Here is a 40793-nt window from a genome sequence, read left to right as displayed (position 1 = left end):
ATCGACAGTTCGCGGCTCCCGCTGCGGAACCTGTTTTACTTTAACCAAACAGCCTCCGCGATTCCCGGTTTGATTCACCTCGTTCCATCCCCGCAATCGCCATCAGGGCCGCTACGATTTCACCACATTGATCAAAAGCATGCCGGAACTCGCCGCGTTCGTGCGGGTCAATCCGCATGGCGATCAAAGCATTGATTTTGCCAACAGCGCCGCGGTGCGGGCGCTGAACGCCGCCCTGCTCAAAGCCTGGTACGGCTTGGCTCACTGGGATATCCCGGAAGGCTATTTATGCCCGCCCATTCCGGGCCGGGGCGATTATGTGCATCATCTGGCCGACCTGCTGGCCGAACGCAATGCAGGCGTCATACCCCACGGCCCGGCGGTGCATGTGCTGGACATCGGCACGGGCGCCAGCGCAATCTACCCGGTCATCGGCCATTGTGACTATGGGTGGCGCTTCACGGGCTCGGATATTGATTCGGTTGCCATCAAATCGGCACAAGCGATTATCCAGGCGAACCCCGCCCTCAGAGGCGCAGCCGAAGTACGCCTTCAGAAATCGCCGGCCCATATCTTCAAAGGCCTGGTCGGCGTGAATGAATACTTTGACCTGACACTGTGCAATCCCCCTTTCTACAGTTCATCGGAAGAAGCGGCAGACAATTCGGAACGGAAATGGCGCGGCCTGGGCAAAGCCGGGGCCCGGCACAAACGCCCGTTGCTGAATTTTGGCGGTCGCGATAACGAGCTATTGTACGAAGGCGGCGAGGCCCTGTTCATCAGCCGCATGGCCGAAGAAAGCACCATCTTCCAGAAACAGGTGCTTTGGTTCTCCACGCTGGTCTCGAAGGAATCGAACCTGCCGAAAGTCTATCGCAGCATCAAAAACGCCGGTGCACTCGAGGTGCGTACAATCGACATGGCACAAGGCCAGAAAAAAAGCCGCTTCGTGGCCTGGACCTTTCTGAACCGTGCAGATCAAGAAGCATGGCACAAAAGGCGCGAAGCGAATGCGGGGCGCAAGAGCCGGTAAGACCGTTCACCGGCTGCTCGCGGCTGGAGTGCAGCGCTTATCCCTGAACGGGCTCTTCGTCGTTGCTCATCCATTTGTGCAGGCCGTCAACCCAGGTGTGCGCGGGCAGGCCCAGCTTGGCGTGAATTTGTTCAGCGCGTTTGTAAAGGTCGTCGAAGTCTACCGAAGGCGACCGCTTAAAAGCAATGGCCACGATGTTGCCCTGGTGTACTTCAGGCAGCCACGCCACAGCCTCGAACGAATCTTGCAACAACTGAATGTGGTGCAGGTGCTCCGGCCAGTCGCAATATAAGTTTATCGTCAAAATGCCGGTGGCAGTCAGGCAGCTTGCGCATTGAGCGTAGAAGGCGGCGGTGCTACGCAAAGGCCTTATGGCTTGGGCATCGTACAAATCCACCTGTAGAACATCGATTGAACGACGACGGGAAAAGTCCGACACGTAATCCATGGCATCCAGCGCCAGCACGTTTAAGCGCCCGTCGTCGGGCGGTAAGGCAAAATGGTTGCGGCAGGCCGTGATCACGTCGGGATCCAGCTCAATGGCGGTCACTTTGGCTGGCGATAAGCGTTGATAACAAAATTTGGTTAGCGCGGCTGCGCCCAGGCCAAGTTGAACGATATGCGCCGCATTATCGCGAAACAGCAGCCACATCATCATTTGCTGAACGTATTCAAGCTCAATCTCGTTGGGCTGGTTAATCCGCATGGCACCCTGTACTACAGAAGAGCCAAAGTGCAGGGTGCGTACACCGTCGTTTTCCAGAATATTCAGCATGAGGTCACGGCCATGGGGGAATACAGCGAACCGCATTATCCCCCAATACAGGGTTTTACGCCTGTGCCGTTCCCCTAAGGGCGCGCAATGGCGGCCCCACCATAAACGGATGCGGGGTCGATCTTCATGTCGATCACCAATGGGCGCTTGCGGTCGCGCGTGGCCACGGCGTTCATTGCCGCCTGCAATTCGTCGCTGCTGGTCACGGTTAACCCCTTGCAACCGAAAGCCTCGGCGATGCGCGCAAAGTCACGCGACGGCAACAGCGAGATGTCTGGATCCATGTTGTGCATGGTCATGGCAATATGCTCTGCGCCGTAGCTGCCATCGTTGGCCACGATCACGACCAGGTCCAGTTGCTCGGCCACGGCAGTGGCCAGTTCGCTCAGGCCGCTCAGCATGAAGCCGCCATCCCCTGTAACAAGCAGGGTTGGCCGATCTCCGGCTGCTCTGGCGGCCCCCATGGCCGTGGCCTCGCCAATACCAATGGACGAAAAGCCGTTGCCGTCGACATAAGAGCGCGGATTCGGCACCGAAATCACGTTCCAGAACGCGAACATGAAACGCCCGGAGCCGGTGACGAACACACGATCCTTGGGCAGCGCCTCTTCCACCGCGAAGGCCACCTCGTAAAGGTCAACGGTTCCGGCCGGCGTCGAATGCACGAGTTTCGTTCGCGCCTTCTCGTGATAAGTCTTGAGTTGCTGGAGCAGGTCGTCGTTACGTGCGCCAGAGCCCGGAATCTCGGCCTCGTCCAGCCAGTTGACCATGGCATCGGCCGTTAAGCCGGGATCACCGAGCAGACCAACGGTTACGGGCGTGCAGCGCCCGAGTTCGCTTGGCAGCGGATTGATCTGGACAATACGTTTGCCACGGGTCAAGCCCCGCTCTCCCGAAGTGTATTTATTCAGGCTGGCGCCGAACACAATCAGGCAGTCGCTGCGCCCAATAACATCCAGTGCCACCTCATGGGCAACGGTTCCGGAAATGCCCAGGTTGAACGGATCATCATTGAAAAGTCCTTTCCCACGCAATGAGGTTGCCACGGGCGCCTCAATGCGACGCGCAAAACGCAATACCGCAGCCTCAGCCTCTGGGCTATCTACCCCACGCCCGGCGATAACAACCGGCAGGCGCGACGAGGCGATGATGCCGATGGCGTCATCCATGTCAGTACTGCTTTCAATAACGCTGCGCGTCTCGGGTAGTCGCAGGTACGGTTTCTGATATTCAACTTCCACCCACTGAAACTCTACCGGTATGTTGAGCACGATGGGTCGACGCTCGACATGGGCGCGGTAAAACACACGCGCCAAGTCTTCGGCCACGGTTTCCGGGCTGCGCAGCATCTCGAAGCCTGCGCCGGTGGCTTCAACCAGCCCTCGTTGATTTACATTCTGGGCGTGTTCGCGGTCGATCGCCGGGGTATCACCGGCAAGCAGCACCATGGGCGTACCCGCCTTGACGCCTTCAACCAGGGGCGTGATGGTGTTTGTTAAGCCAGGGCCGTGGGTGACAGCCGCCACGCCCACCTTCCCTGCCACACGGGCCCAACCTTGAGCCATCAATACCGCACTCCCTTCATGAACGGCCGCGACATAGTGCCCGTTGCAGTCACGGCGAAAACTGTCGATGATGTACACACACCCGTCGCCGAGTACGCCAAACAACTCCGTGCAACCCATATCCGACAATCCGCGGGCAATCGCTTCATAAACTTTCACAATTTCTCCTCGGTTATTCAACGTCGAAAGAATTTTCTTGGCGCCTTTCTATTGGCACCTCTCAGTTCAAAGTCTAAACCCCTTGGGAAAGACGAGTGTCATTAACCTTGCAAAGAACGTGTTTTTAGTTGGGTGCCAATGAGCGAAGTGTGCAACGCCTTGTGAACGCATAATGGATGATATGCTTGCCTCATTAACCCATGACACATGGCAAACCATGACTTTACATGCCGTTAGGAAAACTCTAATTGCCTTTGCCGGCTGCGTATTTCTGGCTGCCACCGCAACCGAGGCAGTGGCCCAGTCCGAGAGTCCGGCACGAAGCTGGCGCACCGCAGCGCGGCACTCGGCCGGCATGGCCCCCGATCCAGCAGCGCTGAAAAATGTCAACATTGTTCAGGTCTATGCCGCCTCAACCTGGGGCTGGCGAGGCAATTTTGCCGTTCACACCTGGCTCATTTTCAAGCGTGCCGAAGATAACGCTTACACTCGCTACGACGTCGTCGGATGGCGTAAACCCAATGTGGTTCAGCGCAACTATGGCCCGCCGGATGGGTACTGGTACGGCTCGGCCCCGCAGCTTCTGGTAGACCACCGCGGCCCGCATGTTGCCCAGATGATCGACGAAATTGAAACGGCGATTGCCGACTACCCTTACGCCGACACGTACAAAAGTTATCCGGGGCCCAACAGCAACACCTTTCTGGCACATATTGGTCGCCAGGTGCCGGCGCTGCAACTCGATCTGCCTGCCAACGCCATCGGCAAAGATTACCGCCCCCTGTACCAGCCTATTGGCCTTTCAACCTCGGGCACAGGAATTCAGGCATCGCTTTTGGGGCTGCTGGGCGTAACCCTGGGTTGGGAAGAAGGCCTTGAATTGAACTTGCTGGGTCTGCATTTCGGTATCGACCTGAACCGCCCGGCGCTGCGTCTACCTTTCATTGGCCGGCTTGGAATGAGCGATACAACCTATACGAAAGACGCGGCCAACGCGCATCCGTAAACCCAAAATCAAAGCAGCGCGCTGCCCTCTACAACACCCGCCCCCGCAATCGCTTCACTTGCCCTCTTACCGCTTTGCCCTCAAGCCTGCGGCGCTTCGAACCCAGCGTGGGTCTTGTCGCTTTACGCACCCTGCGTGGCATCGACACGCTGTCCACCAAAGCTTGCAACCGCTCAATGGCTTCCAGTTTGTTCTTTTCCTGACTACGGCTGCTTTGCGCCTTAATCACCACCACGCCGTCGTCGGTAATACGCTGATCGCGCAAGGCAAGCAGGCGCTCTTTGATCTCATCGGGCAGCGATGAGTGCGGAATTGAATAACGCAGATGAATGGCACTTGAAACCTTGTTCACGTTCTGGCCGCCCGTGCCCTGCGCGCGGATGGCGCTGAAAGTCATTTCGTCTTTTGAAACAGGGAACCGGGTGATCGTCATAGCATGTTGAAAATAGTGTTTCGCATAAAAGTAACGCAGTTGGCGTCACAAAGCACCAGGCACCGGGTGGTACCTTGATTTACCGTCCGGAAACAAGCAGCTTCTCAAGCGTCACCACGCCATTAGCCAGCCCATCCTCACACGACATGGTTTGGCCTAACTGTACCGCTCGCTCAACAACTGCTTTGCTTTCTACAAAACAAAGCGCATCGGAAAGGGATTTCACCTCCGCGCGCACCGGCGAAATTGGTGCCGACGCAACACCCAGGCGCTGCAGCCGGGATGCCCAGAAATGTTGGTCACCCACAAAAGGCATGACAATTGAAGGCTTGCCGGCCCGCGAGGCTGAATGCGTTGTACCCGACCCTCCATGATGAATCACGGCGGCCACTTGAGGGAAAAGCCAGTCGTGCGGCGTTTCATCGATACAAAGAATGTTATCGGGCAACGTGACTTCGCCCAAACCATTCCATCCCCGCGCGAATATCGCGCGCCGTCCGTCTAGCGCCGCAACCATTTGCTTCACAATTTTCGGCATATCGATGCCTGTCATACTGCCAAACCCCATGTAAATGGGTGCATCGCCTCGGGCAAGAAAACGGGCGAGGTCATCGGACGGGGTATAGTCGGCACCCGACCGCAGTATCCACTGACCGCACACATAGGCGTTAGCGGGCCAGTCCTTCGGGCGTGGCAGCAGCGTTGGCGAGATGCCGTAAAGCATGGAGTGGTCTGTCCACAACGTTTTCCTTGACGGCAACGCCAGCACGTTGTCCCTGGCTTGGTTCAATGCTTTCTTGAAAGCGAACCAGAACAACTGATTCGTCAGTGCAAGGCTTGCCTTATTAAGCCCGCGTGGAACCCATGAGGGCGGCAGGAACGGCGAGGCAAACTCCCGTGATGGCGTCAGCGGAATCATCCCTGCTCCAATGGCAGGAACATCAAGACGCTCCGCAACGGAAAGCCCCACAAAACCGGCTAACCCCGACGTCACGATTGCATCGCAACCTTGGGCAACGTCTAAGGTTTGTTTCATCCATGCTGCGCTATTTTCATTCGTGAGTTTCACAAGGGCTTGTGAAGTGCTTCGTGGCCCTTTTTGCGCCCATTCTGAAAAGAGTGTTCGAACGTCACCGGACAGAGGCGAGGCAGGAATTGCGCACGTGGACGCTAGCCCAAGGGTACGGGCATCTCCAAGCAAATGCACCTCATGTCCCGCTTGGCGCAGGGCATAACTTAGGGCTATCAACGGGCGTGTGTCGCCTTCGGTGCCGTAGGTTAAAACAACAAGCCTCATTGAGCTATCCATCTAAAAGTAAACGTCGTATACTTTAGCATAATACTGAATACTGACTTATGAACTCTTCTTTCCCACGCCCACACAATCGAGCAGATCTACCCGCACACATACGTCGCGTTGCGAGTACTCTTTTTCAATCGAACGGCTACACCCAGGTAACAATGGAACAGGTCGCCAACGAGGCATCTGTGTCAAAGCGTACTTTGTATAAATACTATCCCGCTAAGGAAGCGCTATTGGAAGAGGTGCTGGAAAAGACGCTGGCCGGTGATTTGGCAGAACTCGATCTGCTGTTCTACGAAGGGGGTAGTTTTCGCAGCACCGTTACGTCTGTGCTTCAGGCCTCTGCCCACTGGTGCGAGCGGCATACCGATTACCTTTTGCCCTATGTCCGCTACAAGTTCATTACTTTCGAACCGGATACAAATTCTAAAGAAGATCGTGGCCTACTTCCGTTCTGGACGACATTGATCGCCACAGCCCAGAACCGGGGAGAACTGCGTGCCAACCGCGCTCCCGCGCAGCTTGCTATTTACTTTCATTATCTTTACCTGGGAGTACTCTTGCGCTGGCTGTCCATCCCCGAACTTGATTTGCAAAACGAATTCAATGCAATGGTGTCGTTCTTCCTGGAAGGTGCGTCTAACAACGTTATTAAAAATTAAGAAGCAGGCTAATAACATGGAAATACTATATCTCAATAGTTTGATCGCGCACTCTTTCCCACGTTTGCACTAGGCGCTTTCTGGCCGGGCCCCAGCGATAACCGCCCAGCACGCCGCTTTGTTGGATGACCCGATGGCAGGGAATCAGTAACGCAATGGGGTTGGCGCCAATGGCATTACCCACTGCACGTGCCGCCTTGGGCGACCCCACCCACCGGGCAACCTGCGTGTAACTGGTGATCGCGCCCGGCGGTATTTTCAGCAAGGCACGCCAGACGGCAACTTGAAAATTGGTACCGGCCACATGCAGCGAAAGCGGGCCTGGCTTTTCCAGCTTATTACGACCAAAAATGGCGTCAATGACGTATTGCGTCGACGCGGCATTCTCCTTGATTACGCTTAACGGCCAGGAATGATGCAGGTCACCCAGCAGTTCTGCCTTACTGTTGAAATTCACAAACCCTGTCCGGCACACCCCGCGCGGCGTGACAGCGACAAACATGTGCCCCAGCGGTGTCGCGTGGATGCCGTACTGTATCTGTACCTGCTTTCCCTTGTTCTTGAACTCACCCGGCGTTACCGCTTCAAGTTGCACAAAATGATCGTGCAACCTTGAACTTCCGCTTAAACCCAGCTCATGGGAAACATCAAGCAAAGAACGGGAGTTCGCCAGCAACGCTTTACCCCGCTCCAATGTCAGAAGCTGCAGAAAACGCTTGGGTGTCGTACCAGCCCAACGACAAAAGAGCCGCTGGAAATGGTAAGGACTAAGATGCACATGCGCGGCAACCTCTTCCAAACTGGGTTGGTCAGCCGCCCTATCAATTAAATAGTCCATCGCGCTGGCGATGCGGTCGTAATCCAACATGCTCAAGCCTCTTTAGTGCTTCCACAGAAACTATATTAAAAGCGTAATCGCCCAATGCCGACCCGAATCTTGCTGAGTTCATCAGAAATAAAAAAGGGAACCCATCAAGGATTCCCTATACCTGCGCATTTGTGCGCCTGGAAGATCAGCAGCCGGCTGTTTTTCAACGCCGGCCCGATACAACCGACGTTATCCGCCGCGACCAAAGAAGAAAGACACAATTGCCAGAATAATAAAGACCACAAAGATTATTTTTGCAATGTTCGCAGCCCCGGCGGCAATGCCGCCAAAGCCCAATACCGCGGCAATAATTGCAATAATGAAAAAGCCAATTGCGTAACCAAGCATTTTGATTCCCCTTCTTGTTTAATTGACCCGCAATTCATACTAGCAATTATTTGGTGGCTTGCTCACTAAAGTTACAAATTTTTGATAATTCTAGTTATTCGACATATTTAATCGCATCACCTAGGTTTGCGTGGCGTTGGTTTCATCAATGGCTATGCCATAAAAACCGTACGTATCGGTAAAACGGTTCCGGTCGTCGAAATTCAACCATAGCCTTAATAACCAGCGGCGGCGGGCGGCGTCATACTGAAGACAGGTTTATTATGCCGGCCGGTAGTTTGTCGGGATTGCGAACAATATAAATCGCTGAAATAGCACCGTCCTCGATCAAGAGCGACGTTGTTTGCACCAGCCCTTGTTCCAGCGACACAAAACTGGATAATCCATCGATACGGCAATGGGCCACCAGCAACTGGGAATGAAAGCCTGGCTTGCGATGCAAGCCAACGAAAAAGCGACTTACCTTATCGCACCCGATAACAGGGCGGTACGCCGAGGGTACTTTACCCCCTCCGTCGGTGTAGGTCACCACATTTTCAGACAATAAAGACACCAGCGCCTTTAAGTCGCCACCGCGCGTCGCGGTAAAAAACGCGTCCACAATAGATTTGCTCTGCTCTGCCGACACGGGAAAACGCGGGCGTGAATTACGAACGTGGGTGCGCGCCCGGGCGGCAAGCTGCCGACATGCAGCAGCGTCCCGGCCAATTGCATGCGCAACTTCATTAAATGAAAAACCAAAAACGTCATGCAGCAAAAACGCCGCCCGCTCCAGGGGCGATAACCGTTCCATTGCCAGCATTAACGCAAAGGTCACCCCGTCTTCGCCTTCCTCGTGCCAGTCGAGAACCGGTTCGGGCAGCCACGGGCCAATATATTGTTCCCGCTGCACGCGAGCCGACTTCAGGAAGTCGAAGCACAATCGTGTAACGATTCGACTCAGAAACGCAACGGGTTCCTGAACGCCGGCGCGATCGGTTCGATGCCAGCGTAAATACGCATCTTGCACAATATCCTCCGCATCGGCCATCGTACCCACCATCCGGTAAGCCAGCCGAATCAGGCGGCTTCGGTAGGGGTGAAATGACTCTGCGGCGCTTGTGTCGTGCGTTTGCATTAACAAAACCCGAACCGGTTAAACCGGATGAACAGCGCGGAACCCCACTGCAAAGCGATTCCAGGCGTTAATTGTTGTAATAGCCAAAGTAAGTTCAACTTGCTCTTGGGCGGAAAAAAGTTCATTCAACAATGCGTAGGCGTCGTCGGGCACCTGCGTTTGGGCAATGAGTGTGAGTGTTTCCGTCCACTCTAATGCGGCGCGCTCGCGCTTGGAATACAAAGGCGACTCGCGCCAGGCACTTAATAAATATAAGCGCATTTCCGATTCGCCGTGTTTTCTGGCATCGGTGGTGTGCATATGAATGCAATACGCGCATCCATTCAGTTGCGACGCCCGTATTTTCACCAGCTCCACCAAACCGCGCTCCAAACTTAAGTTATCTACAGAACGCTGCATGGCCATCATGGCGCGCACGACCTCAGGGGCCGCAGAAAAATAGTCCAGTCTTGGTTCCATTTCATCCTCTCTATTTAAATGACTCCCCTTATAGACGAGTGAAAGACCAGGAATGTGACATGTGCCCCTTAAAAAATCATTCGTGTCCCGCTACCGGCACTAACGCATCCAGCGCGGGGCGAGCCAGCAGCGAGGCCAGCGCCTCGGGCATAAACTGGCGTTTAACCGTAATGGCGTAAAAGCTTTCGAACACGTTGGGTAACGGCAAGTATTCCACCAGCGTGCCTTGTTCAATTTCGTCGCGCACCACCACCGGCGGCAGCACTGACAATGCGCCGCTGTCGCGCGTCAACAAACGCAGCATGGCCATGTCGTCGGCCTCGGCGCGCACCACGGGATCAAGATTCCACATCGCGCAGAACCCATCAAAGGCAGTGCGAATGTCGCTTGAACGCCCCGGTAATATCCACGCTTTCTCGCGATAGCCTTCCGGAAACGCCTGACTTGGCTTATCGCGCGCGGGCCCCACAATGGATACCGGCTGGCGCGCCAACAATTGGCTTTGCCAAAGCTGTTGCTGCGCGGCATCCAAATGATTGTCTGAAACGACGTTCACATTCGACAAAACGAGATCCAACCGATGCTTTGTCATGCCGTCTAGCAAGCTGACCAAATCGGCTGAATACAGGTTCATTCGCACGGACGTATTCTGCAGCAAAGGGGCGACCAACGCTTTAACGAAGTTACGTGACATGGTCGACAAAACCCCGATGCGCAAGGTTTGAACGCTGGGCTCCACACCCCGGCGCAACAACGCCTCAAGCTCTTCACCTTTTGCAAATATGTCTTGCGCATAGGCCAGAACCCGCTGCCCCGCCTCGGTTAAGGTCAAACCACGCCCTCGGCGATCAAACAACGTGACCTCCATGCTTTCTTCAAGCTGTCGAATCTGCGCCGACAAAGCCGACTGCGATACATGCAGGGCCTTCGCCACACGCGTCAGATTGCCGTCAGTGGCCACGCGCCAAAAATAATAAAGATGATGGTAGTTGAGTCGGCTCATGTCTTTATATGTTCTTTATAAGTGAACGATTATTTAATATTTATCTATTTTACTTTATGAGTACCCATTGTCATACTTCCCGCACATTGAAAATAAAGGGAAAGTTTCATGTCTGCATTTAACTGGGCGGGGTCGATATTAATGATGGCGCTACCGCTGGCGTACTTGTTGGCGGCATTGATTGTGAGTATTCAGCCTACATCGGCTGCGCGGCGTTTAAGCGGCCGTATTGTGTATTTGGCCGGTGCGGCAGGGTTTGCCGTTCTGGTCTTGCGACTTTTACCCGGTGCGGGCGACATCACTTTTGCCTGGCTGTCGCCGTCGAAGGTGGGCGCCGTCATGTTGGCGCTGGTGGGTTTTATTGGCGTGATTCTGCACCACTTCAGTGAACGCTATCTCGACGGCGAACCCAGGCGGCAACACTACGATGTCACCCTGTTGCTTACGTTAACCAGTGTGGCCACGGTGCTCATCAGCGATCACCTTTTGGTTGTCTTGCTGGGTTGGACCGCCATCAGTTTATGCCTGCACGGTTTATTAACCTTCTACCCCAATCGGCCCCGTGCAGCCTTGGCGGCACATAAGAAATTTCTGTTTGCGCGCGTTGCCGAGCTGGCCTTGCTGGCCGCGTTCATTATTCTTCGCATCGAGCACGGCACCTGGTCGGTCAGTGAGATTGTTGCGCGCTATCCTGTGGCAGACATGGGTCTGGAGCTGCACATTGCCGCGGTACTCATTGCCTTTGCAGCACTGATTAAATGCGCGCAGTTGCCCACACACGGCTGGCTTATGCAAGTGGTTGAAGCGCCCACACCGATTTCGGCGTTGCTTCATGCCGGCATTGTGAACCTGGGTGGGTATCTGCTCATGCTGTTTGGCCCGGTGTGGCTGCAATCAGGGCCGGCGCAATGGTTGATTCTGCTGGTTGCGGGCGCCACTGCAGTCATTGCGGCGCTAAGTATGGCAATGCGTGTCAGCGTGAAAGTGAAACTGGCCTGGTCAACCTGCGCGCAAATGGCGCTCATGCTCATTGAATGCGCACTTGGCCTGTTCGAGCTGGCGCTGCTGCATTTGGTTGCACACTCTTGCTACAAAGCCTATTCCTTCCTCAGCGCAAACACGACTACCCAGGTTTGGCGGTGTGTCTGGCTGGCGCCACCGGCCCCCCCCACCCGCACAACGTGGATGCTGTCGGCCATCGTGGCCATTGCCATCACCGGGGTGGCGGCCGTGCTAAGCAACAAGTTAGCCCTTATCAGCCCCTGGCTGTTTATGGCTGCCGCCCTTACGGCTGTTCTGGCCGAGCAAGGCAGTGCGCGCGTGCGTCGCGATATGGCTTTCTTCATTCCTCTGGCTATCGGTATTGTCGCGTTTTATACGGTACTGAAGAGTGGAGCCGGTTACCTGCTTGGCGACGTGCCAGCCGCTGCGCGGCCGGTTGCCGACATCTGGGTCAGTTTGCTGGTCGTGATGTTGTTTATCGGTCATATCATGTTGCGCCACGTGCCCGGCAATGTCGTGTCGCGTCGCCTCGCCCGACGCCTGTACGCCGGGTTCTATCTGGATGAATGGGCCACCTACACAACGCTCGCCATCTGGCCACTGCGCTTCCCCACGCAACGTTATCCCGTCGCAACTGACCATGCCGCCCCCTTTAAGAGTTCCTCATCATGAATACCATTGTGGATGCCCCTGAATCGCTGAAAGCCGGCACTTATCAACAGGCGGTCGCTGACGCCTGTGGTCGGATCGCCCCTAACTGGCCATTGGATCGCCTGATTGCGGTAAACCCCTGGTGGACACTGCGCAACCGCACAATGCCCGACACCGCCGCGTTATTGGGCGCGCTGTCGGGCGCGCGCATGCTCATGCCCACCGACTATTTTGAGGAACGCCGGCAAAAAGAAATTCAAAGCCGCCATTTGCAGCAAGCCGCCCGGTTACTGAGCCTTGACGTTAACGAATCGGACCTGCTCGATCATCTGCGGCAAAAAACATCACCCCGGCGGTGGATGAACGTGACGAGCTGGATGGACCGCCTGCAAGGAGTCGCGCACCGCATGAGTTGGCAAGATGAAACCGTGCACCAGATGAGCCAAACCTGCGCCATGGTTTTTCAAACAGCCGAGCGTAATGTACAGAATCAAACATCGACGTTTGATCTTTATCACACGTGGCTGGAAACCATTCAGCATGACAGCGGCCTGGAAATTCTGATGGGTGAACAGGGTTTGCTCGACATCTTCAAAACCCTGCCACGCGATTACAACACCCTCATCGACTTTGCACTGCATGACCTTGCCGCCGGTTCCCGGCACGTTCCGGAATATCTGCATGCGTTATTGCTCGACATTAATGGCTGGGCCAGTTGGGTTGCCTACCAGGAGTGGCAACAACAATTACAAGGCAACGTCCACTTTTCCTTAATGCCCCAACTTTTGGCCGTGAGGCTGGCTTGGGAGTGGGTGTTATGGCGCCATTGCGCCCTTAACCATCGGGAACTGCAGCCAAAGCTTCGCGACTATTGGAGCGAACAATGGCCAACGCTGCCCACATTAATCGCTGCGCATGCGGAACAACAGCGCCTGCGCTGGTGCTGGCAACTGGCCAACGAGCTGGCTTATGGAGAGTCATTGTGCACACAGCTGCGCAAGACTCCTCCTGCACCCAGGCAGACACCCGTGCAGTTACAAGCGATATTCTGCATTGATGTTCGGTCGGAACCCATGCGCGCGGCGCTGGAAGCGCAAAGTGACGCAATTCAAACAAAAGGATTCGCCGGCTTCTTCGGCTTGCCCATTGCGGTGAACGAGCTGGGGTCCGACTGTTATGAGCCCAACCTCCCCGGCCTATTGGCACCTCAAATCCAAGTCAGAAACGCGGCGCTCAATGGCGCAAACTTAGCCAAAAAAAGAAACCGGCAGGCACGATTAAGCACCATGAGCGATGGCCCGGCCTCCACGTTCAGCCTGGTTGAAAGCCTGGGTTTGGGCTATGCATTAAAACTGGCCCGCGATACTTTCTTCCCCCCACGCATCGACCACGCAGGACACCTGCAACCGCCCCGCACCGGTTGGTTGCTGGAGCGCGCCGGCACGCCACTGAGCGCTGAGGATACGGCTGAAATGCTCAGTCGAATACTTCGCGCCATCGGCTTGACGAGTCATTTCGCCCCCACTGTTTTACTGGTGGGTCACGGTAGTACGACCCGTAACAATGCCCATGCAGCGAGCCTGAACTGCGGCGCATGCGGTGGCCAATCTGGGCTGACCAATGCCCAAATACTGGCCGATCTGCTCAATACACCGATGCTGCGGGAACACTTGGCGGGACTGGGTATTGCCATTCCGGAAAAAACGCAGTTTGTGCCCGCTTTGCACAACACCGTCACCGACGACATTGATTACCCCGAAAACCTGTTGCCCGATACACTCACGACCTGGCTGACAGAAGCTTGTAAGCTGGCCCGACGGCGCCGCGCACCTGCATTGGGATTGAAAACCATGGATGACGCCCAACTCCACCGCGCCCTGGAGCGACGCGCCCGTGATTGGTCTGAACTCAGGCCCGAATGGGGGCTGGCCAACAATGCCGCTTTCATCGTTGCGCCGCGGTCGGCCACGCGTCATCTTGATTTGCAAGGAAGAAGTTTTCTGCATGATTACGATTGGCGTGAAGATCCAAACAGTGCGGTGCTGGAACAAATCATGACCGCCCCCATGGTGGTGACACAATGGATCAACATGCAGTATTACGCGTCGGTAGTCGATAACCTTCATTACGGTAGCGGCAATAAAATGCTGCACAACGTTGTGGGGGGGCACATCGGTGTCTTCGAGGGAAACGGGGGGGATTTGCGTATTGGATTACCCATGCAATCACTACACGACGGGCAAAGCCGGCGACATGAACCATTAAGGCTTCAGGTGTATATCGCCGCGCCGGAATCGGCCATTTTTGCCATTTACCAGCGTCATGAAACGATTAAAAACCTGATAGATAATCAATGGCTTACGCTGTTCGGCTGGCAACCCGAGAGCGGGCAAATCAGGCAACTGTTTTTAGATCATTGGCGTAATGTAGAATAAACTGGTTAAGTCTTAACCAACTGAATTATTCAACCTTACCGCACCAGTTGTATCGGCGCGCCCTGTTCTACGGAGGCTCGCATGGAACCGTTTCAAAAAGAACCCGAACTGGTCGGCCGTCTGGCCGCACATCGCCTGTTTCATTCCTGCGACCTCGATGAAACACGAGATACTGTCGGGCGTATTTTCAAGCCGCACGAACTCAGCGTGCGCGGCAAACGTCAAAAGCTGGACGCGGAAATGGACCACATCGCGCTGGGCGGCGCCTCTATCAACCGCCTGCGTTATGGTGCCAACGTCACCATTGAACCGGAATCGCTCGACAATTTCCTGCTGGTTCAAATGCCCATGGCGGGCCAGGCCAATATCCGCTGCGGCAACGAGAAAATCCTTTCCACACCCAGTATGGCTTCGGTGTTGACGCCTTCCTTGCCGGTTCACATGCAATGGCAAGGTGTGTGCGACCAGCTTATTGTAAAAATTGAACGAGCCGTGCTGGAAGCGGCCTGTGCCGCCGCGCTGGGGCACCCGATTTCCAAACCCATTGAGTTTCAACTGGGTATGAACCTGACCCACGGCGGCGGCCTGGCATGGCAAGAGCTGGTTGCGTTTCTCACCACCAGTCAGTTTATTCACGGTGCCGGCCGCCAAAACCTCGTAACCAGCCAACTGGAACAATTGCTGGCCACTACCCTGCTGGAACGACACCCGCACAATTATGCCGAGGCGTTGTTGAGTCCGGCCCCCACGCCGGACCTGCCTTATATTCGCCGGGCCGAGGAGTACATACTGGCCCACTGTCGCGAACCCATTACCATGCAAGATTTAGCGCAGCATGCACATATCAGCACGCGGAGCCTTTATAAAGGGTTCCAAGCATACCGCGGCATCAGCCCCATGGGGTTCGTCCGCAAGGTTAGACTGCAAAAAGTACGTGAAACATTGCTTCAGGCACGCCACGCCGGGCAACCCGTTAGCGTCACCCAAGTGGCGCTTGAGTGGGGGTTCGGCCACTTGGGTCACTTTACGCAAGCCTATCGAAAGCAATTCAATGAGCTGCCTTCACAAACCTTGCGGGGTTAGCCTGCGCTTTTTTTTGGCGCTCCAGCAGTTTATGCGTCACCATTCGGTAGTTGCGCGCGTTCACCGGTAACAGCCACTGTTTGAAACGGGTGAAGGGACCCACGTTAATGCCAATTTCATCCAGCATTTCATCCACGTTATGCATGGAGAACGGAATAATGTTGGTCCCACGTGCATGCTTGCCTTCGGTTCGTTCCTCCATCCACTTAAGACGACGGCGTACATGTTCGCGACGCTCTTCCAACGGCGGCAGGTTAAGCCCGCCCATTAAATGGGCGGCGATCCACAACGCCGCCACCTCGGTGCTTAATGGGCTATAGAACGACGAGTTATAGCCGCAGAAATGCAGGCGTTTTACCGTTAATGGCAGAATCTGGCGATACAACTCGAAATTCCCCCGCTCATCGGTGATTTCATCTTGAACCGACTGCGGCAAAAAAGGCACAACCTGCTTGAAGCCGGTACCGCAGACCACCAAGTCGGCCGGGACCGTACGCCCATCGCTTAGCGTAGCAACCGGTTTGCCGTCGCGAGCGCCTAAAGAAGTAATTTCACATTCACGGGCAACTTCGGTTGTACCGGCAATCACCTGTTCATAAAGCTCATCGGTCGACAAGCTGACCGTGCTCCGGGCAATGCGGTCGAACGTACCCTCAGGCACTAAACCCAGTTTGTCGAGCTTCAACTGCTTGGTGGCCACTTTCTGCAACGAGCCGATCATGCTGTCGCGCACGCCTCGGCCCGGGCCATGCAAAAAGCGCTCAAATCCTTTGACTTCAATGTAAGGAAACAAAGCTTCGCCCATACGCGTCAGCATCAAGTACTTGTAGTTCAATACATTCATGATTTTGCGCGGCATTTTCCAGAGCAGTTCGCGCGCAATCACTTTGGTTGACGCCGCTACCTCACCGATAGCGGCAGCCACATCACACGATGATTTACCGTAGCCCACCACCAAGACATCTTTGCCGCGCGCCTCTTCAATATGATTGAATTCCGAAGTTGCACACAACCGCCCGCCGGCTGCCTTAAACTCGTCCACCCCGGGATACGGAGGAATAAAGGGCTCGGAAAAAATACCATTGGCCACAACCAGATGTTCAAACTGATAATCCGATTCCAGCCCCGAACGGGTACTACGCGCTTTAATGTGCCACCCTTTCTCACCTTCAGGCTCGGCCAGCAACACTTCAGTATTCAAGTGGATGCGACGCTCCAGATCGAAATGTTTGGCAAAAGCCGCCAAATAGCGTTGCACCTGTTCACCCGTAGGCCATTCAGGATACTCGGCGGGCATCGGGAAGTCTGACAAGAAATACGTATCTTTATTGTTTTGCGTGCGTAACCCGGGATACCGGCGCGTGGCACTCCACACCCCTCCCACATCGGGCGCTTTCTCGAACACGGTCACGTCGTGTCCAAACTGGGTAAGAACTTTTGCTGCTGACAAGCCGGCAAAACCGGCACCAATGATCGCTATTTTCATGGCTTAACTCCGGTTATTCACAAAGACGGGGAATGGCGGGAACCGCCTGCTCCGGCCCCATTGCGCTGTAGCCTCCATCAACGGCCAGGTCGGTTCCGGTGATGAAAGAAGCGTTGGACGAACACAGAAACACCACCCCCTGCGCAATCTCGGCTGGATCCCCCACCCGGCCCAACAAGTGGAACGGCGCAGCAACGCGATCGGTTTTCGCGCGATCACCGCCCGTGAGTTCGTCCATAATGCGCGACCATGTCCAACCCGGGGAAACCGAATTCACGCGAATCCGGTCTTGAGCCAGATCCATGGCCATATTGCGTGTTAACTGCGCAATGGCAGCTTTGGTTACGGGGTAAAGCCAACGCCCGGTTTGCGCGACCTTGGCGCTAATACTGCTGAAATTCACAATGGCCCCGCCACCGCGCTGGATCATATGCGGGCGGCAGGCCTTCATCATCATGACCGAACCCACCACGTTCACGTCATAGCTTTGATGCCAATCATCGCGGCTCGCCTCAATGCCGTCGTCAACATAACTGCACGCTAGGTTCACCAGAAAATCAACACCGCCGAACTGGGCGACGGCTTCGTTTACACACGACGCAATTTGAGTGTCGTCGGAAAGATCTGTATTAACGAACAAGGCGCGCGCACCCAGCTTGTCTGCGACCCGGGCGCCCCCTTCTTCGTCGATATCGGCAATAACCACCGCAGCGCCACGGTCGTGAAAAGCCTGCGCTACAGCAGCCCCAATAAGCGTTGCACCGCCGGTGACAATGGCCACCTTCTCTTGCATGTCCTGCATGATTTGTCTCCTGTCAATTTTGAGTTGCTTTATAGATATTTGACAGAAGCATTATGGGAACAGGGCCGCACCGCGCACTATCCCTCAGGCGCAGACCGTTATCCCGAAAGTGCAATCGCTTGTGTTTGATACACAACCGGCTAAATGCAGCCGGCTTATAAAATGCGCGCCGTGGGCATGACTAACGCATCACCGTCGATCACCACCTTTCCCTTCACCGTGCACACCGTGCTAAGCAATACCCGGCGCTTCTCGGGAAATAGTTCTTTCACCGTGACGGTGGCATGCACGGTTTCTCCGGGCCGCACAGGCGCCTTGAACTGCAAATTTTGATTCAGGTAAATTGTGCCGGGCCCGGGCATACGCCCGGCAATGGCAGCTGAAATCACACTGGCGGTAAGCATCCCATGCGCAATACGCCCCTTGAACGGCGTAGTTTGGGCAAACTCTTCATTCAGATGCACCGCGTTGTTGTCGCCCGACGCACCGGCAAACAATACGATATCGGCTTCAGTAATGGTTTTTGCGAAAGTGGCTGTATCGCCGATTGAAAGATCTTCAAAATCATAACCGTTCAGTTCATTCATTTTGTGCCCTTTAGTTGAATTACGCCTGCTTGCGTGAAATCAAGCATACGATGGACACGCATCGCCCACAATCAGGTTTTAACCCCTACAAGCGGCACCAATGAAGGGTATGCACGCGTTGACACATACCCTCATCCCTTGGAAAATTGCGCAAAAAGCCAAGGAACGCTCGTGAAAATGCATACCCATATCTCAGCCGGCGGCGCGACGCCAACCGGTTTGTCATATAAGCCCCTCTCTTTCACTGAACTTATCTTCACCCTTGGCCTTGCGTTATGCTTGCTGCTTTGGCCGGGCATGAGCGCAGCAAAAAAAAATAGCACGACGGTTGAGCCCGACCACTTGAAAACGGTTTCAGAACAGTTTTTCGACGAGCAAAAACTGGCTTCTTTGCTGGTTCAGGTGCGTATTAACGGCGAACCGGTTTTTTCGCATGCCCAAGGGCAGGCCATGCCGAATGTACCGGCAACGACAGACGGCCATTTCCGTAACGGTGCAGTAGCCATTGCCTATATGGCGGCCACCTTGCTGCAGTTGGCCGAGCAAGGTCTTATCAACCTCGACACGCCTATTATCAAATGGCTGCCGCATTTACCTTATGCCGACAAAGTAACGCCCCGAATGTTGTCGAACATGACATCGGGCTATCCCGATTACGTTGCCGATGCAGAGTTTATAGAAGCCTTCTACGACGATCCGTTCCGTAACTGGACGAACGCAGAAAGAATCAATATCAGTATCGACACCACTCGCGTGTTCGAGCCAGGTAAAAATTGGGACTACTCGCACGCCGGCTACGTTATTCTGGCCGAGGTAATGGAGGCGGCAACCAAAAAACCATTGAAACAGCTTATTCAGGAAAACATCCTTGAGCCGTTGAATCTCAAGCAAACGCTTTCCATCGACACACCCTATATTCCCGACCCGGTCATCCATGCCTACAGTGCGGAACGTGGCATTTATGAAGACGCCACATTCTGGAATCCCTCATGGACACTTCCTGAAGGCGCGGTGCAAGTGACCACAATCGATGACATGGCGCGCAGCTTCGATACCCTGGTTGGGAAAACCGGCTTCTTAAGCGAGCCGATGCGCCGACAAATGATTGCTCCCACCTTAGTCGGTTTTGGTGCCCCACTGGAAGGCTGCCGCTCCTGTCACACCATGAGCCGCAATTTTTACTACGGATTGGGGGTTTTCATGTCGCGCGACTGGGTATTTCAATCCCCGCTTTTCGGCGGCTACTCTTCCATGGTCGCCACCTTACCTGCCGACCGCTCGCCTACCGGTGAGCGCATCACCATTGCGGTCGCCACCACGGCTCAGGAAGAAGCCTTTACTGATTGGACTGAAGACCTGCAAAACCTTGCCGACTCGCTTACCCGGCTGATTGCGGTGGAAATTGTGCCTGACAACGGCCTTGCCCCATCGCGCCATGGGTCTGAATAAACACTAGGTCGTTCAAATTGATGTGATGAAGAAACAACGCAAAATGCCTGGAGCTCCTTTGCCAATAAGAAAGTACAGCATTGCCGGATTACTTAGCCTGAGCCTTCTTTTGGCAACCGCTCCAACAAGCCCGGTACGCGCGCAAACCGATGGTGCACTCAACCGCACCCTGGCCAACCAGGCTGAACTGCTGCGCCGGGTTAAGCCCATTCCCAAACAAGGTCAAATCGATATCAGCGTTATCGACGAACGCAAGCAAATACCGGAAGAGGAAGCAGAAGGCATTACTTTCACACTACGCTCCCTGGTCGTAGACGGTGCGCAAACAGTTCCGCAAGCGCAACTGGCTGCGGCATGGGAAGATAAGCTGAACACCACAATAAGTCTGGCCGAACTGTACCGAATCGCGCGTGAAATCGAAGCCATTTACCGGAAAGAAGGCTATTTCTCCGATGTCATCGTCCCCAGCCAGGATTTTGATTCCGGCCATATCGTGATCAAACTCTACGAAACGGGGTTCGACGAAATCACGATTGAAAGCGATATCCCGAACATTGATACGCGGCTCGCCCCCTACATTGATCGCCTGCTGGATTTTGCGCCCGTTCCCGTGGCCGAGGTGGAACGCATACTGCTGCTCATGAGCGACCTGGGCGGGTTGACTATCGACGGCGTGGCAACACGCCCAGACGCCCCAGGAAAAGGCGGGCGCCTGCACCTGCGCATCACACGTACACCGATGGCGGCCCAGGTGGGCCTCGATAACTTCGGCAGCCGGGAAATCGGCCGCGCAGAGCTCACCGGCACAATCGACCTGAACGACCAGCTTGGCTTATTTGAAACAACCACCATCGCGGGCGTAACGGTTCCAAATCAACCCAGCGAACTTTACCTTCTTCAACTGACGCAAGACTATCCCATCGGTTCAAACGGCCTGCATACAGGCTACACGGTTGCCTACGTTGGGTCGAAACCCGGCGGAGCACTCGAGTCGTTGAATGTGAATGCACAAACGGTATCGGGTACCCTCTTTGTCCGTTACCCCTTTATCCGCCGTATTTCACATAGTTTATTCGGGACGGCGGAAATTAATTTCGAAAACAGCGACCTGCGCATTGGAGGCAATCATGCCGGTCGAGACCGCTACCGCTGGGCCACAGCGGGCTTAAGCTACGACCAGGAACTTGAACGAGGCTTTTTCAACGTGGAGGGTACATGGGGTATCGGCCTGCGTGGCCTCGGTTATACCACTTCCGACGACCCACTCAGTTCCCGCCCCGGCGTGCCGGACCATTATCGCTTCACCCAATTAAATGCATTGTTGCAACATGCACTTTGGGAAGGCGGCGCCCTGACCCTGCAAGGTACGCTGCAATATTCTCCCGACCCTTTGCCCCCTTCCTTGCAGCTTGATCTTGGCGGTTCACGCTATGGACGCGGTTTCGACAGCGCCACCGCCAAAGGCGACAGCGGCGTTGCCGTTTCACTGGAACTTAATCAAACATTCAACGCCAACCTTCCCCACATCAATGATACGTCGGCATTCACCTTCATAGACTACGGCTACGTACGCAACCACGATGTCGGCGTCGATTACCGCACCCAGGCGCTTGGGTCGGTAGGCGTCGGCGTACGTGCCCGAGTTAACGACAACATTCAAGGTCAGGTATACGTTTCCACACCATGGAAGGAAGACAATGACTTCAGTGAGACCGGTACACGAGTTATGTTCCGCGTCGCCGCGTCGTTCTAGCTAATCAAGGCGCAATACCGTTATGGGGCCTCGGGCATCACCCGGTTGCGACCGGCCCGCTTGGCTTCATACAACATAGCATCGGCCTGAATAACGGCTTCATCGGCACTTGCCTGGCCGGCGTGCGCAACCGCCACACCGGCACTGATAGAAATTGACCCTACCGGCTCAAGCGCTGCGGCATCGACACGCACCCGAATTTTTTCAGCAACCCGCAATGCATCGCTTAAAGGCGTTAACGGAAGAACCGCCACGAACTCTTCGCCGCCCATACGCCCGACAAAATCATTTTCCCTGACACTTTCAGCCAGAATACGGCCCACATGCTGAAGCACCTGGTCGCCCACGGCATGGCCGTATGTGTCATTCACTTTCTTGAAGTAGTCAATATCGAACATCACTATTGAATACGGTTCACGGCCACGCTTCAGGTTATGGAACTCATGCTCGAGAAACTCATTGGCGGCCAACCGATTAGGCAACCCGGTTAATACATCGCTGCGCGCCTGAGCCGCCAATTTGGTGTTGGCCTCGGCTAACTCCTGGGTTCTTTGCTCAACCTTGCTCTCCAACTCACGCGCGGCCGCCTCAAGCTCGTGTTGGTTTTGCAACAAGCGCGAAGCCATCTCTTGTAAAGCCTGGTTCAATGCGCGCATTTCAGCCGTATGCAGCGTTAGGTTGAACCGGGCCGGCTTGCCCTGTGCAATGGCTTGGGCAATGTGGGTAAGCTGTTGAATAGGGCGCCCTAACTGACGGCTCAGCAACCAGGCCAATATCAGGAACAAAACCAGCCCCACCCCAAATACGGTGAGTATGGCCTTTTGCAAACCACGTGCATGCTCCAGCACTTTGGATTCAGGTTGCCGCACCATCACCTTCCAGTTCAACGGTACAGTAGAGTCGGGGCTGTTCACCGCAACGGCCGACGTAAGATAGCGCACATCACTACCCCACGACGCATATCGCACCGCGTCTCCTTCCTTCACGACCGGAACCCGCAAGGAATCATGCTGCGAAGGTGAATCGGGGAAAATAATTTCCTCCTCTCCATTCACTATAAAAAACTCAACTTGCTCGTCATCCGCATCTTGCGGTGTTATCAGTTCCAGTAGATCTTCAGACCACCCCCAGTGAGCATGCACGCCCAACACACCCCGCGGCTGTCCTTGTGCGTTTTCCACCTGAACAGCAAAGTCGATAAACCGTATCGGGCCGACCTGATTCGACAGTGACGGCAGCAAATTCGCCAAAAGTTTCGCTTCATGCAGATCACCTACATATAGGCCTTTTTTTGCCTCCTGGAACCAAGGCCGCTGTGCAACGCTTTGCCCTGCCAATAACCCCCCCGTTGCCGCTTGAACCACCCCGTTTATATCGGTTAGCCCAATCCACGAATAGTAGGGATACGACTGCTGTAAACGTTCCAGACTGGCACGAAACTCGGCACTGCTGAAATCGGCATTCACATACAAAGGGCTGCGGGCCAACAGTTCCACTTCCCGACTCCGCTCACGCAGGTTCTCGGAAATCGCAATTGCCGCCGTATTGGCCAAGTGATACAGAATTTGCCCGCGGTCTTCAACCTGCTGCTGGGTGTAGGCAATCGTGACGTACAAAAACATGGGCACCCCCAACAGGGCAACCAAACCCATCATTGTGGTAACCAGTAAATTGCGATAGCTTCGTGTGACCCAGTTCATATTATGTTGACTGTATCGGATTCAATCGTTTCCGTGGCTAAAGTTTGGCCAATACATCCAGAAATTGCTGCTGGCCCAAATGCTTGCCCCGCTGCCAGACTTCCACCGCCTTTTCATCGGCGTAATCCGTGACATATTTATAGGAAAGCCACGGCACCCCATGCTCGTGCGCCACAGCGGCAATCGCGAACAACTCCATATCAACCACCTCGACACCCGACTCCTGGAACCAGGGATCGGGGGCTGTCACAAAACTGTCGCCGGTGCCACAGGTGTAGCCGCCGTTTACCGCCGAGGTATAAACCTGCGGTCGGGAACAAAACGGCATGTGACCCCGTGGCGCCATAGTGGTGATTACATCACGCTGTAGCGCTTGGCGAATGGGTAACAACCCTAGCAAGCCGGGCTGAACGCTGCCCGCCGTGCCGAAATTGACAATGAGGGAAGGCGATTTCTCGTGAATGGCCTTCATTGCCGCAATCGTTGCATTCACCTTGCCGATGCCGGAATAATAAATTGCGATGTTCTCCGGAATATGCACTTGCGCAAGCTCTTCCGGCATGGCGGTAATAATGACGATGCCCTTTCCCATAAATACTTATCCTTTCAATGTATGGGTGCCCTTGACCAAAACCGATCGAACGCCGCCGCAACAACCATCATGCAAAGTACCGGCAACAACCAGGCAAGGTCAACCGACGCTCCCGGCAACAGTGCCAACCAACCAGGGGTCAGGAAACCCAACCCCGCTGCCTCCAGGCCGTCGGCCACGCCCATTGCGGTCGCCAGGGCCATTGTGGGAATGAAAACACGTTTAGCCGACACCCAAAACGGCGACAACAAACTTAAAACCACCAACGTCATGGCCACGGGATAAAGCCCAACCAATACCGGTACCGAAAATGAGATCAGGCGCTCCAAGCCCTGGTTTGCAACAACCAGACTAAACACGCCAAACGTAATGACAATGGTTCGATAAGAAAGCGGCAACAGACGGCTGAAATACTCACCGCAAGCAGTCGTTAAACCGATCGCCGTCGTTAAACAGGCCAGCGTAATGACAACGGCCAACAACACATGACCACCCACGCCGAAGCTGTACTGCATGTATTCCGCCAGAATGACCGCACCGGTATCCGCTTCGGGCGCAACACTGTTGCTGGTGGCGCCCAGATACACCAACGACAAATAAACCAGGGCCAACCCCGTTGCCGCAATAACCGCAGCAATTAGCGCGTACCGGGTTTGCAGTGCAGGGTTATCAATCTTGCGATCACGAATCGCATTCACAATAACAATACCGAACACCAACCCGGCCAGCCCATCCATGGTTAAGTACCCTTGCAAAAAACCGCGGGACAACGGCGCGTCCCGGTAAAGTTCATTGCCAAGCCCCACCGCATCGGCCGGAACAAGCACGGCATAACCGCCAAGAATAAGTAACGCCGCGACAAGCACCGGGGTCATGTACTTACCCACTGTATCAATTAAACGCCCTGGATACAGGGCAATCAGTATCACCAGCGCAAAATAGATAATGGAGTAAATGAACAGGGCGACCTGACCGTCGCCCAGAAAATATGCCACGCCCACTTCGAAAGAAACCGTCGTCGTGCGCGGAATCGCAAACAGCGGTCCAATCGTTAAATAGATAAGGACCCCAAACACCGTACCGGCAACACGGCCAATAGGCTGCGTTACCGTAAACAAATCACCACCGGAGCGTACTAACGCAATGATAGCGGCCAACGGCAAGCCGACACCGGTTAAAAGAAAGCCCATGGCGGCCCACCAGAACTGCTCACCCGATTCCTGGCCGACAACAGGAGGAAAAATAATATTGCCGGCGCCCAAAAACAGGGCGAAGGTCATAAAACCCAGGGCGATCAGATCAGCCAGTTTTAGTTTCATGGTGGATAATGGGTGCAGTGGTTAGGATTTTTATTGCTTGAACACAGATGTGAAAAAGCATACCACTGCAATAAAAATAAGGCTGCGATATGTGAACCGCAGCCTTATTTAACTTCGCCCCAAGCAATACCAAAATAATTTTTTGCTGTATCGCCTCAGGCCCAACGACAGTTTTATTCCGTCGCCTTCTCTACACGCTCGCTAAGCTCAGCGGCTGCCTGGTCAATTTCCTTGCCGGCCTTTTCAGCCGGGCCTTCTTTTTCCTGGCAACCGGCAAGCGCCATGAGCAAAACAGCGGTAACAGCAGTTGAACCTAAAACTTTCTTGATTTTCATTGTTTCCCTCCCTGTTGAACAATGTCATAAAAATTCTACCGTTAAACGCGGCGAAAAGACACGCTTCAAGCGCAACCAAACTTTTCAAAAAGACCGCTGTGCCAAACCGCGCTGACGCTGCCGTTTCAACACATACATATCCTGATCGGCAAAGGCAAGTAATGCGTCGACCTGGGTGGCATCGTCGGGATAGCACGCCAACCCGATACTGGCATCAGGCCTTAAGCTGCCATTTTCAAAGTCCACCGGCTCAAGCAAAGATACTTGAAGCTTATTCGCCACTTTCCTTGCATCGTCTTTAGATCGAATATCTTCAAGCAAGACCAGAAACTCATCGCCTCCAAGCCGAAAAACCGTATCCCCTTTGCGCAGGCTGTCTTTCAAACGCACTGCGACTTCGCGCAACAATTGATCACCGACAACGTGTCCGTATGAATCATTAACCAATTTGAAATCATCCAGATCAACAAACAACACCGCCAACGACGCCTGCCTACGCTCACACCGCGCCAATGCCGAGCGCAGATGCGCATGTAATGTACGCCGATTAGGCAAACCCGTTAAATCGTCGTACTGCGCCATACGCAACAGTTCCGCGTGCATGCGTTGCCGCTCGACGGCTGTGGCCACCTGCGCACCAACGAATCGAAGCAACTCAAGATCTGTCTCGCTATACACAACACCGCTTGAACTGCTAATTACCAGGGTTCCCATATAACCGCTTTGTGACTGCAATGGAACAAACACCCACGTACCGGCGTGTTCAGTGGAGTGCAGCTCATTCGAAGATAGGTCATGTTTCAGCAGCAACGGTTCTTGCCGATTTTTTGAGTCTGCACAAATCGCCAGTAAACGGGTGGACAGTGAGGCGTTCCATGGGTGCGCACTATCTTGTCTAAAAATCCAATGTTGCACCTGGGTTTCTTGATCGAAATCGGCCACTGCAAACGTTGTGACCGGGACACGCTGCGCCACAATTTCCTGCACTTCCGCCAGCAGCGTATTCACATTCTGCGCCCGATGCGCCGCCTCCGAAACTGCATACGTTGCCGCTTGCCGATCCTCAAGACGCCGCCGCTCGGTGACGTCCCGCGCCACGCCGATCCGGCATTGATGTTGTTCCGTCCAGCAAGCCGACCACATCACCCGAACATAGCGCCCGTCCTTACGAATGTAGCGATTTTCGAAGCCGACACGCGGAATGCCCGCCATCACCTTTCTCGCCTCCTCCCGCGTTCTCTCGCGGTCTTCCGGCGCCACAAGCTCAATCATTGGGTGCCCTATCAACTCTTGCTGCGAATAACCCAACATGCGCTCGCAGGCCGCGCTAACGAAAACGATACGACCTTCGATATCGACTACAAACACCGTGTCGAGCATCAGGTTAAGAAAGTCAGGCAAAAGCGCCTGCACGTTAAGCTTCATATCGGCCACATGGGAAATTGAGCGGACAAATCGTTACACTGGATTCCGGCATTTTATTCAAAAAAGGAAGAAAACCAATGTCTAACACTATTCCTGGCCCCGACGGGAAACCGCGTTGCGGCTGGTGTGCCGCCGCACCGGAATTCTTTCCCTACCACGACAAAGAATGGGGCTTCCCGGTTGATAACGACCAGCGACTATTCGAAAAAATCTGCCTGGAAAGCTTTCAGTCGGGTTTGAGTTGGCGCACAATCCTGGCAAAACGTGAAAACTTCCGACGCGCTTTCGACCATTTCGACTTTCACAAGGTAGCGCAATACACCGACGCCGATATAGAAAGATTATTAAAAGACGCCGGCATTGTGCGCCATCGGGGCAAAATTGAAGCGGTCGTCAACAACGCGGGAAAGCTGTTGGAGCTCATTAAGAACGAGGGTTCATTCGCCGCCTATGTTTGGCGCTTCGAACCCAGCGAGAAAGTCTTGACCGCGCCGCAAACCGCATCGCGCTCCGCTGCCTCAGAAGCCATGTCAAAAGACCTGCGCAAACGCGGCTGGAAATTCGTGGGCCCTACAACGGTGTACGCGTTTATGCAAGCCATGGGATTAATTAATGATCATGCCGAGCAATGCGCTCTTCGGCTGTCCGTCGAGAACGCCAGAAAAAAATTCAAACGACCTTAATAAAACATCTGGAAAAGACAGCACCACCGAATTTGTAAACATGGCCGGTTATGCGTTGCATGGGGCACTTAACTAAGCGTAAACTGGCCGCTCTTTTGAAAATACGACCCCGGAAGACTGTTAATTTAACTCATGCTTTATCCTCTCACACTCCGTTCGTCCCCTCGCCTTTTCTCTTTTCTTGCCCTGCTCGCCGCATTTTTGCTTGGCGCCAACGCATATGCCGGCACCGTTTGGCTGAATAACGGTGATCGCATCACCGGCACCATTCAATCGCTGGACGGTGGGAAATTACTGGTTAAAACTGAGTACGGCGGTAATATCCGAGTTGATATTACGCATGTGAAAACGCTGGAAAGTGACTCTGAACTGGTTGTAAAAGATGGCGAGTTCAACAACGACTACCGTGCAAAGCTCGTTGCAGCCGGCGACGGCACAGTAACGTTACAAGGGGTTGAGCGCGCTGACGGTCAAACAACACCGGTTAGTACGGCCGTACCAGTGGCCTCCATTACACGTGTAGTACGACCCACTCCGTTTCTCAATGAGGCCACATTCAAAGGGCGTTTCGACTTGGCCGCAACGCGTAAAACGGCATCAACCAAAACACAAGACTACACGCTGAACACCTTCAATGAACTGCGTCACGGCATGTGGCGCCATCAACTGGCGGCCGACTACACACGCAACAAAGAAGACAGCACCGACAGCACCTATAACTATGGTGCGGGCTACACGCTTGATTACTTCATTAGCGAAAAAGCATTTTGGCAGGGCAGAGCCAAGTATCGACGCGACTTCGTGGAAGAACTCAACCGCCAGGTTGTATACGGTACCGGGCCAGGTTACCAGTTCTGGGATAACGAGCTCGGCGCCTTCTCACTTTCCGCGCTCATGAGCCGGGTGCATTATGGCTATACCGATGGAAGCAGCGAAAATGCATATGCCGCGTCGTTGCGCTGGGATTACGTGCGTTACTTTTACGGTAAAGAGTTCGAACTATATACACGTGGCGAAGTGTTACGCCCCATTAACAGTGACACCAAGTTCGCGATTAACGGCGAAGTGGGTGCGCGCTACAACATGAACAGCTGGATGTCGGTTTATCTGAAGTACGCGCGTAACCAGGTCAGTGGCGACGGCCGCCAAGGCGGCATCAATGAGTCGGTTTACAGCACGGGTATTGGCGTGCGCTGGTAAACGAACCGTCATTACGTAGAACACACACAGGCCGGCTAAACACCGGCCTGTTCTTTTAGCCAGCTCCAAACCACACCTGCGTCAGAGCCGACACTCAAGGAAAACGGTGCGACCAGATAAAAATCCGTATCGTCATTCACCACTTGCCGCCCCACCACCACGAGCCGTCGCTGGTCAATATCGCTTTCAATAAAGCACCGTGCAACCAGCGCCACCCCCTGGCCCGCCACTGCGGCGTCGATCGCCAGACTGGTTTGATTGAACTGGATTGTTTTCGTTGAAGTCGGTACGCCCGGCATACCCCGCTTTTGAGCCAGCTGTGGCCATAAGTTGTGCGAGTCAACCAACAATCTCTGCTTCCACAAATCGGCCGGCACTCTAATTTTGCGTTTTACGTAGGGGCTGCAAACCGCTATGGCCTCATGGCGCAAAAGCAGCGTAGCTTGTAGTTTGCTGGAAGCCGGCGCCCTCATTTGCCTGACAGCCATATCGACACCGTCGACGTAAAAATCAGCTAACCCTTCCGAAGCCTGAATCCGCAAATCAATTGCGGGATATTTGGCGGCAAACAGAGGCAAGCGGGGTAACAACCACTTGGCTGCAAAGGTGGGCGTCACACTAAGCGTCACCCGGCTTTTTTTAACCACCAGATCGGCAGTGGCCTGTTCGATCATTTCAAATGCTTCGCGCACCCTGGCCAACAACGGTTACAAGGTAAGCCTGTTGTCACCCTCGGGCCGGGCCGAATCGCTGGCACAGGAGCTCAACGGGATCGGTATGACGGGCTCCAATCAGTCGGTGGACGACCTGGAACAACTGGTAAAGGCTACCGTTCAAAAGTGGGGGCGTATTGACGTGCTGCTAAACAGCGCCGGGCATGGCCCGCGGGGTGACATACTCAGCCTGAGCGATGAGGATTGGCATACAGGACTTGATGTTTACCTGATGAATGTAATCCGGGCGACACGACTGGTCACCCCCATTATGAAAGCGCAAAACTCGGGGACCATTGTGAATATTTCAACCTTTGCGGCGTTCGAGCCTGACCCCACCTTTCCAACTTCGGGGGTATTCCGGGCGGGCTTGGCCTCATTCACCAAGCTGTTTGCCGATGCCCACGCAAAACACCATATTCGCATGAACAACATTCTTCCCGGCTTTATCGACAGCTATCCCGAATCGCCGGAACTTGTCGCCCGCATTCCCATGGGCCGCTTCGGAACAACCGAAGAGATTGCACAAACCGTTGCCTTTCTATGCTCGCCCGGCAGCACATATATTACGGGCCAAAATATTCGGGTCGACGGCGGCATCACCCGATACATTTCCTAAAGCCGCAACCGACAACACGACCCGGTTTTCCTGCGGCTGCGAGCATGGTTATGATTCGTCATGAGCCGATCACAGGAAAACCATTTTGCGCCCCAGCCTTTCAATTATTATGCCCACGCTTAATGAGGCATCAGGCATTACAAACGCACTTACTGCACTTCAACCGTTACGGGAACGCGGCGTCCAAATCATTGTTGCCGACGGCGGCAGCACCGATTGCACACTGAAATTAGCCGCCCCGAAAGCCGACATCGTCATTCGCTGTTCCCCGGGCCGCGCATCTCAAATGAACGCTGGTGCAACGCACGCCACCGCGCCAATCCTGCTTTTCCTTCATGCCGATACGGTTTTGCCTGCTCATGCCGACACGATTGTGTTCGATGCATTAAACGGCGAGCCCGGCTGGGGACGCTTCGATGTCCGAATTACAGGCAAACACCCCATGCTGAAAGTGGTCGCCATGCTGATGAACGTCCGTTCCCGCTTGACCGCTATCGCAACGGGTGACCAGGCCATTTTCATCAGCCGCAGTTTGTTCGACGAAGTAGCCGGGTTTCCAAACCAGCCGCTGATGGAAGACATTGAACTATGCAAACGATTACGCCAACTGCGGCGCCCAGCATGTCTCTTCGCTAAAGTGGAAACATCCGGCAGGCGCTGGGAGACTCGCGGCGTTTGGAAAACAATTTTGTTAATGTGGTGCTTGCGATGGCGTTACTGGCGCGGTGTGCCGGCCACCGAACTGGCAAAGGAGTATCGATGAACCCAAAAACACCCGGCACCAGTTTGGTCATTCTCGCAAAAGCCCCGAAACCGGGGTTTGCCAAAACCCGGCTGATTCCCCAGCTCGGCGCAAACGGCGCCGCACAATTGGCAACGCAACTTCTGAATCACACCGTTTCAGTTGCGTGTTCAACACACTTCGAAATGATCGATTTATGCATAACGCCCTGCCCTCCCGACCCTTTGTTCAAAACGATTTCAAGCGCCGAAAACCTGACCCTAAGCTGCCAGACCGACGGCGACCTGGGGCAACGCATGTCGGCCGCTTTCTTTAAACACCTTGAACGCACGCCTAAAGTGCTGTTAATCGGTACTGATGCGCCGGGCGTAACCGCCGGGATGCTTCATGAGGCATCCCGCCTCCTGGATACACATGATGCCGTATTCATTCCTGCACTGGACGGGGGCTACACCCTGATTGGCCTTCGCAAGCATCATCCCTCATTATTCAGCAACATCCCGTGGAGTACCGCATCGGTTATGGCGGCAACACGCACCGCATTAAAAAAAGCGAAGCTTAGCTGGGCGGAAATGACACCCCTTCCCGATATCGACGAACCCCAAGACCTGGTTCACCTTCCGGGCGACTGGACGCAATAAAGGAGCACTTTTATGTTGGCAATTATGGGCGGAACCGGTTTGCACGACCTGCCTGATCTGACCGTTGTGGAACGTATCCAGGTAGATACCCCTTTTGGCTCACCATCGGGCGACATCGTTCAAGGACGCTTTCACGAACACAATGTGCTGTTCCTGGCGCGCCACGGTGCCGGACACCGCCTGTTGCCGCATGAGGTTAACTACCGCGCCAATATCTTTGCCTTAAAGGCAGCAGGCGCCACGATGTTGCTGGGCTTCTCGGCAGTTGGCAGTCTGGCGCTTGATGTCAAGCCTGGTGATCTCGCCATGCCGGAACAGTATTTTGATTTTACGCGCGGGAAACGTGAATACACCTTCTTCGGCAACGGCGTAGCAGCCCATGTCTCAACCGCTAAGCCGGTTAGCGCGGCATTGGTCGATTGGATTGACGACACCGCACATGAATTAAACGTCTCGTTTCACCGAAACCTCACCTATGCTTGTGTAGAAGGCCCCCGCCTTGGGACCCAGGCTGAAAGCCATTTCCTGCGCCAGGCAGGCTGCCACTTGGTTGGTATGACTAACGTACCTGAAGTTTTTCTGGCACGCGAAGCCCAAATGGCATACGCCACAGTGGGCCTGGTGACCGATTACGATTGCTGGCTCGACGACCCAACCCAACATGTGAGTGTCGAGCATGTTTTTCAACTCTACGGTGCAACATTGGCCAAAGCGCAGAATGTGCTTAAGGCAGCAATGCAGCGGCCGCTGCCCGAACCAGAATCCGAAATACGGTCGGCGCTAAAAGGAGCTGTCCTGACGCGCGATACTGAATTGACGGAAGTGCAGTGGCAGTGGCTGGATACCCTTAAACGCTAGACTTAACCTGCATCACGACCGATCTGCACCGCCGGTGCCGACTGCAGAACAGGGGCGGCATCGGCCAGAATATCTGCCCGTATACCCGACAGTGGCGGATAAATACGTTGGCGGTTGATGATTTGCTTGGTGCGTTTTGCATCGTTACGCACGGCAATAACCTCACGATTCCAACCCTGGGTGTAAACAGCGCCCCATGCACCTAAGTCAACGACATTCACATACCGCTCAACCAATAACGGCAGCATGGGAACATCAAACAGGTCCGCTATCACATTGTGACCCGCATAACGTCCCATTGGGCGCCCATGCTGACACGACATCACGTTGTCATGCCCCGGGCAAATCTCGAACCGCGCGGTGTCGCCGGCCGCGAATACATTAGGTGTTCCGGTGACACGCATGAAATGATCAACACTTACCCGGCCGGCAGCGTCGAGCGACGATGAAATACGGCTACCCAAGGAGGGTGCCCGCATCCCGGCACACCATACTACCGTAGCAGCCGGTATAAACTCACCACCTTCAAATTCAACGCCATCCTTGGATACCGCCCGCACCAACCATCCACATCGCACCTCAATTTTCAGGTCGCTCAATGCTTGCGCAATCACTGCCTGGGCCTCATTGCCCATTGACTGGGCAGCCTGTGAACTCGCATCAACCAAGATGACGCGCACAGACTGCGCGCGCGATGCTCCGGCAAGCTGAAGCAAACGAGTCGGCAACTCACTTGCCAGCTCAATACCCGTTAGCCCCGCCCCGACCACCACAACCGTAAATTGGCCGTCGAACGATTCAAGCGCACTTAACCGGCGCAAGTGGAGATTCATGCATTCGGCGGCGGGATATGTGTCGATATCATGAAGATAATCCGCCCCTGGGAAGTTCGGCCGCACCACATGGCTTCCCAATGTATAAACCAGCCGGTCGTAACTGAGCGCCTGAGCTCCTTGTTCAGTGTGAAGCCGAACCTCACGACTCCCGGTATCGATATCCACGACTTTGGCGCGCACGTGCTCGACCCCAATCGGCTCCAACACTTTGCTTAACGGAACCAGCGACGGGGCAAGATCGTCTTCGTAGTTACGCACACGAATACTGTGGTAATCGTTCTGATCAACAACGATCAACCTAACGTCGTTCGTCGCACCCAGTTCATCAAGCTTGCGCGCTGCACCGGCCGCTGCGGCCAACCCCGCAAAACCCGCCCCCGCTATCACCACATTCTTCATAAGATCTCCTTTCAAAGCCGGAACTTTTGAACAAGCTCAGGGTGCCTGCTTTTCCGCAATACGCTGCTTTTGAATGCTTTCCAGACCATGTAAAGCCTCTTGGGCACCAACGTGCAAAGGAACGGATAGCCCCCGTCGGGCGTTCTGAATCGACACCTGCGCTCCCTGCGCGGAACCTTTTTCAAGTAAGTCGTTACCACTTTGATACAGTACTTCGGTAATTCGTTTGGCCTCGTCTCGTGTCAACTCATCGGTTGACAGCAACAGCGCCGCCATGCCAACGGTTGTAATCGTTTCCCGCTGCCCAGGATAGGTACCTGATGCAATACTCAAGGGTATTAAAACCGGATTCGCCTTAACAACTTCCTGAATTGCGTCACGCTCTAAAGGCAACAACTTCAATGAAGCTTCGGCCAACGCATCACGTAATACGTTGGCGGGGACACCAATGATATGAACGGTTGCGTCGACACCTCCGCGGTTCAACACAGGCAGTGATGCGGCAAAAGGCAATTCGCTCACCTCATAATCAACACCCGCCTTCAAGCCGTGGGCCTCCAGAACGGCGGTTAGCGTGGTTCGAATCGCTGAGCCGGGCGGCCCCAACGCCACCTTTTTCCCTTTCAGGTCTGCTATTTGACTCAACCCTGCGTCGTCGCGCACCACGATATGAACCATTTCAGGATACAAACTGCCCAACGCGCGAATTTGCGCAAACTGCCCCTGCGACTCGAACGGCCCTTCGCCCTCGTAAGCAAGACGCGCAGTGTCGGCCTGGGCAATCGCCAAAACGGCATCACCGGAACGCAAGAGACGAATATTATCGGCACTGCCACCGGTCGTCAGCGCCGCAATTCTTACACCATGCTCACGACCAATTTGCCCCAGCGCGCGAGCGAATGCCGCATACTCCCCCTGCTCCGGCCCACTGGCCAATGGGTAGCCTTGCTGCATGCGGGTTAACCGGCCATCGATTCGGGCAACCGAGCGCTGCAACTCCTGTTGCAACACACGCTGCGCCGCAGTAGAGCCTGTATTCACCACCGATTGCGTAATTTCGTTCAACGTACCCAACAGCTGTCGGGCAACGGGTTGAGAAACACCCGACTCATAATTTGGTACGGTTGCCGAAGTCAGCCCAGGCGGCGTTACAAACACCCAATTTCCACCGTCTTTGCGATAAATGGCGCTGCCGTGAGCTTCGATGACATCACCGGCCTCGTTGCCACCCGACTTCACGCCGACGACACCTCTGGACCCTGCTCCCAATAACGTCACTAAAGAGGCGACGCCGGGCTGATCCCATCCGCCAAGCTCAACTTCACGCTCAACCTGTAGCGCAATATCATAATAAATTACCCGCCGCGTCTGCCCTGCCGGCTCAGTGCTATCTTGTGCCGACCCTTTACGCTGCAAGTCAACAATTTTGAACAGATCATCACCATAGGTTTGCGTGAGCTCTGTTTGCAAGTCCGAACGCAGCGCGGCATCGTCGGGCTGACGGCTGCAGGCAGCCAGCAAAAATAACAATAGAACTAGGCTTAAGCGTTTAAGCATGGCCCCTGGCATCTAGAAGCCCCCCACAAACGGCAACGCGATAATCGAGGTGAGCACAATCACGTTGATAATATCGACCAAGAACGCGCCTGTAACCGGTACGACGATAAACGACTCAGGAGCCGCACCATGACGCCGCGTGAGTGCTTGCATGTTGGCAATAGCGGTCGCCGTTGCGCCCATCGAAAAGCCGCAAAAAGCGGCCGACATAACCGCCGCCTCGTAATCTTTTTTAAGTAACCGGAACACCACCCAGCTTGCATAAACCGCGGCAAATAACGCTTGTGCCGCCAGAATAATCAGCAAGGGTCCGGCCAGGCGGCTGACGCTCGCCAAATCGAGTGTCATCATCGTGAGCCCCAAAAAAACGGCAAGCGAAAATGACCCAATAATTTCCGTCACACGGTCGTGAAGCCGGATCCCAAGTGTTGGTCCGACATTTCGAATAACCACGCCAATAGCCAGACACCAAAGAAAATTCGGCAAACTCACAGGCGCATGTTCGACCCATTTAGCAACCATGGTTCCAAAAACAACGCATACCAAAGCCGCCCCAAGCGAAGTAATGACCGCCACATAATCAACGGCGGCGGCTTCTTTTGAGGTTTGGTCGTTAATTTGAGCCGCGCCCCCTGCCGACACCGGGCCGCCTTTCGCTTTCAAGGCATGCTTTCGTATGAGGCGCTCAGCCACCGGCCCGCCAATCACACCGCCCAACACCAGACCAAATGTTGCCGCCGTCATGGCCAGCACCATCACATCCTGAATATTGTTCACTTCAGCAAATCGCGTCGCATAGGCTGCACCGGTGCCGTGCCCACCAACAAGCGTGATCGTGCCCCCTATTAATCCCATGAGCGGGTGCATATCAAGTAACCAGGCTATGCCCAGGCCTATGACGTTCTGCAAAATCAAGAATGGCACCAGCGCCAGCAAAAACGCGGCAAGACGCGGCCCCCCCCGGCAACCAACAATTTTAGGTTCGCGGTTAAGCCGATACAACTGAAAAACAGAAGCAAAAGTGTTGGCTTGATACTGGTGTCAAGCGCAAGCTGAAACCCGCTCCAGTCGGTGATGAAAAATGCGACAATGGCAAACAGCAAACCCCCGACAATGGGATCTGGAATACTGTAGCGTGACAACACCCCAACTTTGTTCGTGAGCAGCCGCCCAACAACCAAGACCAGGCAGCACGCCAACAAAGACTGTTCAATAGAAAGTGACAGCATCCATCCCTCTTAGCATTTTTTCGGTATTGCTGAAGTTTTGCCCAGAAATAATTGAACGGATATTATCATTGCCATGCGACCTTCACCTTATTCCGAGACTACGCCTACAACCAACTCTTCCTTTTTGCGCGACGACATCAGGCAATTAGGCCGCACATTAGGGCATGTTATTCGTGAATATGAAGGCGAGTCGATTTTTCTACTGGTCGAAACGCTGCGACGCACGGCAGTTCAACTACGGCGCGATGACCCTGCGCACAACAACAACGCGCTTGCGGAAATCATCAGGAATATTTCGCTGAAGGAGTCTGCGTCGGTCGCCCGCGCTTTCGGCTACTTTCTGCAACTGTCTAATATTGCCGAAGATCGCGATACGAATCGATATCGCCGAACACAGCAACTGCATCAGGCCGAAACGGCAAAAGGCAGCCTGACGGCGGTGTTTGCCAAACTTGCCCAACAAGGCATTTCGCACGAGCAAATTGAAAAATTCTTGCAACAAAGCTGCATCACCCCCGTCCTGACGGCGCACCCCACGGAAGTTCAGCGCAAAAGCACTCTCGACCTGCATCAGGAAATAGCGCAATGCCTGGCGCACCTTAATGCAAACGCCACGCCGGCCGAATACCACGGGCTCATTGCAAAATTAACGGGCCTGGTTGCCACGCTCTGGCAAACACGCATGCTTCGTTGGCAAAAACTAACCGTTGTCGATGAAATTGATAACGCATTAGGCTATTACAACCGCACATTTCTCTCCGTCATTCCCTCGCTTTACAAAGATATTCGCCAAACCCTGAACCCGTCCGATAACCCGTTTCACGTTAACAACCAGCCACTGCCGCCCTTTTTAACGATGGGCAGCTGGATTGGCGGCGATCGGGACGGCAACCCGAATGTGGACGCCTTCACGCTGGAACAAGCACTAACAAAGCAGTGCACGGTTATTTTGCGGCACTATCTGAATGAGGTTCATGAACTGGGCAAAGCGCTTTCGCTCTCGGCCTCCCTGGGGCCTGCCGGCAAACCACTGCTCAACCTGGCCCATCAAAGCCGGGACACATCCGACCACCGCGCCGACGAACCATACCGCCGTGCGCTCATTCACATCTATGCTCGCCTGGCTGCAACCGCCGAAACACTTGTCGGCCAACCCCTGGCACAACGCCCAACCTATTGCGCAGCACCCTATGAAGATGCCGAAACGTTCGGCAACGACCTGTCGGTATTGGCCAAATCACTTGAGCAACACCATGGCGCCGTTATTGCTCACCTGCGATTGGCCGAACTGATACAGGCGAGCCGGATTTTCGGGTTCCACCTGGCCAGTGTCGACTTGCGTCAAAGCTCCGATGTTCACGAACGCGTTCTTGATGAGTTATTCAGTCGTGCAAAAGTATCCTGGCGCGGCAACCCAGTGCATTACACCGAACTGTCGGAAGACGAAAAAACGGCGCTTTTATTGCACGAACTCAACGAAGTTCGCCCATTAACCTCTCCCTGGTTAAGCTACTCCGACGAAACGACCAAAGAACTGGGGGTCCTCCAAATGGCCGCGCAATGCCGGAAAAAATTCGGCAAACCCGCAATTCAGCAAGCCATTATCTCCCACACTGAAACACTCAGTGACTTGCTGGAGGTTTTGGTTTTGCAGAAGGAAGCAGGGCTGGTGCCACCCGGGCAAATCAAACCCTCAAGAAGCGGCAAACAGCAGCAACACGCAGAAAACGGCTTGATGATTGTTCCGTTGTTTGAAACTATTCCCGACCTTGAGCGTGCACCGGAAATCATGTCGAGCTGGCTGTCATTGCCCCATATTGCCGCCCGCATAAAACACACGCACCGAGGCGTACAGGAAGTCATGCTGGGATACTCCGACAGCAATAAAGACGGCGGCTACCTGACCTCTAACTGGACCTTGTACTTAACCGAGCGCAAACTGCTATCGCTCTTTAAAGAACACGGCGTCCGTTTACGCCTGTTTCACGGCCGCGGTGGGTCGGTAGGACGCGGCGGCGGTTCAACTTACGACGCTATCCTGGCTCAACCCCCGGGTACCGTGAACGGCCAAATACGGCTTACCGAACAAGGGGAGGTTATTCAGGGCAAATACAAAGATGCACATGTGGGCCGTTGGCACATGGAGAACTTTGTTGCCGCGAGCCTCGAGGCCAGTTTACTGAATCAAACCTTGAACCAAGACGACGAAGACCCACACATGGACCAGTTGGGCTACGTGGTGGCCATGCTCTCAGAGCATGCGCAAACCACGTATCGCGAACTGGTCTATCGCACGCCCGGCTTCCAGGATTATTTCTTTGCCTCCACACCAGTAGGTGAAATTGCCGGCCTGAACATCGGTTCACGGCCTGCATCGCGTAAAGCATCTCAACGTATTGAGGATCTGCGAGCCATACCCTGGAGTTTTGCCTGGGCGCAATGCCGCGTGATGCTGCCGGGTTGGTATGGTGTGGGAACCGCACTTAACCATTACCTGGAACAGGGCTGCAAGCACAGCCCTCGCACCCAATCAGCACGCTTGAAGCAACTTCAAAAAATGGCGAAGGAATGGCCATTCTTCCGGGCCTTGATGTCGAATATGGAACAGGTGTTGGCCAAAGTCGACATGGGTATCGCTCACGAATACGCCGGGCTGGTGAATGACCCTGAATTGCGCACGCGCATTTATAGCCAGATTAAAAAGGAGTTTGAGTTGACATGCACGTTATTCACCCAGGTGTGTCAACGACAACTATTGGCGGAAGACCCCATTTTGCGTGATGCACTGGCCGAGCGTTTTGCTTACATCGATCCATTGAACCACCTTCAGGTCGCCCTATTGAAACGACACCGTGCCACGCGCCAGCGCGGCAACAAAAACAGTGTCGAGAGCAGCGCACAACGGTCATTACACATGACCATCAATGGCGTTGCAGCAGGTTTGCGCAACACAGGGTAAAGATAAGCGCCGACATCACCGGCGGCGCTTATCCTGTTTTCACGGTCGCAAGAACTTAACGCACAGCCAAACCAGCACCGACATACACAAAGCGGCAACAAGATTCGCCGTGGTGCTGATATCAATTGTGGCGCTACCTAACATCGTGCCCAAGGCAATGCCCACGTAAATGGCTGAAGAATTCAGCGACACAACCATTGGCCCGTGACTCGGTGCGACATCGATCAAGCGAGCTTGTTGCGGGGGCGCCTGACACCAACTGGTTCCCCCCCAAAGCACCATAAGAAAGCCCACCATGAAGTAGAGCGCCACCCCTGTTGAGTTTCCAATGAGCAACATCAAGGCGAACCCCAGCGCCATGAATGCAAATGCCCAAAGCAAGACAGTACGCGGATCCCAGCGGTCAACGGCCGCGCCACATACAATATTTCCAACCACCGCGCCAATGCCGTACAAAAGCAACATAATCGACATGTGCGATGCACTGATGCCCAAATCGTCCAAAACAACCAGCACAAACGCATAGGGGACATAACACGCAGCCACGCCCAAGACCGTTACCGGCAAAATGAGCATTATTTTGCGATCTTTCAATAACGCGAGGCGTCTTTTTAATGGTACGGCGGCTCCACCCGGCATCGGCGGTAAGCGAAAGAAGATACCAATGGCCGCCAGTACACCAACCGCCGCCACCATAAATAAAGCACCCCGCCAGGAAAGCGCATTGCTGGCCAAATTCCCCAACGGCACGCCAATCGCCGTTGCGATGGTCATGCCCCCCACCACGACCGACAAAGCGCGACCTCGTGACTCAAGCGGCGCCAAAGAAGCAGCCATAGCGGCAGCGTTGGGCGTGAAGGATGCAGCCGCTGCGGCCGCAAAAATGCGGCTGACCAGCAACATTTCAAAACTCGGCGCCAAAGCCGCTGCAATATCGGTTAAAACAAGCGCAACAATGGCGCTAATAAGTAATTTCCGTCGCTCAAATCGCACAGTTAATGTTGCCA

35 protein-coding genes and 2 pseudogenes (1 of these 37 only partly in view) are annotated in these 40793 nt (G+C 54.5%); 15 read left to right on the top strand and 22 right to left on the bottom strand.

What is annotated here, in order from left to right; all coding sequences use genetic code 11:
* Positions 1-91 precede the first annotated feature (91 nt).
* A pseudogene (gene rlmF, locus CJO09_RS14355) lies at positions 92-1033 on the top strand (23S rRNA (adenine(1618)-N(6))-methyltransferase RlmF); the annotation flags it as partial.
* A gap of 37 nt (positions 1034-1070) precedes the next feature.
* On the opposite strand, the gene CJO09_RS14350 reads toward rlmF, so the two are convergent.
* Both CJO09_RS14350 and CJO09_RS14345 read right to left on the bottom strand, forming a co-directional pair.
* Entirely contained in the window at positions 1071-1844 is a 774-nt protein-coding gene (locus CJO09_RS14350; protein ID WP_245961351.1) for a spermine/spermidine synthase domain-containing protein, read from the bottom strand.
* A gap of 38 nt (positions 1845-1882) precedes the next feature.
* Positions 1883-3532, bottom strand: a complete 1650-nt coding sequence (locus CJO09_RS14345; RefSeq protein WP_119442970.1) for a thiamine pyrophosphate-binding protein — start codon at positions 3530-3532, stop codon at positions 1883-1885.
* 181 nt (positions 3533-3713) lie between these two features.
* Between CJO09_RS14345 and CJO09_RS14340 the strand changes: the two genes are divergently transcribed.
* Positions 3714-4538: a DUF3750 domain-containing protein gene (locus tag CJO09_RS14340; RefSeq protein ID WP_218961069.1), complete on the top strand. Its 825-nt coding sequence runs from the start codon at positions 3714-3716 to the stop codon at positions 4536-4538.
* 28 nt (positions 4539-4566) lie between these two features.
* Here the strand turns inward: CJO09_RS14340 and arfB are convergent, their stop codons facing one another.
* Positions 4567-4971: an alternative ribosome rescue aminoacyl-tRNA hydrolase ArfB gene (arfB, locus tag CJO09_RS14335; protein WP_119442969.1), complete on the bottom strand. Its 405-nt coding sequence runs from the start codon at positions 4969-4971 to the stop codon at positions 4567-4569.
* A 79-nt stretch (positions 4972-5050) separates the two neighbouring features.
* Entirely contained in the window at positions 5051-6268 is a 1218-nt protein-coding gene (locus tag CJO09_RS14330; RefSeq protein ID WP_119442968.1) for a glycosyltransferase, read from the bottom strand.
* A gap of 59 nt (positions 6269-6327) precedes the next feature.
* On the opposite strand from CJO09_RS14330, the gene CJO09_RS14325 reads away from it, so the two are divergent.
* The gene (locus tag CJO09_RS14325; protein WP_119442967.1) at positions 6328-6936 is read left to right on the top strand and encodes a TetR/AcrR family transcriptional regulator; all 609 of its coding nucleotides are present in this window, start codon (positions 6328-6330) and stop codon (positions 6934-6936) included.
* A gap of 25 nt (positions 6937-6961) precedes the next feature.
* On the opposite strand, the gene CJO09_RS14320 is transcribed toward CJO09_RS14325, so the two are convergent.
* From CJO09_RS14320 to CJO09_RS14300, 5 genes are all read right to left on the bottom strand, one after another.
* Positions 6962-7804: a bifunctional transcriptional activator/DNA repair enzyme AdaA gene (locus tag CJO09_RS14320; RefSeq protein ID WP_119442966.1), complete on the bottom strand. Its 843-nt coding sequence runs from the start codon at positions 7802-7804 to the stop codon at positions 6962-6964.
* A 189-nt stretch (positions 7805-7993) separates the two neighbouring features.
* Positions 7994-8152, bottom strand: coding sequence for a DUF1328 family protein (locus CJO09_RS14315; RefSeq protein WP_114421460.1), 159 nt, complete (start codon positions 8150-8152; stop codon positions 7994-7996).
* Between the two features lie 241 nt (positions 8153-8393).
* Complete coding sequence (locus CJO09_RS14310; protein WP_119442965.1) at positions 8394-9269, bottom strand: sigma-70 family RNA polymerase sigma factor; 876 nt, start codon at positions 9267-9269, stop codon at positions 8394-8396.
* An 18-nt stretch (positions 9270-9287) separates the two neighbouring features.
* Positions 9288-9728, bottom strand: coding sequence for a carboxymuconolactone decarboxylase family protein (locus tag CJO09_RS14305; RefSeq protein ID WP_119442964.1), 441 nt, complete (start codon positions 9726-9728; stop codon positions 9288-9290).
* A 76-nt stretch (positions 9729-9804) separates the two neighbouring features.
* Positions 9805-10731, bottom strand: a complete 927-nt coding sequence (locus tag CJO09_RS14300) for a LysR family transcriptional regulator (RefSeq protein WP_119442963.1) — start codon at positions 10729-10731, stop codon at positions 9805-9807.
* 108 nt (positions 10732-10839) lie between these two features.
* Here CJO09_RS14300 and CJO09_RS14295 point away from each other — a divergent pair, with 108 nt between their 5' ends.
* The 3 genes from CJO09_RS14295 to CJO09_RS14285 all read left to right on the top strand — a co-directional run bounded on the left by CJO09_RS14295 (position 10840) and on the right by CJO09_RS14285 (position 15902).
* Positions 10840-12405, top strand: coding sequence for an NADH-quinone oxidoreductase subunit L (locus tag CJO09_RS14295; protein ID WP_218961068.1), 1566 nt, complete (start codon positions 10840-10842; stop codon positions 12403-12405).
* On the top strand, positions 12402-14819 hold the full coding sequence (locus CJO09_RS14290) for a YbcC family protein (RefSeq protein ID WP_119442962.1): 2418 nt from the start codon (positions 12402-12404) through the stop codon (positions 14817-14819). Before CJO09_RS14295 ends, CJO09_RS14290 begins: the two co-directional genes overlap by 4 nt.
* An 81-nt stretch (positions 14820-14900) precedes the next feature.
* Positions 14901-15902, top strand: a complete 1002-nt coding sequence (locus CJO09_RS14285) for an AraC family transcriptional regulator (RefSeq protein WP_119442961.1) — start codon at positions 14901-14903, stop codon at positions 15900-15902.
* Here the strand turns inward: CJO09_RS14285 and CJO09_RS14280 are convergent.
* The 3 genes from CJO09_RS14280 to CJO09_RS14270 all read right to left on the bottom strand — a co-directional run bounded on the left by CJO09_RS14280 (position 15868) and on the right by CJO09_RS14270 (position 18777).
* A complete protein-coding gene (locus CJO09_RS14280; RefSeq protein WP_119442960.1) occupies positions 15868-17388 on the bottom strand; it encodes a flavin-containing monooxygenase in 1521 nt (506 codons plus the stop codon). The genes CJO09_RS14285 and CJO09_RS14280 overlap by 35 nt on opposite strands.
* Before the next feature lie 13 nt (positions 17389-17401).
* Positions 17402-18190 (bottom strand): SDR family oxidoreductase, encoded by a 789-nt coding sequence (locus tag CJO09_RS14275; RefSeq protein ID WP_119442959.1) that lies wholly within the window; start codon positions 18188-18190, stop codon positions 17402-17404.
* A 155-nt stretch (positions 18191-18345) separates the two neighbouring features.
* Positions 18346-18777, bottom strand: a complete 432-nt coding sequence (locus CJO09_RS14270; RefSeq protein WP_114421445.1) for a MaoC family dehydratase — start codon at positions 18775-18777, stop codon at positions 18346-18348.
* Between the two features lie 177 nt (positions 18778-18954).
* Between CJO09_RS14270 and CJO09_RS14265 the strand changes: the two genes are divergently transcribed.
* Together CJO09_RS14265 and CJO09_RS14260 are read left to right on the top strand one after the other, a co-directional pair.
* The gene (locus CJO09_RS14265; RefSeq protein WP_119442958.1) at positions 18955-20226 is read left to right on the top strand and encodes a serine hydrolase domain-containing protein; all 1272 of its coding nucleotides are present in this window, start codon (positions 18955-18957) and stop codon (positions 20224-20226) included.
* 43 nt (positions 20227-20269) lie between these two features.
* A complete protein-coding gene (locus CJO09_RS14260; protein ID WP_158582761.1) occupies positions 20270-21979 on the top strand; it encodes a ShlB/FhaC/HecB family hemolysin secretion/activation protein in 1710 nt (569 codons plus the stop codon).
* 20 nt (positions 21980-21999) lie between these two features.
* Here CJO09_RS14260 and CJO09_RS14255 read toward each other — a convergent pair whose 3' ends face one another.
* From CJO09_RS14255 to CJO09_RS14240, 5 genes are all read right to left on the bottom strand, one after another.
* Positions 22000-23679 carry a sensor domain-containing diguanylate cyclase gene (locus tag CJO09_RS14255; RefSeq protein ID WP_119442956.1) on the bottom strand — a complete coding sequence of 560 codons (1680 nt, stop codon included), beginning with the start codon at positions 23677-23679 and terminating at the stop codon, positions 22000-22002.
* 37 nt (positions 23680-23716) lie between these two features.
* Positions 23717-24271: a phosphorylase family protein gene (locus CJO09_RS14250; protein ID WP_119442955.1), complete on the bottom strand. Its 555-nt coding sequence runs from the start codon at positions 24269-24271 to the stop codon at positions 23717-23719.
* Positions 24272-24285: 14 nt separating this feature from the next.
* Complete coding sequence (gene brnQ / locus CJO09_RS14245; RefSeq protein ID WP_119442954.1) at positions 24286-25590, bottom strand: branched-chain amino acid transport system II carrier protein; 1305 nt, start codon at positions 25588-25590, stop codon at positions 24286-24288.
* 173 nt (positions 25591-25763) lie between these two features.
* Positions 25764-25925: a hypothetical protein gene (locus CJO09_RS15655; protein WP_174233150.1), complete on the bottom strand. Its 162-nt coding sequence runs from the start codon at positions 25923-25925 to the stop codon at positions 25764-25766.
* A gap of 84 nt (positions 25926-26009) precedes the next feature.
* Positions 26010-27350, bottom strand: coding sequence for a diguanylate cyclase domain-containing protein (locus CJO09_RS14240; protein ID WP_119442975.1), 1341 nt, complete (start codon positions 27348-27350; stop codon positions 26010-26012).
* Between the two features lie 77 nt (positions 27351-27427).
* Here CJO09_RS14240 and CJO09_RS14235 point away from each other — a divergent pair, with 77 nt between their 5' ends.
* Both CJO09_RS14235 and CJO09_RS14230 read left to right on the top strand, forming a co-directional pair.
* Positions 27428-28033, top strand: coding sequence for a DNA-3-methyladenine glycosylase I (locus CJO09_RS14235; RefSeq protein ID WP_119442953.1), 606 nt, complete (start codon positions 27428-27430; stop codon positions 28031-28033).
* A 132-nt stretch (positions 28034-28165) separates the two neighbouring features.
* Positions 28166-29233, top strand: a complete 1068-nt coding sequence (locus CJO09_RS14230; RefSeq protein WP_119442952.1) for a DUF481 domain-containing protein — start codon at positions 28166-28168, stop codon at positions 29231-29233.
* 35 nt (positions 29234-29268) lie between these two features.
* On the opposite strand, the gene CJO09_RS14225 is transcribed toward CJO09_RS14230, so the two are convergent.
* The gene (locus tag CJO09_RS14225; RefSeq protein WP_119442951.1) at positions 29269-29907 is read right to left on the bottom strand and encodes a LysR substrate-binding domain-containing protein; all 639 of its coding nucleotides are present in this window, start codon (positions 29905-29907) and stop codon (positions 29269-29271) included.
* Between CJO09_RS14225 and CJO09_RS14220 the strand changes: the two genes are divergently transcribed.
* The 4 genes from CJO09_RS14220 to CJO09_RS14205 all read left to right on the top strand — a co-directional run bounded on the left by CJO09_RS14220 (position 29891) and on the right by CJO09_RS14205 (position 32806).
* Positions 29891-30565 (top strand): SDR family oxidoreductase, encoded by a 675-nt coding sequence (locus tag CJO09_RS14220; RefSeq protein ID WP_119442950.1) that lies wholly within the window; start codon positions 29891-29893, stop codon positions 30563-30565. The two genes, CJO09_RS14225 and CJO09_RS14220, sit on opposite strands and share 17 nt — an antisense overlap.
* A gap of 109 nt (positions 30566-30674) precedes the next feature.
* The gene (locus tag CJO09_RS14215; RefSeq protein ID WP_119442974.1) at positions 30675-31328 is read left to right on the top strand and encodes a TIGR04283 family arsenosugar biosynthesis glycosyltransferase; all 654 of its coding nucleotides are present in this window, start codon (positions 30675-30677) and stop codon (positions 31326-31328) included.
* Positions 31325-31948, top strand: a complete 624-nt coding sequence (locus CJO09_RS14210) for a TIGR04282 family arsenosugar biosynthesis glycosyltransferase (protein WP_119442949.1) — start codon at positions 31325-31327, stop codon at positions 31946-31948. Before CJO09_RS14215 ends, CJO09_RS14210 begins: the two co-directional genes overlap by 4 nt.
* 12 nt (positions 31949-31960) lie before the next feature.
* The gene (locus CJO09_RS14205) at positions 31961-32806 is read left to right on the top strand and encodes an MTAP family purine nucleoside phosphorylase (RefSeq protein WP_119442948.1); all 846 of its coding nucleotides are present in this window, start codon (positions 31961-31963) and stop codon (positions 32804-32806) included.
* 2 nt (positions 32807-32808) lie between these two features.
* On the opposite strand, the gene CJO09_RS14200 is transcribed toward CJO09_RS14205, so the two are convergent.
* The 3 genes and pseudogenes from CJO09_RS14200 to gltS all read right to left on the bottom strand — a co-directional run bounded on the left by CJO09_RS14200 (position 32809) and on the right by gltS (position 36827).
* Positions 32809-34041 (bottom strand): NAD(P)/FAD-dependent oxidoreductase, encoded by a 1233-nt coding sequence (locus CJO09_RS14200; protein WP_119442947.1) that lies wholly within the window; start codon positions 34039-34041, stop codon positions 32809-32811.
* 36 nt (positions 34042-34077) lie between these two features.
* On the bottom strand, positions 34078-35598 hold the full coding sequence (locus CJO09_RS14195; RefSeq protein WP_119442946.1) for a TAXI family TRAP transporter solute-binding subunit: 1521 nt from the start codon (positions 35596-35598) through the stop codon (positions 34078-34080).
* Positions 35599-35610: 12 nt separating this feature from the next.
* Positions 35611-36827, bottom strand: a pseudogene (gltS, locus tag CJO09_RS14190) (sodium/glutamate symporter).
* 73 nt (positions 36828-36900) lie between these two features.
* Here gltS and ppc point away from each other — a divergent pair.
* A complete protein-coding gene (gene ppc / locus CJO09_RS14185) occupies positions 36901-39786 on the top strand; it encodes a phosphoenolpyruvate carboxylase (protein WP_119442945.1) in 2886 nt (961 codons plus the stop codon).
* Between the two features lie 39 nt (positions 39787-39825).
* On the opposite strand, the gene CJO09_RS14180 is transcribed toward ppc, so the two are convergent.
* Positions 39826-40793 carry the 3' portion of an MFS transporter gene (locus CJO09_RS14180; RefSeq protein ID WP_119442944.1) on the bottom strand. It continues 199 nt past the right edge of the window, so the window shows 968 of its 1167 coding nt (coding positions 200-1167); its start codon lies off the right edge, out of view — the gene reads right to left on this strand; the stop codon is at positions 39826-39828.

Source organism: Neopusillimonas maritima (assembly GCF_003576595.1).
GTDB classification, from domain to species: domain Bacteria; phylum Pseudomonadota; class Gammaproteobacteria; order Burkholderiales; family Burkholderiaceae_B; genus Neopusillimonas; species Neopusillimonas maritima.
This window is presented reverse-complemented; position numbering and strand designations above follow the sequence as displayed.

Coding starts and splice junctions, on each gene's coding strand:
- CJO09_RS14350 (WP_245961351.1), bottom strand. CDS start 1,844: ATGCGGTTCGCTGTATTCCCCCATGGCCGTGACCTCATGCTGAATATT.
- CJO09_RS14340 (WP_218961069.1), top strand. CDS start 3,714: ATGCTTGCCTCATTAACCCATGACACATGGCAAACCATGACTTTACAT.
- arfB (WP_119442969.1), bottom strand. CDS start 4,971: ATGACGATCACCCGGTTCCCTGTTTCAAAAGACGAAATGACTTTCAGC.
- CJO09_RS14330 (WP_119442968.1), bottom strand. CDS start 6,268: ATGAGGCTTGTTGTTTTAACCTACGGCACCGAAGGCGACACACGCCCG.
- CJO09_RS14325 (WP_119442967.1), top strand. CDS start 6,328: ATGAACTCTTCTTTCCCACGCCCACACAATCGAGCAGATCTACCCGCA.
- CJO09_RS14320 (WP_119442966.1), bottom strand. CDS start 7,804: ATGTTGGATTACGACCGCATCGCCAGCGCGATGGACTATTTAATTGAT.
- CJO09_RS14315 (WP_114421460.1), bottom strand. CDS start 8,152: ATGCTTGGTTACGCAATTGGCTTTTTCATTATTGCAATTATTGCCGCG.
- CJO09_RS14310 (WP_119442965.1), bottom strand. CDS start 9,269: ATGCAAACGCACGACACAAGCGCCGCAGAGTCATTTCACCCCTACCGA.
- CJO09_RS14305 (WP_119442964.1), bottom strand. CDS start 9,728: ATGGAACCAAGACTGGACTATTTTTCTGCGGCCCCTGAGGTCGTGCGC.
- CJO09_RS14300 (WP_119442963.1), bottom strand. CDS start 10,731: ATGAGCCGACTCAACTACCATCATCTTTATTATTTTTGGCGCGTGGCC.
- CJO09_RS14295 (WP_218961068.1), top strand. CDS start 10,840: ATGTCTGCATTTAACTGGGCGGGGTCGATATTAATGATGGCGCTACCG.
- CJO09_RS14290 (WP_119442962.1), top strand. CDS start 12,402: ATGAATACCATTGTGGATGCCCCTGAATCGCTGAAAGCCGGCACTTAT.
- CJO09_RS14285 (WP_119442961.1), top strand. CDS start 14,901: ATGGAACCGTTTCAAAAAGAACCCGAACTGGTCGGCCGTCTGGCCGCA.
- CJO09_RS14280 (WP_119442960.1), bottom strand. CDS start 17,388: ATGAAAATAGCGATCATTGGTGCCGGTTTTGCCGGCTTGTCAGCAGCA.
- CJO09_RS14275 (WP_119442959.1), bottom strand. CDS start 18,190: ATGCAGGACATGCAAGAGAAGGTGGCCATTGTCACCGGCGGTGCAACG.
- CJO09_RS14270 (WP_114421445.1), bottom strand. CDS start 18,777: ATGAATGAACTGAACGGTTATGATTTTGAAGATCTTTCAATCGGCGAT.
- CJO09_RS14265 (WP_119442958.1), top strand. CDS start 18,955: ATGCATACCCATATCTCAGCCGGCGGCGCGACGCCAACCGGTTTGTCA.
- CJO09_RS14260 (WP_158582761.1), top strand. CDS start 20,270: ATGCCTGGAGCTCCTTTGCCAATAAGAAAGTACAGCATTGCCGGATTA.
- CJO09_RS14255 (WP_119442956.1), bottom strand. CDS start 23,679: ATGAACTGGGTCACACGAAGCTATCGCAATTTACTGGTTACCACAATG.
- CJO09_RS14250 (WP_119442955.1), bottom strand. CDS start 24,271: ATGGGAAAGGGCATCGTCATTATTACCGCCATGCCGGAAGAGCTTGCG.
- brnQ (WP_119442954.1), bottom strand. CDS start 25,590: ATGAAACTAAAACTGGCTGATCTGATCGCCCTGGGTTTTATGACCTTC.
- CJO09_RS15655 (WP_174233150.1), bottom strand. CDS start 25,925: ATGAAAATCAAGAAAGTTTTAGGTTCAACTGCTGTTACCGCTGTTTTG.
- CJO09_RS14240 (WP_119442975.1), bottom strand. CDS start 27,350: ATGAAGCTTAACGTGCAGGCGCTTTTGCCTGACTTTCTTAACCTGATG.
- CJO09_RS14235 (WP_119442953.1), top strand. CDS start 27,428: ATGTCTAACACTATTCCTGGCCCCGACGGGAAACCGCGTTGCGGCTGG.
- CJO09_RS14230 (WP_119442952.1), top strand. CDS start 28,166: ATGCTTTATCCTCTCACACTCCGTTCGTCCCCTCGCCTTTTCTCTTTT.
- CJO09_RS14225 (WP_119442951.1), bottom strand. CDS start 29,907: ATGATCGAACAGGCCACTGCCGATCTGGTGGTTAAAAAAAGCCGGGTG.
- CJO09_RS14215 (WP_119442974.1), top strand. CDS start 30,675: ATGCCCACGCTTAATGAGGCATCAGGCATTACAAACGCACTTACTGCA.
- CJO09_RS14210 (WP_119442949.1), top strand. CDS start 31,325: ATGAACCCAAAAACACCCGGCACCAGTTTGGTCATTCTCGCAAAAGCC.
- CJO09_RS14205 (WP_119442948.1), top strand. CDS start 31,961: ATGTTGGCAATTATGGGCGGAACCGGTTTGCACGACCTGCCTGATCTG.
- CJO09_RS14200 (WP_119442947.1), bottom strand. CDS start 34,041: ATGAAGAATGTGGTGATAGCGGGGGCGGGTTTTGCGGGGTTGGCCGCA.
- CJO09_RS14195 (WP_119442946.1), bottom strand. CDS start 35,598: ATGCTTAAACGCTTAAGCCTAGTTCTATTGTTATTTTTGCTGGCTGCC.
- ppc (WP_119442945.1), top strand. CDS start 36,901: ATGCGACCTTCACCTTATTCCGAGACTACGCCTACAACCAACTCTTCC.